The sequence below is a fragment of the Natronolimnohabitans innermongolicus JCM 12255 genome (genome assembly GCF_000337215.1).
GTDB lineage: Archaea > Halobacteriota > Halobacteria > Halobacteriales > Natrialbaceae > Natronolimnohabitans > Natronolimnohabitans innermongolicus.
Genome location: NZ_AOHZ01000040.1, coordinates 55381 through 103950 on the forward strand (window position 1 = coordinate 55381; position 48570 = coordinate 103950).

Annotated in this window: 50 protein-coding genes and 2 pseudogenes (1 of these 52 only partly in view); 20 read left to right on the forward strand and 32 right to left on the reverse strand. The window is 66.4% G+C overall.

Annotated features, from left to right (window positions below):
- The 3 genes from hpt to C493_RS07425 form a co-directional block, all read right to left on the reverse strand.
- Positions 1 to 150, reverse strand: the 5' portion of a protein-coding gene (gene hpt, locus C493_RS07415) for a hypoxanthine/guanine phosphoribosyltransferase (RefSeq protein ID WP_007258808.1). It extends 396 nt beyond the left edge of the window; 150 of the gene's 546 nt are visible here — the first part of the coding sequence; its start codon is at positions 148 to 150; its stop codon lies off the left edge, out of view.
- Between the two features lie 70 nt (positions 151 to 220).
- Positions 221 to 622: a hypothetical protein gene (locus C493_RS07420; RefSeq protein WP_007258809.1), complete on the reverse strand. Its 402-nt coding sequence runs from the start codon at positions 620 to 622 to the stop codon at positions 221 to 223.
- A gap of 157 nt (positions 623 to 779) precedes the next feature.
- Positions 780 to 1538: a hypothetical protein gene (locus C493_RS07425; RefSeq protein ID WP_007258810.1), complete on the reverse strand. Its 759-nt coding sequence runs from the start codon at positions 1536 to 1538 to the stop codon at positions 780 to 782.
- Positions 1539 to 1724: 186 nt separating this feature from the next.
- Between C493_RS07425 and C493_RS07430 the strand changes: the two genes are divergently transcribed.
- The gene (locus tag C493_RS07430) at positions 1725 to 1967 is read left to right on the forward strand and encodes a HalOD1 output domain-containing protein (RefSeq protein ID WP_007258811.1); all 243 of its coding nucleotides are present in this window, start codon (positions 1725 to 1727) and stop codon (positions 1965 to 1967) included.
- Positions 1968 to 1997: 30 nt separating this feature from the next.
- Here C493_RS07430 and dnaJ read toward each other — a convergent pair whose 3' ends face one another.
- The 3 genes from dnaJ to grpE all read right to left on the reverse strand — a co-directional run bounded on the left by dnaJ (position 1998) and on the right by grpE (position 6915).
- Entirely contained in the window at positions 1998 to 3158 is a 1161-nt protein-coding gene (dnaJ, locus tag C493_RS07435; protein WP_007258812.1) for a molecular chaperone DnaJ, read from the reverse strand.
- A gap of 480 nt (positions 3159 to 3638) precedes the next feature.
- A complete protein-coding gene (gene dnaK / locus C493_RS07440; protein ID WP_007258813.1) occupies positions 3639 to 5576 on the reverse strand; it encodes a molecular chaperone DnaK in 1938 nt (645 codons plus the stop codon).
- A 187-nt stretch (positions 5577 to 5763) separates the two neighbouring features.
- On the reverse strand, positions 5764 to 6915 hold the full coding sequence (gene grpE / locus C493_RS07445) for a nucleotide exchange factor GrpE (protein ID WP_007258814.1): 1152 nt from the start codon (positions 6913 to 6915) through the stop codon (positions 5764 to 5766).
- A gap of 200 nt (positions 6916 to 7115) precedes the next feature.
- Here grpE and C493_RS07450 point away from each other — a divergent pair, with 200 nt between their 5' ends.
- Positions 7116 to 8579, forward strand: a complete 1464-nt coding sequence (locus C493_RS07450) for a DEAD/DEAH box helicase family protein (protein WP_007258815.1) — start codon at positions 7116 to 7118, stop codon at positions 8577 to 8579.
- A 48-nt stretch (positions 8580 to 8627) separates the two neighbouring features.
- Here C493_RS07450 and C493_RS07455 read toward each other — a convergent pair whose 3' ends face one another.
- Positions 8628 to 10292, reverse strand: a complete 1665-nt coding sequence (locus C493_RS07455) for a PQQ-binding-like beta-propeller repeat protein (protein ID WP_007258816.1) — start codon at positions 10290 to 10292, stop codon at positions 8628 to 8630.
- Between the two features lie 207 nt (positions 10293 to 10499).
- Here C493_RS07455 and C493_RS07460 point away from each other — a divergent pair.
- Both C493_RS07460 and C493_RS07465 read left to right on the forward strand, forming a co-directional pair.
- Positions 10500 to 11567, forward strand: a pseudogene (locus C493_RS07460) (AEC family transporter).
- A gap of 155 nt (positions 11568 to 11722) precedes the next feature.
- A complete protein-coding gene (locus C493_RS07465; protein WP_007258817.1) occupies positions 11723 to 12157 on the forward strand; it encodes a GNAT family N-acetyltransferase in 435 nt (144 codons plus the stop codon).
- Between the two features lie 25 nt (positions 12158 to 12182).
- Here C493_RS07465 and C493_RS07470 read toward each other — a convergent pair whose 3' ends face one another.
- The 3 genes from C493_RS07470 to C493_RS07480 are packed head-to-tail and all read right to left on the reverse strand — an operon-like array spanning position 12183 to position 14301.
- Entirely contained in the window at positions 12183 to 12605 is a 423-nt protein-coding gene (locus tag C493_RS07470; protein ID WP_007258818.1) for a sensory rhodopsin transducer, read from the reverse strand.
- Entirely contained in the window at positions 12602 to 13936 is a 1335-nt protein-coding gene (locus tag C493_RS07475) for a D-arabinono-1,4-lactone oxidase (protein ID WP_007258819.1), read from the reverse strand. The genes C493_RS07470 and C493_RS07475 overlap by 4 nt, the downstream gene beginning before the upstream one ends.
- On the reverse strand, positions 13933 to 14301 hold the full coding sequence (locus C493_RS07480; RefSeq protein WP_007258820.1) for a sensory rhodopsin transducer: 369 nt from the start codon (positions 14299 to 14301) through the stop codon (positions 13933 to 13935). The genes C493_RS07475 and C493_RS07480 overlap by 4 nt, the downstream gene beginning before the upstream one ends.
- A 127-nt stretch (positions 14302 to 14428) precedes the next feature.
- On the opposite strand from C493_RS07480, the gene C493_RS23010 reads away from it, so the two are divergent.
- Together C493_RS23010 and C493_RS07485 are read left to right on the forward strand one after the other, a co-directional pair.
- Positions 14429 to 14596: a hypothetical protein gene (locus C493_RS23010; protein ID WP_161606888.1), complete on the forward strand. Its 168-nt coding sequence runs from the start codon at positions 14429 to 14431 to the stop codon at positions 14594 to 14596.
- A gap of 251 nt (positions 14597 to 14847) precedes the next feature.
- On the forward strand, positions 14848 to 17106 hold the full coding sequence (locus C493_RS07485; RefSeq protein WP_007258821.1) for a catalase: 2259 nt from the start codon (positions 14848 to 14850) through the stop codon (positions 17104 to 17106).
- Positions 17107 to 17340: 234 nt separating this feature from the next.
- Here C493_RS07485 and C493_RS07490 read toward each other — a convergent pair whose 3' ends face one another.
- From C493_RS07490 to C493_RS07500, 3 genes are all read right to left on the reverse strand, one after another.
- On the reverse strand, positions 17341 to 17751 hold the full coding sequence (locus C493_RS07490; RefSeq protein ID WP_007258822.1) for a hypothetical protein: 411 nt from the start codon (positions 17749 to 17751) through the stop codon (positions 17341 to 17343).
- A 414-nt stretch (positions 17752 to 18165) separates the two neighbouring features.
- Positions 18166 to 19131, reverse strand: a complete 966-nt coding sequence (locus C493_RS07495) for a TIGR03885 family FMN-dependent LLM class oxidoreductase (RefSeq protein WP_007258823.1) — start codon at positions 19129 to 19131, stop codon at positions 18166 to 18168.
- A 111-nt stretch (positions 19132 to 19242) separates the two neighbouring features.
- Positions 19243 to 19815 carry a diadenylate cyclase gene (locus C493_RS07500; RefSeq protein WP_007258824.1) on the reverse strand — a complete coding sequence of 191 codons (573 nt, stop codon included), beginning with the start codon at positions 19813 to 19815 and terminating at the stop codon, positions 19243 to 19245.
- Positions 19816 to 19948: 133 nt separating this feature from the next.
- On the opposite strand from C493_RS07500, the gene C493_RS07505 reads away from it, so the two are divergent.
- A complete protein-coding gene (locus tag C493_RS07505) occupies positions 19949 to 21544 on the forward strand; it encodes a DUF790 family protein (protein WP_007258825.1) in 1596 nt (531 codons plus the stop codon).
- Between the two features lie 69 nt (positions 21545 to 21613).
- On the forward strand, positions 21614 to 22150 hold the full coding sequence (locus tag C493_RS07510) for a ferritin (protein ID WP_007258826.1): 537 nt from the start codon (positions 21614 to 21616) through the stop codon (positions 22148 to 22150).
- A gap of 162 nt (positions 22151 to 22312) precedes the next feature.
- Here C493_RS07510 and C493_RS07515 read toward each other — a convergent pair whose 3' ends face one another.
- Complete coding sequence (locus C493_RS07515; RefSeq protein ID WP_007258827.1) at positions 22313 to 23632, reverse strand: MATE family efflux transporter; 1320 nt, start codon at positions 23630 to 23632, stop codon at positions 22313 to 22315.
- A 223-nt stretch (positions 23633 to 23855) separates the two neighbouring features.
- Here C493_RS07515 and C493_RS07520 point away from each other — a divergent pair, with 223 nt between their 5' ends.
- The 3 genes from C493_RS07520 to C493_RS07530 all read left to right on the forward strand — a co-directional run bounded on the left by C493_RS07520 (position 23856) and on the right by C493_RS07530 (position 26455).
- The gene (locus tag C493_RS07520) at positions 23856 to 24866 is read left to right on the forward strand and encodes a malate dehydrogenase (protein ID WP_007258828.1); all 1011 of its coding nucleotides are present in this window, start codon (positions 23856 to 23858) and stop codon (positions 24864 to 24866) included.
- Positions 24867 to 25024: 158 nt separating this feature from the next.
- Positions 25025 to 25456, forward strand: coding sequence for a response regulator (locus tag C493_RS07525; RefSeq protein ID WP_007258829.1), 432 nt, complete (start codon positions 25025 to 25027; stop codon positions 25454 to 25456).
- 66 nt (positions 25457 to 25522) lie between these two features.
- The gene (locus C493_RS07530) at positions 25523 to 26455 is read left to right on the forward strand and encodes a VOC family protein (protein WP_007258830.1); all 933 of its coding nucleotides are present in this window, start codon (positions 25523 to 25525) and stop codon (positions 26453 to 26455) included.
- A gap of 36 nt (positions 26456 to 26491) precedes the next feature.
- On the opposite strand, the gene C493_RS07535 is transcribed toward C493_RS07530, so the two are convergent.
- From C493_RS07535 to C493_RS07545, 3 genes are read right to left on the reverse strand one after another with little or no spacing between them, the layout of a single operon-like run.
- Entirely contained in the window at positions 26492 to 26827 is a 336-nt protein-coding gene (locus C493_RS07535; protein WP_007258831.1) for a hypothetical protein, read from the reverse strand.
- A gap of 57 nt (positions 26828 to 26884) precedes the next feature.
- Positions 26885 to 27394: a DUF7122 family protein gene (locus tag C493_RS07540; RefSeq protein WP_007258832.1), complete on the reverse strand. Its 510-nt coding sequence runs from the start codon at positions 27392 to 27394 to the stop codon at positions 26885 to 26887.
- Positions 27394 to 28302, reverse strand: a complete 909-nt coding sequence (locus C493_RS07545) for an RsmB/NOP family class I SAM-dependent RNA methyltransferase (protein WP_007258833.1) — start codon at positions 28300 to 28302, stop codon at positions 27394 to 27396. The genes C493_RS07540 and C493_RS07545 overlap by 1 nt, the downstream gene beginning before the upstream one ends.
- A 135-nt stretch (positions 28303 to 28437) precedes the next feature.
- Here C493_RS07545 and C493_RS07550 point away from each other — a divergent pair, with 135 nt between their 5' ends.
- From C493_RS07550 to C493_RS07560, 3 genes are all read left to right on the forward strand, one after another.
- A complete protein-coding gene (locus C493_RS07550; RefSeq protein WP_049889214.1) occupies positions 28438 to 29181 on the forward strand; it encodes a proteasome assembly chaperone family protein in 744 nt (247 codons plus the stop codon).
- Between the two features lie 120 nt (positions 29182 to 29301).
- Positions 29302 to 30678, forward strand: a complete 1377-nt coding sequence (locus C493_RS07555; protein ID WP_007258835.1) for a geranylgeranyl reductase family protein — start codon at positions 29302 to 29304, stop codon at positions 30676 to 30678.
- Between the two features lie 78 nt (positions 30679 to 30756).
- Entirely contained in the window at positions 30757 to 32181 is a 1425-nt protein-coding gene (locus C493_RS07560) for an amidase (protein ID WP_007258836.1), read from the forward strand.
- A 22-nt stretch (positions 32182 to 32203) separates the two neighbouring features.
- On the opposite strand, the gene C493_RS07565 is transcribed toward C493_RS07560, so the two are convergent.
- A complete protein-coding gene (locus tag C493_RS07565; RefSeq protein WP_083912392.1) occupies positions 32204 to 32827 on the reverse strand; it encodes a trimeric intracellular cation channel family protein in 624 nt (207 codons plus the stop codon).
- A gap of 230 nt (positions 32828 to 33057) precedes the next feature.
- On the opposite strand from C493_RS07565, the gene C493_RS07570 reads away from it, so the two are divergent.
- The 3 genes from C493_RS07570 (at position 33058) to C493_RS07580 (ending at position 35144) form a co-directional block, all read left to right on the forward strand.
- Positions 33058 to 33900 carry an aldo/keto reductase gene (locus C493_RS07570; RefSeq protein ID WP_049889215.1) on the forward strand — a complete coding sequence of 281 codons (843 nt, stop codon included), beginning with the start codon at positions 33058 to 33060 and terminating at the stop codon, positions 33898 to 33900.
- 189 nt (positions 33901 to 34089) lie between these two features.
- Positions 34090 to 34860: a hypothetical protein gene (locus C493_RS07575; RefSeq protein ID WP_007258839.1), complete on the forward strand. Its 771-nt coding sequence runs from the start codon at positions 34090 to 34092 to the stop codon at positions 34858 to 34860.
- Between the two features lie 92 nt (positions 34861 to 34952).
- Positions 34953 to 35144: a DUF7333 family protein gene (locus tag C493_RS07580; protein WP_007258840.1), complete on the forward strand. Its 192-nt coding sequence runs from the start codon at positions 34953 to 34955 to the stop codon at positions 35142 to 35144.
- Positions 35145 to 35289: 145 nt separating this feature from the next.
- Here the strand turns inward: C493_RS07580 and C493_RS07585 are convergent, their stop codons facing one another.
- From C493_RS07585 to C493_RS07610, 6 genes are all read right to left on the reverse strand, one after another.
- Complete coding sequence (locus C493_RS07585) at positions 35290 to 36261, reverse strand: phosphoadenosine phosphosulfate reductase family protein (RefSeq protein WP_007258841.1); 972 nt, start codon at positions 36259 to 36261, stop codon at positions 35290 to 35292.
- Between the two features lie 518 nt (positions 36262 to 36779).
- On the reverse strand, positions 36780 to 37361 hold the full coding sequence (locus C493_RS07590) for a DUF2150 family protein (RefSeq protein ID WP_007258842.1): 582 nt from the start codon (positions 37359 to 37361) through the stop codon (positions 36780 to 36782).
- A gap of 74 nt (positions 37362 to 37435) precedes the next feature.
- Positions 37436 to 38287: a TatD family hydrolase gene (locus tag C493_RS07595; protein WP_007258843.1), complete on the reverse strand. Its 852-nt coding sequence runs from the start codon at positions 38285 to 38287 to the stop codon at positions 37436 to 37438.
- A 104-nt stretch (positions 38288 to 38391) separates the two neighbouring features.
- Positions 38392 to 38637 carry a hypothetical protein gene (locus C493_RS07600; protein WP_007258844.1) on the reverse strand — a complete coding sequence of 82 codons (246 nt, stop codon included), beginning with the start codon at positions 38635 to 38637 and terminating at the stop codon, positions 38392 to 38394.
- Positions 38638 to 38854: 217 nt separating this feature from the next.
- On the reverse strand, positions 38855 to 39346 hold the full coding sequence (locus tag C493_RS07605) for an NYN domain-containing protein (RefSeq protein WP_007258845.1): 492 nt from the start codon (positions 39344 to 39346) through the stop codon (positions 38855 to 38857).
- Between the two features lie 141 nt (positions 39347 to 39487).
- Positions 39488 to 40966: an aldehyde dehydrogenase family protein gene (locus C493_RS07610; protein ID WP_007258846.1), complete on the reverse strand. Its 1479-nt coding sequence runs from the start codon at positions 40964 to 40966 to the stop codon at positions 39488 to 39490.
- Between the two features lie 191 nt (positions 40967 to 41157).
- On the opposite strand from C493_RS07610, the gene gcvT reads away from it, so the two are divergent.
- Together gcvT and gcvH are read left to right on the forward strand one after the other, a co-directional pair.
- Positions 41158 to 42297, forward strand: coding sequence for a glycine cleavage system aminomethyltransferase GcvT (gcvT, locus tag C493_RS07615; RefSeq protein WP_007258847.1), 1140 nt, complete (start codon positions 41158 to 41160; stop codon positions 42295 to 42297).
- A gap of 13 nt (positions 42298 to 42310) precedes the next feature.
- Positions 42311 to 42694 carry a glycine cleavage system protein GcvH gene (gene gcvH, locus C493_RS07620; protein ID WP_007258848.1) on the forward strand — a complete coding sequence of 128 codons (384 nt, stop codon included), beginning with the start codon at positions 42311 to 42313 and terminating at the stop codon, positions 42692 to 42694.
- A gap of 188 nt (positions 42695 to 42882) precedes the next feature.
- Here the strand turns inward: gcvH and C493_RS07625 are convergent, their stop codons facing one another.
- From C493_RS07625 to C493_RS07635, 3 genes are read right to left on the reverse strand one after another with little or no spacing between them, the layout of a single operon-like run.
- On the reverse strand, positions 42883 to 43083 hold the full coding sequence (locus C493_RS07625; RefSeq protein WP_007258850.1) for a hypothetical protein: 201 nt from the start codon (positions 43081 to 43083) through the stop codon (positions 42883 to 42885).
- Between the two features lie 9 nt (positions 43084 to 43092).
- Entirely contained in the window at positions 43093 to 43803 is a 711-nt protein-coding gene (locus C493_RS07630; RefSeq protein ID WP_007258851.1) for a helix-turn-helix domain-containing protein, read from the reverse strand.
- Between the two features lie 52 nt (positions 43804 to 43855).
- Positions 43856 to 44299 carry a DUF3054 domain-containing protein gene (locus C493_RS07635; RefSeq protein WP_007258852.1) on the reverse strand — a complete coding sequence of 148 codons (444 nt, stop codon included), beginning with the start codon at positions 44297 to 44299 and terminating at the stop codon, positions 43856 to 43858.
- 364 nt (positions 44300 to 44663) lie between these two features.
- Here C493_RS07635 and C493_RS07640 point away from each other — a divergent pair, with 364 nt between their 5' ends.
- Positions 44664 to 45359, forward strand: a complete 696-nt coding sequence (locus tag C493_RS07640; protein WP_049889216.1) for a J domain-containing protein — start codon at positions 44664 to 44666, stop codon at positions 45357 to 45359.
- A 209-nt stretch (positions 45360 to 45568) separates the two neighbouring features.
- On the opposite strand, the gene C493_RS07645 is transcribed toward C493_RS07640, so the two are convergent.
- The 5 genes and pseudogenes from C493_RS07645 to C493_RS22600 all read right to left on the reverse strand — a co-directional run.
- The gene (locus C493_RS07645) at positions 45569 to 46180 is read right to left on the reverse strand and encodes a toll/interleukin-1 receptor domain-containing protein (protein WP_007258854.1); all 612 of its coding nucleotides are present in this window, start codon (positions 46178 to 46180) and stop codon (positions 45569 to 45571) included.
- Between the two features lie 53 nt (positions 46181 to 46233).
- Positions 46234 to 46707: a hypothetical protein gene (locus tag C493_RS07650; RefSeq protein WP_007258855.1), complete on the reverse strand. Its 474-nt coding sequence runs from the start codon at positions 46705 to 46707 to the stop codon at positions 46234 to 46236.
- A gap of 76 nt (positions 46708 to 46783) precedes the next feature.
- The gene (gene tpiA, locus C493_RS07655; RefSeq protein WP_007258856.1) at positions 46784 to 47428 is read right to left on the reverse strand and encodes a triose-phosphate isomerase; all 645 of its coding nucleotides are present in this window, start codon (positions 47426 to 47428) and stop codon (positions 46784 to 46786) included.
- Between the two features lie 178 nt (positions 47429 to 47606).
- A complete protein-coding gene (locus C493_RS22155) occupies positions 47607 to 48143 on the reverse strand; it encodes a multiprotein bridging factor aMBF1 (protein ID WP_083912391.1) in 537 nt (178 codons plus the stop codon).
- A 328-nt stretch (positions 48144 to 48471) separates the two neighbouring features.
- Positions 48472 to 48549, reverse strand: a pseudogene (locus tag C493_RS22600) (CDP-alcohol phosphatidyltransferase family protein); the annotation flags it as partial.
- Positions 48550 to 48570 lie beyond the last annotated feature (21 nt).

The following is a 48570-nucleotide window of genomic DNA, read 5'->3' on the forward strand; positions in this document are numbered from 1 at the left end:
GTCGATCGTCCGCATGACCTCGACGACGACCTCGCGCAGGAGGTCGGGATCGAGCCGCGGGACGCCGTTGCTGATCGGATGTACCAGATACTCGTAGCCGCCTTTGTCGATGATCGGTGCCTCGTCGAGCGACTCGATGAGCTTCTCCATACGGCCGGTTGGTGGAATCCGTGCAAAAGCGAATCGCTCTCGCTTCGACCGGACTGCAGCGCGCGCCCGATCACTCGCCGGTCGGAAACTCGCGTTCCCGCTCGAGTCGCTGACAGCCGACGACCAGGCGGTCCGGAAGCGCGGCCGCGTTCGTATGAAGCGCCTCGAACACCGCCGCGGCGTCCTCGAATCGCGGGCCGCGGGACGCCCGCAAGGGATCTGTCTCCCACTCGACGAACTCCATCGTGGCCAACATCGGAAGGTGGACGTGCTGTAACTCGAGTCGCAGGCGCTCGGGGTCGGCGGGAACGTTCGGATTCATCGCTTGCGCCGGAAGCGAGACCGACTGCTCGCGCGACGCATCGAGCAGGGAGATGATTAGCTGTCGCCGCGGTTCGGCCGAGAGCGCTTCGAACACGCGGTCCCACCGATCTATGGCTCGCCGTCCGTTCTCGAACCGCATTTCGGTCATGCAACAATAATTGATATTGATGATAAAATGCTTTCCGGGGAATTCGCCCCGATCCGCGCCGCAAACCGACCCAACAGCTGAATTAACGGTGGAGATGGCAGACAGAAATCATCGTCCAATATTCTCCGTCGTCTCCGGCGTGTTACGACCGAAGGCCCTACGGAAGCGAGACGGCATCCAGTTCGATCCGCGTCGGTTCCGGGACTGATTCGCTCGAGACGGCGTACTCACCGCGTTCGACCGCCGACTCCTGGCCGTCCGCGCGTTCGTCGCCGGTCAGGACGATCACACCGTCGGCGAGCAGCGGCGCGAGAACCCCGGCGGCGACGGCTTTCGGATCCGAGAGCGGTTCCCGAACGACGACGCGGTCGCCCTCCTCGAGGCCGTGCGTCTCGACGACGTCGCTCGCGGCCGCGAGCGCGTCAGCGTGGCTCACGGTCCGCTCCCCATCCGTCAGGATCGTCGTCTCGGAGTCGATATCGAGCGGCGGAAAGGCCGGGTTCTCGGTCCAGACGCCGGCGTCGAAGTGGTGGATATCCGGTTGCTCGGGCTTCGTTCCGTACCCGATTCGCTGGGCGCCCCGCGGAAGGTCGTAGGTTTCGGACTCGAGGTCGCGAACCGGCGCCACGAGCGCCCGGAAATCCTCGACGTCGGTCAGATCCGCCGGTGGATCGAACCTGGTCGTCCCCTCGAGCAGCGTCGTCCCGAAGAAGGCGAGCAACGAGAGCGGATTCTCGCCGGCGATACCGACGGTGACGCCCTTTCGGACGCCCGAGTGTCGAAGGAAGTTCCCCGACTTCCAGGCCGTCGTACACAGCCAGTGGTGGTCGAACTCCCGACCCGTCGCGTCGACCAGCGACGGTCGGTCGTTCCGGAGTTCACGCGTGAGCAGCTCGTCGACTGTCGCGGCGGTCATACCCGCTACTCGCGGCCGAGTCGAAAAAAGCACGCCGACTCGAGTCGACCGGAGTCGCGATTTCGGCCGTCGCCCGACGGCGTCTCGCGGCCGGAATCGGTCTGCTCCGACGGAGCCTGCAGTGGGTCGTCCCAGTTTCTGGGAACCGGACGCGACAGCTTTTATCATCCACAGCCAGCATCCAGTATGGAACACGGGTGCTACCGGTGGGAACACGACGCCGAATCGGTGGCGGTCGCCGTCGCCGACGCGGTGTCGTCGGTGACGAACGTCCCGCACGACGAACTGGAGCCGATTCACGACCGCGTAGACGGCGACGCTCTGAACGCGCTCGTCGAACGGAGCGACGACATTCGGATCTGCTTCGAGTACGCCGGCTTCGACGTCGAAGTCCGGACGGACGAGATTCGACTGACCGAACGTCCGTGACGTCGCGGCGTCGGTCGCCGAGTCGCAGATCTAGAACGCCCGTTTGATCTTCTCGAAGAACCCCTCCTTGACCTCGATTTCGTCGCCGCCAGCCTCGGCGAACGCCTCGAGCGCCTCGCGCTGTTCCTCATTTAAACTCTCGGGTGTGACGACCTGCACCTGCACGAAGAGGTCGCCGTGGCCCCGGCCCCGGAGACGCGGCATGCCCTTCCCCTCGAGGCGGAAGGTCTCGCCGCTCTGAGTAGCCGTGGGAACGTCGAACTCGACGGCGCCGTCGAGCGTCGGTACTTCGACGGTGTCGCCGAAGGTCGCCTGCGGGAACGAAATCGGCAGTCGGTACTGGAGGTCGTCGCCCTCGCGCTCGAAGTCCTCGTGCTCGCGGACCGAGACGTCGATCAGGAGGTCGCCGCGACGGCCGCCCTCGGGACTCGGCGCGCCCTCGCGTTCCATCCGAAGCGTCTGGCCCTCCTGAATGCCAGCGGGAACCTCGACGGTGAGCGTCGCCTCGTTGCGGACGTAGCCCTCGCCGCGACAGTCGCCACAGGTTTCGGAGTAGAGCGTGCCCTCGCCCTCACAGCGCGGACAGGCGGTCGTCTGCTGGACGCGACCGAGCGGTGTCTGCTGGACCTGCGTCACCTGCCCGCGGCCCTGACACTCCGGACACGTCTCCGAGTCGGCCTCCGGCGGATGGCCCTCGCCCTCGCACGTGTCACACTCCTCCGGGCGCTCGACGGTGAACTGCTTCTGGGCGCCCTCGTAGGCCTCCTCTAGGTCGATCTCGAGTTCGGTTCGGAGGTCGCGGCCCTTGCGCGGGCGTCGGCGCCCGCGGCCGCCGCCACCGCCGAAGACCTGCTCGAAGATGTCGCCGAGACCGCCGCCGCCCATCCCGCCGCCGCCCATGCCGCCGAACGGGTCGCCGCCCATGCCGCCCATGCCGCCTTCGCTGGCGTCGAAGCCGTGTTTCTCGGCCTGCTCGTAGCGGTCGTGGCCCATTCGGTCGTAGGCCTGACGTTTCTCCTCGTCAGTGAGGACCTTCTTCGCCTTCTGGATCTTCTTGAATTTCTCCTCGGCGTCGGGATCGTCGCTGACGTCCGGGTGATACTCCGTGGCCTTCTCCCGATAGGCCTGCTTGATCTCCTCGGCGGAGGCGTCGGAACTCACGCCGAGTACGTCGTAGAAGTCCTCGCTCATTCGTTGTGCAACCGATACTCGCTTGCGACACTTGAAACGAACGTTCCAAACGTACCTTTTTTACCGGGGTCCTCACGCGCCGTCGGCGCGTTCGAACCCCGCCAAAAAATCTACGCTAAAAAAGGCCGCTCGCTCACTCCGTTCGCTCGCGGTGAGTGGACGTTCTCGATCCGTGTTCAGCACTCGAGGCCTTCTCGAGTGGTGCGAACGGGCCTTTGTCCCATACGCAGAAATCGGCCGGGGAGAGCGTGGCAACTCCTCGTTGCCCCGTCTTCGAAAAATTCGCTTCGCTCACTTTTCGAAACTACGATGGACTCGCTTGCTCACGGGTCGGTTCCCTCCCCGTTCGCTCCTCGAAGCGCTCCGTCGTCGCGCCTCGCACCGCTCGCCCATCGAGCCGACGAAGACGACTCGTCCTTTCAGTTCTCGTCGTCTTCGTCGACGTCGTCAGACTACGTCTGACGGGCTGAAGACGACGACTTACTCGTCGTCGTCTTCAACGTCTTCGAAGTCGGCGTCGACGAACTCCTCGTCCTCGCCGCCAGCGGCACCCTCGGGACCGGGGTTCGGGCCGCCGCCCATGCCGCCCATGCCGGCTCCCGCAGCGCCGCCAGCCGCACCGCCTGCGGCGCCGCCGGCTGCACCACCAGCACCGCCGGCACCTGCGGCACCAGCCTGCTGGTGAATCTGCTTGCCGATCTCCTGCAGTTCCGTGCTCAGGTTCTCGGTCGCGGCTTCGATATCCTCGGCGTCGGCGTCACTGTCGTCGATCGTCTCCTCGAGATCCTCGATCGCGGCCTCGATGTCGCCGCGCAGGTCGTCGTCGACCTGCTCGTCGTTCTCCTCGAGGAGCGTCTCGGCGCGCTGGATCGTGGCCTCGGCGGTGTTGCGGGCCTCGATGCGCTCGCGCTTCTTTTTGTCCTCTTCGGCGTGTTTCTCGGCTTCGGCCTGCATCTTGTCGATCTCGGCGTCGGAGAGGCCGGCGCCGCCCTCGATGGTGATCTCCTCGGACTCGCCGCTGCCCTTGTCCTCCGCGGAGACGTTGACGATGCCGTTCTCGTCGATGGAGAACGTGACCTCGATCTGCGGGGTGCCCGCGGGCGCTGGCGGGATGCCGGTCAGGTGGAACTCGCCGAGCATCTCGTTTTTCTCGGCCAGTTCGCGCTCGCCCTGGAAGACCCGAACCTGCACGGAGGTCTGGTTGTCCGCCGCGGTGGTGAAGATCTTCGACTCCTCGGTCGGAATCGTCGTGTTCTTCTCGATGAGGCGCTCGAAGAGGCCGCCCTTGACCTCGATACCGAGCGAGAGGGGCGTGACGTCCAGCAGGACGATGTCGTCGACTTCGCCGCCGAGGACGCCGCCCTGAATCGCGGCGCCGAGCGCGACGGCCTCGTCGGGGTTGACGTTCTTCTGTGGCTCCTTGCCCGTCAGCTCCTCGACTTTCTCCGCAACCTGTGGCATCCGCGTGGAGCCGCCCACGAGGAGGACTTCGTCGATCTCGTCCGCTTCGTAGCCCGCGTCCTCGAGCGCCTGCTCGGTCGGCTCGACGGTGCGGTCGATGAGGTCGCTGGTGAGCGACTCGAACTTGGCACGCGTGAGGGATTCCTCGAGGTGGATCGGACCGTCGTCCGTCGCCGTAATGAACGGCAGGTTAATCTCGGTCTCCTTGCGCGAGGAGAGTTCGATCTTGGCCTCTTCGGCGGCGTCTTTGAGTCGCTGGAGGGCCTGTCGATCCTCGCGGAGGTCGATGTCGTGTTCGTCCTCGAACTGCTCGGCGAGCCAGTCGATGACGGCCTCGTCCCAGTCGTCGCCGCCGAGGTCGTTGTCACCGTTGGTGGCGACGACCTCGTAGACGCCGCCGCCGAGGTCGAGGATCGAAACGTCGAACGTCCCGCCGCCGAGGTCGTAGACGAGGACGGTCTGGTCGGAGTCGTCGTCGAGACCGTAGGCCATCGACGCCGCGGTGGGCTCGTTGATGATACGCTCGACCTCGAAGCCGGCGATCTCGCCGGCGTCTTTGGTCGCCTGGCGCTGTCGGTCGGAGAAGTACGCAGGCACCGTGATGACGGCCTTCTCGATCTCGTCGCCCAGGTAGTCCTCGGCGTCGCGTTTGATCTTCTGGAGGATCATCGCCGAGATCTGCTCGGGCGTGTACTCCTCGTCTTCGATCTCGACGGTATAATCGTCCTCGCCGATGTGACGCTTGATCGACTGAATCGTCTTCTCGGGGTTCTGTACGGCCTGGTTCTTCGCCGGTTTGCCGACGAGTCGCTCCTCATCGTCGGTAAAGGCGACGACGGAGGGCGTCGTCCGTTCGCCCTCGGCGTTGACGATGATCTCCGGATCGCCGCCTTCCATCACCGCGAACGCGCTGTTCGTCGTCCCCAGGTCGATTCCGAGAATTTTGTTGCTCGCCATCGTGACCGGCTATTGTGCGCACTTTGTTTTAAAGGTTACTAGGGCGATCCAGCGGCCGAATAAAATATCCGGAATGAGCTACAGCGGCGGCGCTCAGCGGCCACAACGCGTAAATACCACGATAGGATGAAAACGTTGTTTCGGACGGATCGAACGGAACAGAGCTGTCAGCCGCCCGTCTCGTCGGTCAGTTCGATTCGTCGCCGTCAGTCGACGCGTCCGTTTCCTCAAGGTCGTCGTCGCCCGCGACTTCGCCGCCGAGTTCGATCGCGTCGTCGTCCTCGCTCGCTTCGTCGTCGTCTCCAGTGCCGTCTTCGGAGTCTGCACCGCCAGCCGAGTCGTCGTCGGCCGCTGAGTCGGACTCGTCGCTTTCGGGAGCCGTCGAGTCGGCGTTCTCGTCGCCGGTTCCGCCGGCGCCGTCGGCATCGGAATCGGCGTCTTCGTCCTCTCCCTCGAGTTCGCCGTTCGACACCGTCACCTGCGCGTTCTGGATGACTTTATCCCCCATCTCGTAGCCGGGCGTGTAGACGTCGGCGACGGTCCCCTCGGGCTGGGCGCTGTCGACGCGCATCATGACCTCGTGGCGCTGGGGATCGGTCTCGGTGCCGGGTTCGGGATCGATCTCGGAGACGTTCTCGTCCTCGAGGATCCGGTCGAACTCCTTCATCGTCATCTCGACGCCCTCGCGCAGGCTCTCGACATCGCCGTGTTCCTCCTCGAGGGCTCGCTTGAGGTTGTCCCGAACGCCGAGGAGGCGTTCGACGAGGTCCTCCGTCGCGCGGTCTTTGATCTGATCCTGGCGCTTCTTGGCGCGTTTCTTGTAGTTCTGGAAGTCGGCCTGCTTGCGCTTGAGCCGGCTCGTGAGGTCCTCGACTTCCGCTTCGTACTCGTCGACCTCCGCCTCGCGAGCCTCGAGTTCGCTTTGCAGTTTGTCGATGGTTTCGGCCTGTTCCTCGACGCGTTCCGAGAGGTCCTCGAGCTCGGCGCGCTGGTCGGCGACGGTGCCGTTCAGGTCGCGGGCCTCCTCGACGACGGCGTTGACCTGGTGGGCGAGGTCGTCGTCGTACTCGGTGATCTGGTCGAGCAGGTCCTGAATGTCCTCGCTGGTCTCGGGTGCGGCGCCGTCGCCGGAAGCCGTTGTCGCGTCGTCGACGGCGGCCTCGCTCTCGTTCGAGTCGTCGGTCGTCGACTCGGTCGCCGCGTCCGTGTCGGACGCGCTCGCACCGTCCGATTCGTCCGCGCCCGTCGCGGCCTCGACGTCGGCCGGGTCGCCGCCGTCTGAGTGGTCCTCGGACGGGACACCCTGGGCGTCGGCGTTCGTGCCCTCGTCTTCGCTCATGTGGCTGTCAACGAACAGCGGTAATAAAAGGGTTGAGGTACGGTGGCGGATTGGGGTCCGCGGTCGGTTCTTTCGAATCCGGTCGCCGCGTTACCACCCGTTCTCACCTGTCGTCCTTCGAGAGCGAAAGCTTGCGAGGCGGATCCAATCGATCGAGGCGAGTCCGACAGTATTTGTCCGTCCCGAACCGATGACGGACCGTGACGGGGACGGATTCGCAAGACGGGATCGCGGGCTCATCGATCACCCTCCGATACGAGGACGGGACGATCCGGATCGACGGCCTCGAGGATGCCGACGCCGCCCACTCGACGATCCGCGAGGCGGTTCCCGAACTCGAGTCGGACCACCGAACGGACGGCCAGCGCGTCCCCGGGTTTCGGTACGCGTCTCTCCGGCGCGCCCTCGCGGGGCTCGACGCGCACGTCGACGACCGCGTGCTCGACCTCGCCCTCGACTCGGTGTCGGACCTTCACTCCGCGTACGAACTCCGCGAGTACCAGCAGGCGGCCCTCGAGGCCTGGCTCGAGACGGATCGCTGGCGAGACGCTGCGGCCGACCGATCGCCGTCGCGTGCACCCGCGGGCGTCCTCGAACTGCCGACGGGCAGCGGGAAGACCGTCATCGCGATCGAGGCGATCGAACGCCTCGAGACGCCGACGCTCGTAGTTGTTCCGACGATCGATCTCATGGAGCAGTGGCACCGCGAACTCGAGCGCGAGTTCCGCTGCGAGGTGGGTCGGTTCGGCGGCGGCGAGCAGCGACTCGAGCCGATCACGGTCTCGACGTACGACTCGGCGTACCTGAAGGCCGATTCCGTCGGAGACCGGTTCGGCTTCGTCGTCTTCGACGAGGTCCACCACCTCGGCGGCGAGGGCTACCGAGAGATCGCCCGCTTGCTCGCCGCCCCCGCGAGGATCGGACTGACGGCGACGTTCGAGCGTCCCGACGGCGCCCACGAGGTCGTCGAGTCGATCGTCGGCCCGCTGGTCCACCGCGTCGACGTCGACGAGTTGGCGGGCGACCATCTGGCGAACTACGACCTGAAGCGCCTCGAGGTCGATCTCACACCCGACGAGCGCGAGGCCTACGACCGAAATCAGGAGACGTTCACGAACTACCTCGCGCGCTCCGGGATTCAGCTGCAGAGCGGTTCGGACTACCAGGAACTCGTCAAACGCTCCGGCTCCGATCCGAAGGCCCGAAAGGCCCTGCTTGCCCGCCAGCGGGCTCGCGAGATCATGTACGGTAGCGAGGCGAAACTCGAGGCCCTCGAGGGTATTCTCGACGACCACCGCGGCGAGCGAACGATCGTCTTCACGGCCCACAACGACCTCGCGTACGACGTCAGCGAGCGGTTCCTGATGCCGACGATCACGCACCAGACGGGGACCGCCGAGCGTCGAGAGATCCTCGAGCGGTTCCGCGAGGGGACCTACACCCGAATCGCGACCTCGAACGTCCTCGACGAGGGCGTCGACGTCCCCGACGCCGCGGTCGCGGTCGTCCTCTCGGGCAGCGGCAGCGAACGGGAGTTCGTCCAGCGGCTGGGCCGGATTCTGCGGCCGAAATCGGACGGCACTCGAGCCGTGCTGTACGAGGTGCTCGCCGCCGACACCGGCGAGGAACGGGTCTCGAGGCGGCGGCGCGACGACGCGTTGTAGTCGAATGCGCGAGCGACAAGCGACGCGCGCGAACGCCGGGCGGTCGGGCTACTCGTCTCCGTCGATGTCGATTTCGTCGGTTCCGGCTCCGTCCGCTCCAGTCGCGTCTGCTCGCCGGCGGAGCCACTCGAGGCCGAGCACGCTGCTGACGGCGCCCGCGCCGACCGTAAAGCCTGGCATGCCGTCAGTGTCGTCTGCGGCGTCCGACGTGTCGTCGGCCGGATCGGCGGCACCGTCGGAATCGTCGTCATCGCCGGTTCCCGGATCCGCGTCGTCGGTTTCGGTTCCGTCGGCAGTTTCGCCGTCGCCGTCGAGCGCGTCCGACTCGTCGACGTCGTCAACGTCACTGTCTTCGACGTCGTTCCCGTCGGTTCCGTCGGCTTCACCGTCGTCGTCGCTGTCGCCATCGCCGCCGTCGCTGTCGTCCTGATCGGACCCGTCGTCGCCGGTTTCGACGTCGCCCGCCTGTCCCTCCCGAAGCGCGACCAGCTCGCCTTCGTGGTCGACGTACAGCGTTTTCTCGTCGATCGCGAGAACGTGACCGATCGGGCCTTCGTCTGCAGAGAGCGTCCACCGAACGGTGCCGTAGTGCTTGTCCAGCGCGACCAGTCGCTCCGCGTGCTCGGCGTCGGGGCCGCCGTTGTCGGTCCAGAGATAGATGTAGACGGTCTCGTCGCAGATCACCGGCTGGCCGTAGAGCAGCGTGCCGGTCAGCGTCCAGTCGTGCTCGCTGCCGACGACGGACCGGCCGTACACCTCGTAGTTCGTGCCGGTGATGGCCATCTCCTCGCCCAGCGCCGGTTCGTGTGGCGTCTCGGACGTGAGCAGATCCAGCTCTTCGCCCGTCGCGGCGTCGTAGATGGCGTGCTCGACGGTCGACGGACCGCCGGCGACGACGGTGGTCGACGTCGCGTGGAGGTCGCCCCCGACCCCGCCGAAGCGACGGTCACTTCGCAGGACCGCATCGCCGGTTTCGGGATCGAAGGCGTGGAGCACACCTCCCGCCCCGGCGTAGACGACGCCGTTCGCTGCAGCGGTTCCCGTGTCGAACTCGTCGTCGATCTCCTCGTCCGTCTCGTCTCTTACAGTCGTCATCGAGTCGCGTTGCCATCGGACCGATCCGTCGTCGGCCTCGAGGGCGTACAGGGTGCCGTTCGCGACGACGAACACCCCACCGTAGGCGACCGTGTGACGGCCGATCGACGCCTCGGACGCAGAGTCGGAGCCGAGGTCGCTCTCCCACTGAACGCTCCCGTCGTCACGGTCGAGCGCCACGATCTCGTCGCCGGCGACGAAGACGAACTCGTCGGCTACGGCCGGATCGTCCGCGGCGACGTTCGTCTCCCAGACGCTCGAGCCGTCCGCCGCGTCGAGGGCGACGACGCCGTCCGCCGTCGTCGTGTATACGGTTCCGTCGGCGACGGCGACGGTGCCATCGTGGTCGGCGGACCACGCGGCCTCGAGGGCGTCGCCTTCGAACGCGGGGTCGGCGGCGACGTACCGGGCGTGTCCGGCGTCGCCGCGGTAGGACGACCAGTGCTCGTCGGGAAGCGGGTCGGCCTCGAGATCGGGGTTCGGGAGGGCCGCGTCGGTGTCGGTATCGTCGTCGGCGTCGTCAGCACCGTCGGCCGCCGCCGTCCCGATCGACGCGATGCCGCCCGCGGAGAGCGCTGCACCGGTTGCCAGTACCGCACGTCGGTTCCAACCGTTCATGGCTGGTCAGAACGCTATCGGCGGCATTACTATCCGATTCGTAAGGCAGATTTCCCCTCGTGCAACTGTTTCGATCGGTTCAGACGGCGCCGAATCGAGCGCCGTGACGTGGGCGTTCCGCCGACGACAGCCCTCGCTCGCGGTTCGCGGGGCCGACCCGTCATTCACAGCCATACGAGGGAACCGTGCGAGTCGACTCCGACCGATATGGACATCGGCTTCGATACGGGCGTTCTTCTCAGACTTGGAGCGCTGCTCGTCCTCCTGCTCGTCGGTACGGGACTGCGCGTGACGGGAGTACTCAACGCGAGCCGGACGGACGCACTGAACGCCGTCGCCTACTACGTCGCGCTGCCGGCGCTCATCTTCATCTCGGTCTACGATCAGGCGATCGGCGAACTGCTGTCGGCGACGCTCGTCGGCGGCCTGCTCCTCGTCCTGTTTACGACCGCGGGTCTCGCGTGGGTCGTCCACCAGATTCAGGGCTCCGAGAGCGATCGTCAGAGCGTCGCGATCGTCCAGTCGTAGCACTCGAATCTGGGCTATCTCGGCCTCCCGCTGGTCGCGGCGACGTTCGCCGACGAGGTGACCGCGATCGCGAGCGTCGTCCTCGGCGTCGTGACGCTCGTGCAGGTGCCGCTGACGATCCTCGTGCTCTCGACGTTCAACGGCGCCGACGTGGAACTGCTCGACGAACTGCGCGGGCTGGCGGTGAACCCGGTGTTGCTCGCGCTGGTCGTCGGTCTCGCGATCGGCTCGAGCGGGATCGCCGTCCCGGGGACCGTCGCGACCGGCCTCGACGGCATCGGCTCGCTGGCGCTGCCGCTCGCCTTGCTCGAGGTCGACCTTCCGTCGGCCGATCTCGGCGCGACCGGCTCCGTCGTCGGTCTGAAGATCGTCGCCATGCCGATCCTCGCGTCGGCCGATCTCGGCGCGACCGGCTCCGTCGTCGGTCTGAAGATCGTCGCCATGCCGATCCTCGCGTGGGCCGTCTTCTCGGCGCTGTCGGTCGACGCGGCGACGTTTACCGCGACGGTCGTCATGCTCGGGACGCCGACGGCCGTCTCGACGTACGTCTTCGCNTTCTCGGCGCTGTCGGTCGACGCGGCGACGTTTACCGCGACGGTCGTCATGCTCGGGACGCCGACGGCCGTCTCGACGTACGTCTTCGCGGCCGAACTCGGCGGCGACGAGGAGTTCGCCTCGCTGAACGTCTTCGCGACGACGCTGGTCTCGGTCGCGACGCTGTTCGTCCTGATCACGCTGCTGACGTGAGCTCGTATCGCGTGCCGATACCCTCACGTGGAGAGACGCCCGTCGACAGGTCGCGACCGTTTCAGCACCGACGGTCGGTCGTGTGCATCGATCCGTCGGCCGGTCGAAGCGACCGGATCGTGACCACTATCCGAAAACCGCACGTCGGGTAGTGCATGGGCGACGTGGAAATCCGCGAACTCGAGTCGGAGGCGGAGTGGATCGACGCCTACCCCCTGATGAATCGACTGTATCCGGACGTCGACGAGGCGCAGTACCTCGAGTACCTCGCGCAGATGACCGCCGACGGCTATCGGCTCTTCGGGTTGTTTTCGGACGGCGAACTCGCCGCGCTCGCGGGCGCGACGATTTTGACCAACATGTACTACGGCAGGCACCTGTGGGTGTACGATCTGGTGACCGACCCCGACCATCGATCGAAGGGGTACGGAGCCCGGTTCTTCCGGTATCTCGTCGAGTGGGCCGAGAAGCGAGGCTGTGAAACCGTCGCCCTCTCGTCGGGGCTCCAGCGGGAGCGAGCGCATCGCTTCTACGAGGAGCGCACGGAGTTGGAGAAGGACGCCCACGTTTTCACGCTGGACCTGTCCTGAGCCTGCGGCGCGTCCGGCGACTCGTCTAATCCTCGCCGTACGCGACCGTCGACGCAGTCGCGTTCTCGGCCTGTCGGGTGTCCTGGCGACTGCACTGGACGACGACCGGCACGTTCGACTCCACGACGATGCCGTAGTCCCGGCCCAGCGGCGGCGCGTAGGGATCGATCAGGTCGTTGATCCGGACGTGACGGACGCGCTCGGCGGCGACCGAGAGCGGATACGGGCCCGCCTCGCGGCCGTCCGCGTAGTGGAGGGTCACCTCGAGCGTCGCCATCTCCGCGCCGGGGTTCAACGCGCACAGCTCGTCGCGGCTGACCATCTCGGGTTCCGGCCCGGTGCTGTCGACGGGGACGTGGCCGCCGGGAAGCTCCCAGCGCGTCTCGCCGATCGGCGCGTCGTGGTCGGCCTCCGGGTCCGGTCCCGGCTCGGTCTCGCGTTCGGTCACGCGTCGCCCACCTCCGCGCCCGAAGCGACGTCGCCCTCGCTCGTCGACGACTCGTCGGTCGCGGCGTCCGTCGGTTCGGCCCCGCCCTCGAGCAAGGCCTCGAGGTAGTCCGTCATGAACACGCCCTCGGGGTCGAGTTCGCGCCGAATCTCCTGGAACCGATCCCACTCTGGGTACAGCTCACGCAGCTCCGCGGCCCGCAGGGTGTGTTTCTTCCCCCAGTGGGGTCGGCCGTCGTACTCGCGAAAGAGCGGCTCGATGTCCTCGAAGTAGTCCCGGTGGTCCAGTTCGGCGTTCTGAATGCACGAGATCGTCATCGCGTCGCGGTCGTACTCCGTCGAGAGCATGGCGTCGTCCGCGGCGACCGTGCGGACGAGCAGCCGCCAGCCGACGTCGGCCCGCCAGTTCTCGCGGACGCGTTCGCGGACCCGGGAGAAGCACTCGAGGCCGTCTTCGACGGGCAGGGCGTACTCCATCTCGTCGAACTCGCGGCCGATGTCGTCGTGTTCGGGGATGGTCTCTTGCCACCAGCCGGTCTGGTTCTCGACGACCGTGGCGTAGGAGAGGTCCTCGTGGTCGGTGCCGCCGCCGGGCGCGTTGAGCAGCCGCAGTTTCACCTCGTTCGAGCGGGGGTACCAGTAGAAATCGAAGTTGCGGTTCTCCTCGATCAGCGCCGGGATGTGGTCCTTACACGCCCGCCAGTTCGTACAGTACTCGCGCCGCTGGATCTTGTAGGTCGTCTGCAGGTCGAGTTCGATCTCGGTGAAGATCCCGAGCGTTCCCAGCGAGACCTGCGCGGCCCGCAAGAGATCCGGGTCCGTTTCGGCGTCGAACTCCCGGATCTCGCCGGTCCCGGTGACCATCCGGCCGCCGACGAGCGAGCCCGCGAGGTTCTCGAACTCCGGGCCCGTTCCGTGGGTCCCCGTTCCGAACGCACCCGCGACGGTCTGCATCGAGACGTCGCCGAGATTGGGAAGCGCGAGGTTGCGATCGTGAAGCTCCGTGCCGGCCTCCTCGAGCGTCGTCCCGGCGTACAGCGTCGCGGTCTGGCTCTCGGGGTCGCAGTCGACGACGCCGGTCATGTTCGTCAGCGAGACGACCACGTCTTCGGTCTCGACGACGGGCGTCCACGAGTGGCCCGCGCCGGCGACGCGGACGCTCTCGCCCTCGTCGGCGGCCCGCCGAACGATCGCCTGGAGTTCGGACTCGTCTTCGGGCTCGAGGATCCGATCGGGTTCGAACGAGACGCTGCCGGACCAGTTTTGCCACTCCTCGGCTTCGGTGTCGGTATCGCGCTCGTCGATCGAATCCGGCTCCTGTGCCACGCTCACTCACCCGGGTGTGCGATCGTCGACAGCAGGGCGTTCTCGGCCTGCCTCGAGTCCAGGCGCGTGTGCTGGCAGACGACGGGCACGTCGGACTCGATCACGCTCGCGAAATCCTCGCCCGTCGGAATCGGCTCGGGATCTTCGAACTCGTTGAACCGGAAGTGTCGCGTTCGCTCGGCGGGGACGGTCTTCTCGTAGGGACCGATCGGGCCGCGGTCGGTGAAGTAGACCGTGATCTCGACGGTCGCGTCCTCGTCGGTCGCGTTCAGCAGACAGACGGTTTCGTGGCTCTCCATCTCCGGTTCCGGGCCGGTGCTCCCTTCGGGGATGTACCCCTCGGGAATCGCCCACGTGTGTTTGCCGGTCATCGATTCTCACTCGGTTGTACGACACCGGAGACGCGGATAACGCTCCGGCTTGTACGCACAGGCGGCCCTCGAGTGCGGCGCTCGGCTTCGGACTCCGAACTCGCCGCCCACCTCGAGGCGGTCAGGAATGGCCAGGCTCGAGACGCGCACGGCTAGCCGCCACTCAGCCGCGGCCGACGACGGTCGGCTGCACTCGAGCGCGAACGGGCGTCTCAAGGTCGTGGCGCTCGAGCGCGACGACACCGTTCCGGCACCGGATTTCGGTCGGACCCGGCCCCTGCAGGAGACGGGATGACGCTTATCTCGCTTATTCTGGACAGTGCAGTAAGCCGGTCGGCAACGGCTCCGGAGACGGGAGCGGAGACCAGGCGGGAGGCGTCCGCACGAAGCGGTCGCGTCTCGCCGGTTTCGCCGAACCGCGTCGGCGTTCGGTCGACGTTTCGGCGCTCCTCGAGCGAGGGCGACCGGTCCGACGTGCGGTCACGGTACGGGTCACCGGACCTGCGTTCCAGCCATCGATTCGACCCGAGACATCTACTTCCCCACATGACAGACGACGACGCTTCCCACGACGGACGAACCGACGCGCAGCCACGGGCGACCGACGGCGGAACGGACAAGTCGCGGTCCGACTCGGACTCGGGGCAGGCGGGAACGAGCGACGACGCCGGCGTCGTCGACGAGTCGAGCAAACAGGACCAGCTCGACGAGGTGCGCGAAAATCCCGAGGGCCAGGACCTGACCTCCGATCACGGCGTCAAGATCAGCGATACGGACAACTCCCTGAAAGCCGGCGAGCGCGGGCCGACGATCATGGAGGACTTCCACTTCCGGGAGAAGATGACGCAGTTCGACCACGAGTCGATCCCGGAGCGGGTGGTCCACGCCCGCGGCACCGGCGCGCACGGCTACTTCCAGCCCTACGAGGACCCCGACCTCGGCGACGAGTACGACGACATCGAGGAACTGACGAAAGCGAAGGTACTGACCGATCCCGACCAGAAGACGCCGGTCTTCACCCGGTTCTCGACCGTCGTCGGCTCGAGGGGGTCCTCGGACACCGTCCGCGACGTTCGCGGCTTCGCGACGAAGTTCTACACCGAGGAGGGTAACTGGGACCTCGTCGGGAACAACATGCCACCGTTCTTCATCCAGGACGCGATGGAGTTCCCCGACCTCGTCCACGCGATCAAACCCGAACCCGACGACGGGATGCCCCAGGCGTCGGCGGCCCACGACACCTTCTGGGACTTCGCCTCTCTCAAACCGGAGATCACTCACATGATCATGTGGGTCCTCTCGGGGCGGGCGCTGCCGCGGGCCTATCGGATGATGCAAGGCTTCGGCGTCCACACCTTCCGGCTGGTCAACGACGACGGCGAGTCGGTGTTCGTCAAGTTCCACTGGACGCCGAAACTCGGCACTCACCAGCTCGTCTGGGACGAAACGACGAAGCTCTGGGGCAAGGACTCGGATTTCAACCGAAAAGGTCTCTATGACGTCATCGAGGAAGGCTACGATCCCGAGTGGGAACTCGGCGTTCAGATCTTCGACGAAGAACAGGCCGAGGAGTTCGACTTCGACATCCTCGACCCGACGAAGATCGTCCCCGAGACCGAGGTGCCGGTGCGGCCGATCGGGAAGATGGTGCTCAACGAGACGCCGGACAACTTCTTCGCCGAAACGGAGCAAGTGGCGTTCCACCCCGGCAACGTCGTCCCAGGGATCGACTTCTCGAACGACCCCCTGCTACAGGGTCGACTGTTCTCCTACCAGGACACCCAGCTCAACCGCTTCGGGAGCGCCAACTGGGACGAGATCCCGATCAATCGGCCCGTCGCCGAGCGCCACAACAACCAGCGCGCCGGCTTCATGCGCCAGGAGATCAACGAGGGCAAAGTGTCGTACAAACCCAACTCCATCGGCGACGACGATCCGCAGGAAGTGCCCGAGGAAGAGGGTGGCTACGAGCACTACGCCGAGAAAATCTCCGGGAAGAAGATCCGAAATCGAAGCGACAGCTTCGAGGACCACTTCACGCAGGCGCGGCTGTTCTGGAACAGCATGTCCGAGCCCGAAAAGCAGAATATCGTCGAGGCCGCCCACTTCGAACTCGGCAAGGTCGACCGGATGGAGATCCGCGAGCGGATGGTTTACGACCTCTTCAACAACGTCGACCACGAGTTCGCCAAACGCGTCGCCGAGGGGATCGGCGTCGAGCCGCCCGAATCACCCGGCGACGAGATGCCGACCCACGACCGGGAGGATCCGTCGCTCAGCATGGAAAACCGGACTCCGGACACGATCGAGACCCGCAAGATCGCGATGCTAGTCGACGACGGCTTCGACGACGAGCACGTCTCGGCGATTCGATCGGCCGTAGAGGACGAGGGCGCCCGGGTCAAGGTCATCTCGAAGCTCCTCGGCGAGACGTCTGGTGCCGACGGCGAGACGGTCGATCCCGACATGCACCACGTCGCGGCGGCTTCGGTCTCGTTCGACGCGGTCGTCGTCCCCGGCGGCGACCAGAGCGTCGACGCGCTGCGCCAGCAGGGCGACCCGAAGCACTTCGTCGCCGAGGCGTTCAAACACTACAAACCGATCGCCGCGGTCGGCGAGGGGACGGAACTGTTCGAGACGGTCGACCTGCCGGACACCGAGATCGCCGACGACGGCGACCTCGTCTCCGACGCCGGCGTCGTCACCTGTCGCAGCGGCGACCTCGAGGCGTTCGCCGACGCGTTCGTCGACGCCATCGCCGAACACCGCCACTGGGACCGAAGTCCCGAGGAAGTGCCCGCCTGACGAGCCCTGGAGCCGCCGTCCCTCGAGTTCGACGTGGACTGGGCGGCCGACCGGCATCACAGCCGTGACGACGCTCGTTCGCCGAGAAACCGACACGCCACGCAGCCCTTGAACCTTCCGTCAAGAACTGCGTGAGAGTGCAGCGAACGGAGTTCGGTAGTGTCATCGAGCTGCACCAGATCACTCGATCGGCGCGCCTGCAAATCCGACGGGAGGACCGGCAGGCGACACTCATTACTGTTCGACACATTCCATGTCCGGTGGCGAGATCGGATCCGGCTCTCCCCACGAATGAAAGTCGGTGGCTCCGCTGGCGTCTTTGGATTCGAATCGAATCGGGTAACCGGAGTCAGTGCGGACGTACAGGTATCCGTCGTCGACTTCAAATCGGAATACGTCCTGATCGTCGATGGGCTCCGTTTCCGTCGCCGTGACAGATCCAAACTCGTCTATGAGCCGTTCTGGCTCGAAAACGTCATCGTCCGAACTCCCTGTCGGGATGAAACACTCCTCGTCTACCACGATGTACTCATTCGTTCCGATTCTGTAGGCTTCCATCTCTACCCCGTTGACTGTCCAGGCAGTGTACGTGTCACCATCGTAAACGGTTATCGTCCCACTCCCTAGCGGCACGGCGAGTTCCATCACGTAGGACGATTCCCAGTTGAGGACGTCTCGAAGTTCCGGATCGCTCGTTGGCTCGTCGTCAGTCGATTCGTCGTCAGTCGGTTCGTCGTCAGTCTGCTCGTCGGACCCGTCCAGACAGCCAGCGAACCCACCGATAGTTCCAACGGCGGCTAGCTGAATAAATTGCCGCCGTCGAGGATGATTTGTATAACCACGTCGAGAATTCATGCAGATTATAAGGAGGTAACGGAAGATAAGAACGTCGTTTTAACAGTAATCGGATCCTCCTCTGAGGGTCCAGACGGATTGTCGGTTACGACACGAGTCCATCTGTAGAGCTGAGAACGGATGATCAATTCGCGCCACGAGGCGACGACGTCATCCGGAACTGATCAGGATCTCGTCGATCAGTTCGCTGCCGCACCGAGCGCGCTATCGGAACGACGGCAATACGTCCTCGCCGAACGCCTCGATGAACGCGGCCTGATTCGTCGTGACGTTGTGGACGGACACCCGTTCGACGTCGAGGTCGGCGTCGCGCTCGAGCCACTCGAGGTGGTCCGCGAGGTCGGTCGAGACGCGGACGTTCTCGGCGACGCGCTCCTCGTCGACCGCTGCGGCGGCTTCCTCGAACTCCTCGGGCGTGCGGATCTCCTGGGTGACCGACCCTGGGATGCAGTTCGGGCCCCACTGCTCGGTCGCCTCCGCGAGGACGGCGTCCTCGTCGTCGCCGTAGGCGTGTTGGGCCTTCAGATAGACCGGTTTCTCGGGAGCGCCGTCTCGAAACGCCTCGACGCGGGCCGCGTCGGCCTCGTGGTCGGGCGTCGCGATGGTGATCATGCCGTCGATCCACTCGGCCTCGCCGAGCCACGCCGCGGTTTCCTCGGAGAGCGCGGCCCCGATCAGCGGCGGCGCGGTTTCGGGCCGCGAGTAGAGCTGGGCCTGCTCGACGTCGATCCGACCGTGATGGGTCACCTCCTCGCCCTCGAACAGCCGACGCATGACGTCGGCGCACTCCTCGAGGCGGGCGTTGCGCTCGCGCTTGACGGGCCAGTCGACGCCCGTGATCCCCTCGTTCAGTAGCTGTCCGCTACCGATGGCCAGCCAGAATCGCTCGGGGTACATCTCCCGCAGCGTGGCGGCGCCCTGGGCGATGATCGCGGGATGGTAGCGGTAGCCGGGTGCGTTGACCGTGCCGAAGGTCAGGTCGGTCGCCTCGAGCGCCGAGCCGAGCCACGACCAGACGAAGCCGGACTCGCCCTGGACTTCGCTCCAGGGGTGGAAGTGGTCCGAGGCCGTCGCGTGATCGAACCCGTTTTCGTCGGCGAGACGGGCGTACTCGAGGAGGTCGCTCGGCGCGAACTGTTCGTGCGAGACGTGGTATCCGAGTTCGGTCATGAATAGACACCTGTAGTGGCTACGGCGGACTCCGTTACGGATAGGAGATCCACGGATTCCGTTGTAGTTTCACACCGTGAGTGTGCCTGACTGCGAGTCGGCGACGGCCGATCACGAGTACGACTGCGGGTTCCACTCCCCGCCGAGTTCCGACCGCTTGGTCGTCTCGAACGACCCGTTCTCGAACGACGTCACCCGACCGGTTTCCTCGCTCAGCGTCAGCGTCGAGACGGCGTTTCGGCGCCGCGAGGTGTCGAGGGCGCTCATGTGTCGCGACCCCATCCAGTCCTCGTACTCGGCCGCGTCCGGATCGGCGGCCTCGAGTTCGCTCGGCGTGAGATCGGTAACGCGCACCAGCTGTTCCTGAACGACGCCGTCGACGCTGACGACCAGCGCGCCGTCCCTGGTCAGTGCGACCTCTCGAGCCGTCTCGTAGACGTTCTGGAGATTCCGACAGACGGTTCGACAGCGCTCGGTCGGCCACCGGTTTCGACCCATCGGATCGGCGAAGTCGGCGACGGACGGCCCGGTAACGATCGCGACGTACATCCCCGGCCCCTTGACGTACTGTTCGTCCCAGCGATCGAAGGTCAGACTGATCGACTCGAGGACGTGCGTGAGACAGTCGATCAGCTCTCGGACCTCGTCGTGATCCTGGTAGGTGATCCGGAGGTCGTCGTCCATATCGGACGTTCGGACGCGGCATCCGTAACCTCGCTGCCTGAACCGGCACCCGCGACTCGAGGTGCGATCGATACTGGAACTCGAGGGACGCGAACGCGATACTTTTGCCCGTCCCGGCCCGATATCGACGCGGATGCTGACGAAGGACCTGCTGCGCGTCTCGCGGGCCGGAGGCGGCTATCACCTCCGGTTCGCCGACCGCGAGCACCGCCCCCTCGCCGCGCGCGTCATCGGCACCTACCAGGGCCACGTCGGCGAGACGCGCGGCGCCCTCGAGACCGCCCTGACCGATCTGGAGCGCGACGCTGACGACTTCAAACTCGTCCGCGGGCTCTCGGCGCTGCTCGAGCGCGACGCCGATTTCGAGACGGACGCGACACTCGATCCCGAACGCGCTCGAAAGGCGGCGTTCGAGGCCGCCGAAGCCGTCGGCGTCGTCGACGCGGACGAGCGGACGATGGCGCTCGTCCGCGCCGGCGAGTCGCTTGGCGTCTCCGCGGACGACCTCGCGGATTCCCTGTACGCCGACCTCGAGGAACGGCAGGTCCTCGCCGACCTGCAGTCGCGCTGGGAGCCGGACGACCTGGTCGCCCAGTACAACCTCTCGCTCGCACAGACCGCGCTGTTCGACGCGACCGAGTTGCGGGTTCGCTCGAGCGATCCGAAGGCGCTGGTGTCGGCGATCAAGCGCCTGCGGCTGATGTACGAGATCCGGCGACTGGATGCTGGAGCGAACGACGGTAGTGGCGCCGACCCCGGAATCGCCGAACGCGAGGTGATCGTCACCGGCCCAACCCACCTCTTTCGTGCCACCCGTCGGTACGGCACGCGATTCGCTCGCCTGCTGCGAACGGTCGCGGCAGCCGAGGAGTGGCGCCTCGAGGCGACGATCGACGACCGCGGAACCGAGCGGACGCTCTCGCTCTCCCAGGCGGACCCCGTCCGCGTTCCCGACGCCGACCCCGTCGCCGAGGTCAGCTTCGACAGCGCCGTCGAGGCCGACTTCGCCGGTCGGTTCTCGACGCTCGACCTCGAGTGGGACCTCGTGCGCGAACCCGAACCGCTCGCGACGGGAACGCGGGTGATGATCCCCGATTTCGCGTTCGACTACGAACACGGCGGTCCCGACATCGACGCAGTCGATTCGAGAGCAGCGAGCGCCTCGCGCGACCGCGGGTTCCGCGTCTACTTCGAGATCATGGGCTTTTGGACCCCCGAGTACGTCGAGAAGAAGCTCGCCCAGCTCGAGGGTCTCGAGGACGTCGAACTCGTCGTCGCCGTCGACGAGTCGCTGGGCGTCGGCGCGGAGATCGCGGCCCGCGACTTCCGGGCGATCCCCTACGACGGAACGGTGCCGATGAAAGACGTCGCCGCAGTCCTTCGGGAGTACGAACGCCAACTCGTCGCCGAGAGCGCCGCCTCGCTGCCGGAGGAACTGCGTCCCGACGAGGACGCCCTCTCCCTCGAGTCCCTCGCTGGCCGTCACGGCGTCAGCGAGGACGCGCTGGCCGACGTGGCGTTTCCCGCCCACGAGCTCGTGGGCCGAACGCTCGTTCGGCCGGCGCTCCTCGAGTCGCTCGCCGCGGACCTCGAGGCCGGCATGGACCTCGCGGACGCCGAGGACGCGCTCGAGGCCGTCGGAATCAGCGACTCGAGTGCGGTGCTCTCGGAGCTGGGCTATCGCGTCGAGTGGGAGGGACTGGCCGGCGGGACGCTCGTCGAACGGTAGTTCGAACCCGGGACGGGAACCTGGGAAAACCCCCAAGGGTAATGTTCCGTTCGAGCGGAGTTACGAAGTATGCTTACCGAACCGATCGAAGAGGCGTTGAACGAACAGCTCAACGCCGAACTGTACTCGTCGTATCTCTACCTCTCGATGGCGGCCTACTACGAGGACGAAGGACTCCCCGGGTTCGCGTCGTGGATGCGTGCGCAGGCCGACGAGGAGAACGAGCACGCGATGCGAATCTACGATTACGTCATCGAACGCGACGGGCGCGTCACGCTGGATAGTATCGACAGTCCACCGGCGCAGTGGGCCAGTCCGGCCGATGCCTTCGAGGCGGCGTACGAACACGAAGTCGAAATCACGGCGATGATCGACGACCTCGTCGCGCTCGCTCGAGAAGAAACCGACAACGCGACGGAGAACATGCTCCAGTGGTTCGTCGCCGAGCAGGTCGAGGAAGAGGCGACGGCACAGGGTATCCTCGACAAACTGAAACACGTCGGGGACGACGGTCCCGGCCTGCTGATGATCGATCAGGAACTCGGACAGCGCGGCGGTGGTGGGGACGAGGCGGACGATATCGATGTATTCGAGTCCGGGCCGTAGGAGAGTCGGCGAACTCCCCCGCCCCGCCCGCCGCGGCTGACGCCGTTCGCCCCTCGAAGGGGGCGTGAGCCGACGGTCTCACGGCCGTTCGAACGGGCACTTTGCGACCGCGGGCGGACGGGGCTTCCTTCTTCTGCGCGGAACGAATCCCACTATCGACTGCTAGTCCTCGTCGCTGGCGCGCAAACTCCCGCGTTCGGCCATCATATCAGTGCCGCGCTCGAGCCAGTTCCCCCGCAGATAGACGGCGCCGACGACGACGTTCCGCCAGACGAAGTCGGCGACGATCGCGACGTAGGCGGCGACGACGCCGTACTCGAGGCCGACGCCGAAGACGTAGGTGATCCCGAGCAGGAAGCAGACGGCGCCGGTGAGTTTGGCGACGAACGGTGGCCGCGTCTCGCTGCCGCCCCGGAGCGAGCCCGCGAGGACGATGTAACAGGCGATGAGCGCCGTCGCGACCGCGTAGGCGCGGGCGAAGCCGGTCGCGTAGCCGATCGTGGCCGGGTCGCTCGTAAAGAGGCGGACGATCGGCTCGGCGGCGACGAAGATCACGGCGCCCAGGCCGCCGACGGTGAGCACGGCCAGGCCGGCCGCGGCGAGTCCATTGAAGTAGGCCGCGTCGGCCTCGCCGCGGCCCAGGGCCTGCCCCGAGAGGATGTTCGCGGCGGTGCCGTAGCCCCGCGCGAGCGGCGAGGAGATCTGCTGGTAGACCCGTCGACCGATGTGGTAGGCTGCGTTGACCTCCGTCCCGAACGCGAGCAGGATCGCGTTGAACGGGAACTCGGCGACCAGTTCGATGATCCCCTCGGCGATTCGCGGCGCGCTGATGACCAGGAGCTGTTTCGCGATGATCCACTGGGTCGGCCGGACGAGCGAGAGTTCGCTGCGCGCGCTGTAGATGACGCCGAGGAACGTAAGCGCCGCCAGCGTGTCACCGATCGCCGTCGCGACGGCGATGCCGACGATCGACAGCTCCGGGAACGGCCCGAGGCCGAACGCCAGCACCACGGTGAGGACGATGTTGAGCGCGTTCGCGCCCGCGTTGACGTACATCGGCGTGCGGGTGTCGCCGGTGCCCTGTATCGAGCGGGCGGCGATCATCGTCACGTGAAACGCCGGCGCCGTGATGAAGATGATCGCGAGGTAGAGCCCACCGAGGCGGACGGTCTCCGCGTCAGCGCCCAGGATTTCGATCGCCCAGAAACTCCCGACGAGCCCGAACAGGACGAACGGAATCCCCGCGAGGACGCCGACCAACAGCGCCTGCGTGACGGCCTCGTCGCGGTTTGCCGACCGACCGCTCCCGGTGTCCTGACTCGAGAGCGCGATCGCGCCGTCGCCGATGCCGAGGCCGAGCCACAGGGTGAGCCGGCCGTAGATGTCCGCGAGACCGACGGCGGCGACCGCGGCGGGCGAGAAAAAGCCCGCGACGAGGAGGTCGGTCGTGCGCATCAGCGTCCGGAGCACCTGTTCGGCCATCACCGGCCAGGAGAGGTCGAATACGCGTCTCCAGAGAGAACGGATGCGACGGCGCGTCGACTCGTCGGCTGCGTCCACGCTCCCCGGTTGTCCCAGCGGCGTCTTGTACCTTCAGGAACCAGCAGGGGCGACCGAAGGGGCCGCGAACGCGAGCGGGAACCGAGCTAAACTGAGCCGAACCGAAGTCGAGCATATTCTTTGCCTCGAACCCTAATCGTCGATCGTGAACGTACTCGTCGTTGGCGGCGGCGGGACCATCGGATCCACCGTCGCCTACACGCTCGCCGTGCAGCAGCCGACCATCGACCTGACGCTGGTCGATCCCCGAACCGACGCCGCGAGGGGCCACGCGATCGATCTGCGCCACTCCCAGTGTCACGCCGCCCACGCGGTCGGCCGTCCCGCGTTCGACGGCGACCGGCCCGGTACGGTCTCCGCCGTCGACCCGGACTCGAGAACGGGAGCCGAGACCGATCCGACTCTCGTCGACGACGCCGACGTGATCGTCGTCACCGCGAGCGCGCCCCGCTCCCCGGACAGCTTCGAGCGCGGCGGCCGGCTCTCGGTGCTCGAGCGCAACCTCGAGATCGCCGCGGACCTCGGCGCGTGGTTCGCCGACGGCGAGCCGACGCCGACGGTCGTCGTCGCGAACCCCTGTGACCGGATCGCCCACCGACTCTGGGAGGCGAGCGGCTGGCCCCGCCGGCGTTTTCTCGGCTACTCGCTGTCCGAGACGGCCAGACTCGCGGACGAACTCGCTCGCCGGGCCGACGGCGACGTCTCGCCGAGCGACGTTTCCTGTCCGATCGTGGGCGAACACGGCGAACACATGGTGCCGGTCTTCTCGCGAGCGACCGTCGACGGCGAACCGATCTCGCTCTCGGCCGACGACCGCGAGGCGATCCTCGACTCCGTCCGGTCGATCCCCTACGACGTTATCGAGATGCGCGGCGGCGCGGACTCCTCGCGCTGGGTCACGGGCCGGGGCGTCGCCCTGATCGTCGGTCGGCTGCTCGAGGGCGGAACGGACGGTGCGACCGGCGATCGCGGCGCCGATCCCGTCTGCCTTTCGACGCCGCTTTCAGGCGAGTACGGCCTCGAGGGCGTCAGTCTGAGCGTTCCCGTCGTCCTCGACGAGGGCGGCGTCGCCGAGATCGTCGAGTGGGATCTCGCCGACGACGAACGCGAGGGACTCGAGGCCGCCGCCGAGGCGGTTCGTGCGTCGCTCGAGTGACCGCGTTCGCGGTTCGTCTCACTCGCGCGGGGAGACCGCCGCCGGATCAGCGGCTCCCGATCGAGCGCTCGTTCCAACGCTATTAGTGAGCACCCTTATACGGCTTCTCTGAATACGTGCGTGTACGGCTCGTGACCGATTGCTCTACGCCAGAATCGATGCAAATCTTACTTATCGAGGACAACCCCGGCGACGTCCGCCTCATCAAGGAGGCGTTCCGGGACGTCGACGCCGAGACGACGTTCCACGCGGTCCACGACGGCACGTCGGCCCTCGAGTCCCTCCGCGAGCGCCAGCGAGACGACGGGTCCGTCGAACTCGATCTGGTGCTACTCGATCTAAATCTCCCGCGGAAGAACGGATTCGAGGTGCTCGAGACGATCAATCAGGATCCGGATCTCGTGGCGCCGCCGGTGCTCGTTCTCACGAGTTCGGAGGCGGTCGAAGACGTCACTCGAAGCTACGAACTCTGTGCGAACGCCTATCTCACCAAACCGAACACGCCGGACGAGTTCATCGAGATGGGGCGGGCGATCGAGGCGTTCTGGTTCGACGAGGCGACGCTCCCGCCGGCGGTGGCGTCGGCCTGAGACGAACGGCGCTCGGTGACGGCTGTTGGGTGCAGCGTTATCCCGGCTGCCGCCGTAAAATCGCCCATGCCATCGGCGACACCAGGCCTTCACCACGTTACCGCCATCGCGAGCAACCCGCGTCGCAACCTCGAGTTTTACACCGAAACCCTCGGGCTTCGCCTCGTCAAGCGAAGCGTCAATCAGGACGACGTCTCCGTCTATCACCTGTTCTACGCCGATCACGAGGGAACCCCGGGGACGAGCCTGACGTTCTTTCCCTACGCCAACGCCCAGTCCGGCCAGGTCGGTGCGGGACAGGCCAGCGCAATCTCGTTTCTCGTCCCCGAGGGGTCGCTCGAGTACTGGCGGGACCGTCTCGCCGACGCCGGCGCCGACCCCGGAGACGTTCGCGAGCGCTTCGGCGACGCCGTCCTGTCGTTTTCCGATCCCGACGGCCTCCCGCTGGAACTGGTCGCCAGAAGCGACACCCCGCCCGCGAACCTGCCGGAGAGCCCGGTTCCGCACGCCCACGCGATCCGCGGCTTCTTCGGCGTGACGCTCTCGCTGACCGGCGCGGACCCGACCAGCGACCTCCTGAAAGAGATGGGGTATCGCCAGACCGACCGCGAGGGCACTCGCAAGCGGTACACGGCAGAGGGCGACCTCGGCTACGTGATCGACATCGTCGAAAATCCCCAGGCCCGCCGCGGGGTTCCCGGCGCCGGCACCGTCCACCACGTCGCGTTCCAGGTCGCCGACGACGAACAAGACGAGTGGCGCCAGTTCCTGATCGACCGCGGCCTCCGACCGACCGAGATCATCGACCGCAAGTGGTTCAGGTCGGTCTACGCCCGCGAGTACGGCACCGTCCTCTTCGAGTTCGCCACGAAGGAACCGGGCTACACCGTCGACGAGGATCTCGACGCCCTCGGCGAGGAGCTGGTGCTTCCGGAGTGGCTCGAGGATCGCCGTGGGGAGATCGAAAGCGGATTGCCGAAGCTGGACCGCTCGGCGTAGCTGACTGGTATCGAAACGGGCCGCGACGGAGGGTCCTCAGGACGATTCGCCGGCCACCGTCTCCTCTATCGCGAGGACAGTCATGACAAAAAGTGACACACTTCCGACCAGCGCCGAGGAGATGACCGTGATGTCGCCCGCTTCGGCGGGCGTGATCAGGTCGCCGGCGATGAGCGCCAGCGTGCCGACGAAGACGCCCGCGAGGAGGAGCGCGGAGAGGAGCCACCGATCGCCGTAGAGGAACGTCCACTGAACGAGTTCCTCGAGTTCGAGTCGGTCGCCGAGGCCCCTGTCTGGTTGTGACGCGGCCGGAACGCCGTCGGTATCGACGGGATCCCGGTCGGTCGTTCCCTCGGCGCCGTCGTCGGCCATACCGGGACTATCAGCACGGCGTACGTAGTGAACCGGCCTGATCGCCGCTCCGCTGAACTACAGCTCTCGCTGCCGTCCCTTCGGGACCATCGAGCGCAGTTCGCCGTGGACGTAGAGCCCGATGCCGAGGGGTTCCACGTCGCCGGCGACGTCGTGGGCGCCGATCAGGTACCCCCAGTCGCCCTCCCAGCGCTCGATCTCCTGGTCCTCGCCGGCTGCGAACGCTCGCGCCTCTTCGCGCTCGAGTTCGATCACGCAGTCGGTCGCGTGACGGCCAAAGCGCTGGACGAAGTCGGTCGTGGGCTTCCAGTGTTCCTGGCGCGTCCGGAGGCAGGTCATCCCGATGGCCTCGATCTCGAGCGGCGTCGGCGCCTCGCCGGCGTAGATCCAGATCTTGCCGGCGCCTTTCTCCCAGAACGTGTGGTCGTCGAACGTCGCGGGCGGGATGCCGAACCGATCGTCGAAGTAGTCGACGACCGCCTCGCGGCTCACGCGGCCCTCGACGCTCCGCTCGTCGGGCGTCGCCGGCAGGCGGTCGAACCGCTGGCCGTCGTTTTGCTCGCCCATCAGGCGGTCACCTCCAGTTTCGCGACGAAGAAGCCGCCGGTGTCGTTCCGATGCGGGTAGATCCGCGCCGCTCGCTCGAGCGTCGAGTCGTAGGTCTCGTCGTCCCACTCGGTCAGGCCGGGGTCGTACTCGAGGCCGAGGTCGAAGTCGACGACGCGGCAGGGTTCGTTCTCGAGGGCGTGCTGGACGACGGCCTCGTTTTCTTCGGGTGCGAAGGTACACGTCGAGTAGACGACGGTGCCGCCCTCGCGGGTGGCCTGGATCGCGCGCCGGAGAATCCCCTTCTGGATGCCCGCGACCGAGGAGATGTGGCCTTCCGACCAGTTGTCCAGGGCGTCGGGGTTCTTCCGAATCGTTCCCTCGCACGAGCAGGGGGCGTCGACGAGCGCGCGGTCGAATTCGTCGAAGGAGAAGCGGTTCAGCGAGTAGTTGCGCGCGTCGTCGTTCGTCACCGCGAGGCTCGTCGCGCCGAGTCGTTCGGCGTTAAAGCGCAGCGCCGAGATCCGGCCGAGGTTGTTGTCGTTGGCGACGACGGTCCCCTCGTCGTCCATTAGCGCGGCGATCTGGGTCGCCTTCCCGCCCGGCGCGGCACAGCAGTCCCAGACGCGCTCACCGGACTGTGGATCGAGGACGATCGGCGGCACCGCCGAGACCTCCTCCTGTCCGTGGGTAAAGCCGTGAAACGAGGACCACGTCGAACCCGGCGAGTCGGTCTCGAGACGCAGCACGCGGGGGTTCCAGTCGGCCTGTTCGTACTCGAGGCCGTCCTCCTCGAGCGTCGCGAGCGCGCGCTCGACCGAGGTCTTGATCGTGTTGATCCGCACGGCGTTGCCGAGCGGTCGCTCGCAGGCCTCGAGAAAGGCGTCGAAGTCGTCGATGATCGGTCGATACCGCTCGAGTGGCTCCATTGGCGACGAGTTCGCAGGCCCGGCGTTTGTGGGTTTCGAAGCGCCGCGTCGGTTCGCGGCCGCGATATCGACGGACGCCGTCGGAGCGACGACGCGACCCTCGTTTTTATCCCGGATTCGGCCGTACAGTCGGGTATGCCAGGGATTCAATTGCAGGGGCCGGAGGCCGACCTCGAGAACCCCACCCTCGTCGAGGGCTTTCCCGGCCTCGGACTGGTTGGCAAGATCGCGACCGACCACCTCGTGCGCGAACTCGAGATGCGCTACTACGCGAGCGTCGACTGCGACGGACTCCCCGAGATCGGCGTCTACCGCGGCGACGACCGGACCGCCAGACCGCCGGTGCGCGTCTACGTCAGCGAGGCACACGACCTGCTGGCGATCCAGAGCGACGTCCCGATCCGTTCACAGGCCGTCGAGACGGTCGCCTCCTGCGTCACCGGCTGGGTCGTCGAGCAGGACGCGACGCCGATCTACCTCAGCGGCCTGCCGGCCGAACGCGACGACGACGAACCCGCCATCTACGGCATCGCCACCGGCGAGGCCGGCGTCGCGCTCGAGGAGAACGACGTCGACTCGCCGCCCGAAGACGGCGTGGTCACGGGGCCGACGGGCGCGCTGATCAACCGGGCCGCCCATCACGGTCACGACAGCATCGGACTGGTCGTCGAGGCCAGCCCGCAGTTTCCCGATCCCGAAGCCGCAAGCGTCCTGCTCGAGGCGGGGATCGGACCCGTTTCCGGACTCGAGATCAACGTTCAGGATCTCGTCGACCACGCCGCGGAGATCCGGGAGAAACGCGAGCAGTTCGCCCAGCAGATGCAGCGGATCGGCCAGGAGGAGAGTTCACAGGCACAGCCGCTTCGGATGTATCAGTAGCGCTCCCGCCCCACCGTCGGAACCGAGATGCAGCCCCGTTCGACCGGTTTCGTTCTCCTGGCAACGTCAAAACAGTTCCCGCGTCTTTTTAGTTCTCGAATGAGTCGGTCGTGGATACCAATGAGTTCGAACACGGAATCGTACGACATGGTCGTCGTCGGCGGCGGTACGGGCGGGTGTTTCGCCGCGGCGACGGCCGCTCGAGACGGATACGACGTGGTCCTCCTCGAGCGAAAGAGCGAGGACGAGGGCGGCCACATCGCCTGCGGGGACGGGATCAAGGGCAAGAGCACGTTCCCCGACGTCGTCGACCGCGAGCGGCTCAGAGACGAGGCGTTCACCAACGAGGGGATCACTCGCGGACTCTTCGAAAATCCCCAGACCGACGAGCGCCTCGAGATTCCGTTCGGCGAGACGGGTGCGGTCGTCGACCGCTACAAGTACGGGCAGGTCCTGCTCGAGGAGACCGACCGCGCCGGCGCCGAAATCCACTACGATACCGTCGTCAACGACGTCGTCCAGCCTGACGGCCGAGTCGAAGGCGTTCGAGCCGTCCGCGACGGGGATCCGGTCGAGTACGACGCAGAGGTCGTCGTCGACGCCGCGGGCGCGCTCTCGGTGCTACAGGACAAGACCGACCTCTCGACCTCGACGTTCGATACGAACGTCAACTACTCGCAGTTCTGCTCGGCCTACCGCGAGGTGCTCGAGGTACCCGAACCCGTCGACTGGGAAGACGCGCTGGTGTTCAAGCCGACCGATGAACTCGGCTACCTCTGGTACTTCCCGCGGTCGGCCACGGAGATCAACGCCGGCCTCGGCTTCCAGATGAGCCAGAAACCGATGAAACTGGTCGACGCCCTCGAGGACGACATCGCGAACCGCGCGGAGTTCGCGGACGCGACGGTCAAGAACAAACTCGGCGCCGCGTTGCCGACTCGCCGTCCCTACGACTCGGCCGTCCACCCCGGATACGTCGCCGTCGGCGACGCCGCCGCCCACGTCAACCCCTGTACCGGCGGGGGGATTCCCGGCGCCGCGAAAGCCGGCCACTGGGCCGCCGAAATCGCGCTCGAGGCGATCGACGACGGCGACGTCAGCGAGGCCGCACTCTGGGAGTACAACCGCCGCGTCCAGACCGACTTCGGGAAGCGCTTCGCCGCGATGGACCTCTACAACATCTTCGGGACGGCAAGCGACATCGACGACCTCGTCTCGGTGATCACCGCCATCCCGGGTCAGCAACTCATCGACGCCATCGGCAAGAAGGGAACCACCGAGATGGGACTCGGGCTCAAACTCAAGACGCTCGCCAAGACCTTCGGCCACTGGGACACCCTCTACGAACTCTACAAGGTCCAGCGCGAAGCGGACTCGCTCAAGGACGTCTACGACAGCTACCCCAACGGCCCGGAGCACTTCGCGGCCTGGCAGAAAGAACGCGACGCCGTGATGGACCGCGTCTACGATATTACGGACGCCGAACCCAAGTACTAACTCGCGACGGATCGCGCCGCCGCCTCGAAATCGTCCTGTTCGCTAACTTATAACATACTCGCCGACCGTGGTACTGCTATGTCTCTCGAGTCGGAACTCACGCGTCTTTCCGCGGCCGAACTCGCGACCCGTATTCGAACCGGCGACGTCACCGCAACCGAGGTCGTCGACGCCCACCTCGAGCGAATCGAGCACCGAGACGACGAGATCAACGCCTTCGTTACGGTCTGTGCCGACGAGGCCCGAGACGCCGCGGCGGAGGCGGACCGAGCGATAGAACGCGGCGAGGACGTCGGTCCGCTTCACGGCGTCCCGCTGGCGCTGAAAGATCTCGGTGCGCTCAAGAAAGGCGTTCGCCACACCTCGGGCTCGGCGCTCTTCTCGGACAACGTCGCCGCGGAGACGTCGGCCATCGTCGAGCGACTCGAGGCGGCCGGCGCGATCGTGATCGGGACGACGAACACGCCCGAGTTCGGCCACAAGGGAACGACCGACAACGAACTCGTCGGCCCGACGGCGTCGCCGATCGACACCACGTTGAACGCCGGCGGCTCCTCCGGCGGCTCGGCCGCGGCGCTCGGAGCGGGACTGGTCCCGCTCGCGACCGGCAGCGACGCCGGCGGCTCGCTCCGGATTCCCGCGGCGATGTGCGGCGTCTACGCCATCAAACCGACGTTCGGGCTCGTCCCCGACGACGGCCGTCCGAATGCGTTCGGCCGGACGACCCAGCACGTGACGAAAGGACCGATGGCGCGAACCGTCGCGGACGCGGCGATCATGCTCGAGGCGATGGCCGGCCCCCACGCCGCCGATCCGACGAGCGTCCCCGTCGACCTCGAGTATCGCGACGCCGTCGATCGTCCGATCGACGAGTATCGTATCGCCTACAGTCCGGATCTGGACGTCTTCCCCGTCTCCGAGCCGATTCGGGAGACCGTCGCGGCGGCCACGAACGCGCTCGAGTCGGCCGGCGCGACCGTCGAAGAGATCTCGATCGACCACGGCTACTCGCTCGGCGAGCTTCAGGAGGCGACCATGGCGACGTACATGACGTCGATCCTCGAGACGGCGAAAACGGTCGAGGAAGCCTACGGCGTCGACCTCCGGGACCACCCCGAAGCGGTCTCGGACAGCCTTCTCGCGATGATCCACATCGGCGAGGGGTTCGGCCCCGAGGAGCTCGCGGCGTCCGGCGTCGTCAGAACCGGCTTCTTCGACGCCGTCCAGGACGTCTTCGAGGAGTACGACCTGCTCGTCACCCCCACGCTCTCGCGGGCCGACGTCGGCCTCGAGGAAGACCTCGAGTCGAGCGCGTGGGACTGGCCGCTGACCTGGCCGTTCAACTGGACGGGCCACCCCGTCGGCGCCGCTCCGGCGGGACTGACGGAACGAGGCTTCCCCGCCGGACTCCAGCTCGTCGGCCGGCGGTTCGAGGACGATCGGGTGCTCGCGGCCAGCGGCGCCCTCGAGCGCGAACGGCCCTGGGAGTCCCTGTACGAGTAGCGAGACGTGGCGGACCGCCCGCTCACCGGTTCCGGAGCTTTTCGCCCGCGGGTCGGAGCGTCTGCGCCGTCGGAAGCGCCCAGCCGTAGGTGACCGCGGCCAGCCGCGCGCCGACCGTGACGGCCGCACACGCGGCCGCGGCGACGCTGCCGGACGCGCCGACGGTCACCGCGAGCCAGTAGGTGCTCCCGCCCAGCACGGCGCAGCTGGCGTAGAAGTCCTCGAAGAGGATAAACGGCGCTCGGTCCAGCAAGATGTCCGCGATCGCCCCGCCGCCGACCGCGTTGATCGTCGCGATGACGACGACGCCGAAGCTCGAGACGCCCGCCTCGGTCGCCACGATGGCGCCGGTCGTCGCGAACGCGGCGAGGCCGACGGCGTCCGAGACGAGCGTGATCGGGTGGTCGTCGGGCGACTCGAGGACGAGGTGGAGCCCGATTGCCAGCCCGACGCCGAACAGTCCGAGCGCGATCTCGCTGATGTCGCTGAGCGCCAGCGGAATGCGGTTGACGAGCAGGTCGCGAGTGACGCCGCCGGCGAACGCCGTCGCGAGGCCGACGACGGCGATGCCGAACAGATCGAACTCCTCGCGGATCGCTTTGCTCGCGCCGACGAGCGCGAACGCGACGAGGCCGATCGCGTTCATCGCGACGAACGGATCGGCGGCGAACAACAGGATGTCGGGCTCCCGAACCACTGGTTACCCCGACGGTGGGGACCGCCTTGAGCGCTACGGAGCGACGCTCGCTCTCGAGGCTATCGCAGCCACTGTAAGGAGTTACACACAGATCGCAGCGACGGGGTCGCTCGACTCAGTACCCCGAACCGGTCACCGCAACCCAAATCCATTTTCGCGTTCTGCCGTTTCGTCCGTACATGGGAACCGAAGACGCAGACGTGGTTGCACCGGGAACGTGTCCGACAACCAATGGGATGCCGATGCTCGGACTCGGGACGTGGCAAAACGACGACGCGGCGCAGTGTGCTGAAAGCGTCGAAACTGCCCTCGAGACGGGTTATCGCCACATCGACACCGCGCAGGCGTACGACAACGAGGACGCCGTCGGCGAGGGCATCGCTCGAGCCGACGTCGATCGCGAGGACGTGTTTCTGGCGACCAAGGTCTGGCTCTCGAACCTGTCTCACGACGACGTCCTCGAGACGGCCCGCGAGAGCATCGATCGTCTCGGCGTCGACTATCTCGACCTGCTGTACGTCCACTGGCCCGCCCGGACGTACGACGCCGAGGAGACGCTGTCGGCGTTCTCGGAGCTCTACGACGAGGGACTGATCGAGAACGTCGGCGTGAGCAACTTCCTGCCCGAGCAGGTTGCCGAAGCCGTCGACGTTTGCGACGCGCCGATCCTGGCGAACCAGGTCGAACTCCACCCGCTGCTCCAACAGGACGATCTGCGGGAGGCCTGTGACGACTACGACGTCGAGGTCGTCGCCTACTCGCCGATCGCCCGCGGCGCGGTGTTCGACCAGCCGGAGATCCAGGAGGTCGCCGCGAAACACGGCGTCAGCGAGGCGCAGGTTAGCCTCGCCTGGCTGCGCGAGAAGGGCGTGACCGCGATCCCGAAGGCGACCGGCGAGGACCACATTCGCGACAACTGGGAGTCGCTCACGCTCGAGCTAGACCGCGAGGACGTCGACGCGATCGACAGCATCGACGAGACGAGCCGCGAGGTCGACCCGGAGTTCGGCCCCTGGAACTGAGTCGGCGACACCGATCCGCTCGCGACGATCGACTCCGAAACGTATCCGTAACTCGACAGCAGTCGTCGGCGAAGTGACGGATCGGTCGAAATCGACCGAATAACAGGACGAACCGTCTGTCCGGAGACATATGTTGGAAGCCGAGAATAAGCAGGAAAGTTTACGGTACACCGGCTTTTTTGCTCGCGTATGTCTACCCGCTCGCAGCGACGTGGCGGTGGTGGGATCGTCGGCGCCATCCGCGCCGACGTCGAGCGGCTTCACGGCGCCTGGATGGAACTGGTCTTTCCGCGCCAGCGCGGCCGCGGCCACTCCGTCATGGGAAAATGGAAACCCGAGACGCTCCCGCAGAAGATCGGCTACCGCGTCTGGAGCATCCTCGGTCTGTTCGGCTTACTGATCCTCTATCCGCTCACCGTCGTCGGTCTCGCGACCCGCTTCTACGCGGCGAAACTCGACTCCACGCGGACGCGACTCGGCATCGTCGGCGTCACCGGCCTGGCTCTGCTCGGCTGGGGGCTGTTGACCGTCGCCTGGGGCGTGATGTCGTACATCGAGCAGGTCGACATCCCCGTCGAATCGGTGCTCGCGGTCGCCGCGGCAAGCGGCGTCGCGACGTTCTCGACCGCCCTCGCCGCGACGTGTACGAAGAAGGGCGGCCGCGCCGTGACGGTTCTGTTCGCCTACCCCTTCGCGATGACCGCGCTGTTTCTCCCGCCGGTCGTCGCCGCGCTCGTCACGCCGTCGCTCGAGGGCGTCGTCCTCGAGCCCAGTTACGACTTCGCGGCGTGGGCGCTCGATAACGTCCTCCACGTCGGCGGCATCAACGAGATCCTGCGCTCGAACTTCGAACTCGAGGGCGCGGCCTACGCGGGAATGTGGCTCGGCATCTCGTTCCCGCTTGGCTGGTTCCTCGGGATCGTGATCGCGCTGGCGAATCTGGTGCGGCCGTCGCAGTAGCGTTTCCGACCGCGCTGTTCCTCCCGTTCCACGATCGCAAACCCGCTGCCGATTCCCGAGACCATTAGGAACCCGGCTCCGAACGGTCGCGTATGGAGTTCAACGAACTCACGACGGCCGTCGCGTTCGTCGCCGTGATCGCCATCGGCACCGGCGGGATGATCGCCTCCGATATGATGACAACCGACTCGATCCTGATGATGGTCGTGCCGTCGATGGTCATCTTCGGCGCGATCATGCTCGCCATCGGCGTCATGTACGGGCAGTACCGCGCGACGAACTGAGCGAGGAACTCTCGGGTAACTCGTCTCGCAGTCCGTTCGAACGAGCCGACTCGAGGACGGCAACGGGACGGGGTTCTACAGAGATTCGAGAGAAAACGAGAGCCGGAAACGAAAAATACGACAGCGTATCGAGCGTCGGCCGAACCTACATGTAGCCGAGGTCGCGCAGGCGCTCCATCAGGTCCTCCTTGTCCTGGGCGCGGCCCGCGCGCTCGGTCGTTCCCTCGAGGTCCTGCAGCCAGGCGGGTTCCTCCTCGCTTTTCTCGGTCGAGACCTCGCTACCCAGCGAGCGGAAGCCGGCGAAGTACTTCGGCGAAATCGGGATGTCGTCCTGTGCGACGCCCTCGGGGAGGTCGTCGTCGCTCTCGGGGACGTAGCCGTCATCCGGGAACTCGGCGACGGTGTCCGGCACGACGAAGTTCCAGAAAGCGTTCCAGACCGCGGCCTCGTCGAACTGCAGGATGGGCTGGATGCGGTCGTGGGGCGGGTAGATGTCGGGGTCGTGGCGCGGCGAGAAGAACGTCTCGTCCGCGCGGGCCTCCTGTTCGTCCCAGCGGACGCCGGAGATGACGCCGTCGATATCGTGGGTCTCGAGGGCGTCGTTGAGCGCGACCGTCTTCAGCAGGTGATTGCCGACGTAGGTGTCGAGCAGGAACGGGAACGTATCCTCCTCGTACTCGAGGATGTTCTCGACGTGGTGCTGGTTGTGCTCGGAGAGCTCGGAGATATCGATCTCGTCGCCGGGGGTGAGGCCGTTTTCGTCGACGTACTCGCCGACGTCCTCGTTGCGCGCATAGATGACCTCGAGATCCCACTCGTCGGCCCAGTGGTCGACGAAGTCGTGGATCTCGTCGAAGTGCTGGTAGTGGTCGATGAACACCGCGGGCGGTACCTCGAGGTCGAAGCGGTCGGCGACCTCCTTGATGAAGTACAGCGTGAGCGTGGAGTCCTTGCCGCCGGTCCACATCACGGCCGGGTTCTCGTACTCTTCGAGTCCCTCGCGGGTGACCTCGATGGCCTTCTCGATCTTGTCCTGGATGTGGGGATAGTCCTCGGGATCCTCGCCCTCGCCATCCGCGTAGTCGACGTCGACGTACTCGGGGAAGTTTGCCGTCATATCGTGTAATTAGATATAATTACCACATTTAAACCCTTTGGGGGACCGGAAACGTCTGTCGGAAACTGCGACGATGGGGCGCTCGGGCCGTCTTCGGCGTCGGTACGAATCGCCACTCCGGACCATGATAAACGTATTGGCGCGTTGCAGTCGCTGTGGCGGAGGATTCTTCGAGCCTCGAGCAAAAGCGACGATCAAAACGTTGCGTGAAATTCGCGTGCGATGTGTTCACAGGAAGGCCGCTCGGGCGGTCAGATCACGCCCTCGACTGCCCGCTCGAGCGATGCGAACGTTGCCGCTACCGAAAGCGATGACTGTCGACGACGGCGCCGTCAACGGCATCCGAACGATCCCTGCGTACCGGGCGCGACGGGCCGCTGACCACCGGTGCCGTCGCTCGAGGTTCGAGCGGTCCCGAAAACACGTTCGTCGAGTACAGTGGTGCGAGCCCCTGTTGACCCGCCGAGTGAGTGCCCGACGCGGTCGACTCGGATAGTCGACTGCGAGACCGAGAGCGGCTAGTCTTCGTCCTCTTCGACGACCTCGGGATCGCTCATCGCGCTCTGGAGGCTGTCGAGGCCGTTGATCCACTCCGTGACGAGGCCGTACTCCAGGTCTTCGGCGACGGTCATATCGAGGTCCTCACCGTCGATGATGAGGGTTCCGGCCTGTGCGGCGTACCCGAGTGCGGCGTCGAGGTCTTCCTCGGCTTCGGCGTCCGCGGCGGCGCCGAGATAGTCACCGACGCTGCCCTCTTCGGCGGGTCCGCCGGCGATGAACTCCTCGGCCGCGAAGAAGACGCAGACGAGACTCGTCTGGACGCCGTCGACGAGGATCAGCTTCTCCTCGTCCTCGATGTTGACCTCGCCGAGAACGATCTCGCGGACGTCGGCGATCTCCTCGAGGGCTTCCTCTTCGCCTATCTCTCCGTCGTCGTAGGCGGCGACGATTTTCGCGATCGCGATCGCCGTGTCGTCCTGTAGATTGAGCAGGAGACGGGCCGAGTCTTCGTCCTCCGGATCGATGTCTTCGTCTTTGATGCGGTCGATCCAGTTCTGCCAGCGTTCCTCCGAGTAGAACTCGGTCGGGGGATTGCTCATACAGACACCTACACCGGCCGCTTGAAATGCCTTTCTCTACTGTACGCCGAGCTTACCGGACCGAAAACGCCGCGTTAGGCGCGCTCGAGGCTCTCTCTCGTGTCGATTCCGTACACGAGTTCCGGCGTCTCGACGTGGGCGTTTCGGACCGCCTCGTCGTGGCCCGCCTCGAGCAGCCAGTTGACGCGACGCGGAACCGTCTTGGGGCCGAGTACGGCCCCGGGGCGGTCCGGATCGTCGATGTAGTCGGTCTCCATCAGGAACGGCTCCCCGCGCTCGGCGGCCGTCTCGAGGCGCTCCTTCTCGGACATGACGCTCGGAATCGGCCCCTCGAGGCGGCCGCTCGCGTAGTGTTTGACGACGTTGTGTCGCGGGAGCCCCGCCTCCTCGGCCCACTCCGCGACCTCGCGCATATCCTCGCTGGCCTCGGCGTGCAACTGAACGGCGCAGTCGAGGTCGGCGCCGCGCTCGAATGCGCGGCGCATGACGGCGTTCGAGGCCTCCCAGACGGCGTCGTCGACGTCGTAGTGCGGCCGTCCGGACTTCAACGCGAGCGCCTCGCCCGACTCGACGTACTCCGCCGCGACGTCGATTCCGGCCCGCATCAGGTCGCGCGCGTCCGCGGGACTGTAGCCGCGGTCGTCGACCAGCCGCGAGATCAGGCCGGGGTGGACGCCCAGCACGGGCCAGGCGCGACCCTCGAGGACGTCGTCGGCTTCCGCGACGATTTCGATGGTGCGCTCGAAGACGTACCGAAAGTCCTCGCCCGACTCGACCTCGACGCCCAGGTGCCAGGACGGTTTGTTCACCACGAGCAGGTGCGTCCCGCCCACGCGAGCGAAGTCGCGGACGGCGTCGATACCGCGGTTGTTGTCCGGGTCGAGGTGGAGGTGGTTGTCGAGTACCGGCGTCTCGTCGTCGATCATAGACGTCGGTGGGCGCGCCGCGCGGGAAAATTCACCGACTTTCGACTCGCAGCCGTCCGCGTCCGTCGCTCGACCTGAGGTGCGGCTGTCGAGCGCGAGCCGCGCTAGATCGCGCGACGGTATCGACACCGCGGACAGTAGATCGTGCGTCGACGAACGATCAGGAGCGACTCGCCGCACTTGCACGGTCCGCCGAGCGAGACGTCGTTCGCCTCCCGGAGGACGCCCCGAAGGGTGTTCTCCACCTGCTCCAGTTGCTGCTCTGCGTCCTCGAGACGGCCCTCGAGGTCGGCGAGTCGTCTCGAAAGCCGCTGTCGCCTCGTCCCGGGAACGCGGCGTCTGTGACCCATGACTCGATGCACGCCACGGACGGGATTAACGGTGCGGGGAGGATTCGCAAGTCGGCCGGAGCCGCCGGCGTCGCGCGACGGCTCACTCGTCGTCGCGCGCCGGCGGGAGCAACACCGAGAACGTCGTCCCCTCGCCGGGCTCGGAGTCGACCCGGATCTCGCCGCCGTGAGTAACGAAGGGCTGGGTATGTGTCTACGACAAATGAGTTGCCGACACTCACTCTGAGCCGAGCGTGATCGCCTCGTCGGCCGCGTTCCGCAGCGCGTCCGACCGACCGTAGCTGCCCGGCGCGATCGCGATCGTCTCGACGCCCGTCGTCCCCGCGTACTCGAGGACGGGCTTGAAATCAGTGTCGCGGGAGGCGACCGCGAGTCGGTCGATCGTCCCCTCGCTACAGAGGGCCGTCGCGTCGATGGCGAGTTTGACGTCGACGTCGCCGCTGGTGATGACGACCTCGAAGCCGCGAGCCTCGGCGGCCTGAATGAGCCCCGGCGTCGCGTGTTCGTCGAGGTAGAGTCGGATGACGCCGACGCGACCGAGGTCGCGAGCGACGTCGCGCAGGTCGTTCAGGTCGACGTCGAACTCCTCGCGGAAGACGTTCGGCCCGTCGACGAACAGTCCCACCGTCGGTCCGTTCTCGCCGCCGCCCGCGGTCCCCGGATCAGGGTCGACGAGACGGGCGAGACGGGCGCGAACGCGGTCGATCATACTCGAGTCATGCGGGGGGCTCGAGATAGATGTGGCGAAAGTCGACGGCTCGTCCGTCGTTGGAACGGCTCCCGCAAAGAGTGGTGTCGGTCGCTGGTTGCGCTCTCCTCGAGCCGTTGTGGCAACCGGTGCCCGCAAGCACTAGAAGACCAGGTAGTCGCGGTCGTCGTTCTGGACGGAGATCCACTTCGGCTCGGTGAGTTCGCCGACGATCCACTCGCCGTGGTAGCGCCCGAGTCCGGAGTTCTTGACGCCGCCGAAGGGCGCGTTGTGGTCCTCGTTGATCGGCTGATCGTTGATGTGGACCATGCCGGCCTCGATGCGGTCGGCGAGGTCGCGGGCGCGGTCTTCGTCCTCGCAGAAGACCGCCGCCGAGAGGCCGTACTCGGTGTCGTTGGCCAGTTCGACGGCCTCCTCGTCGTCCGAGAACGGAATCACGGGCGCGACGGGACCGAAGTGCTCGTTGCAGGCCGTCGGCATGTCGTTGGTACACTCCGAGAGCACCGTCGGCTCGACGAACAGTCCGTCCGCCTCGCCGCCCGTCTCGAGGGTGGCGCCGGCGTCGACCGTCTTCTCGATGAACCGGACGAGGTCGTCGCGCTGGGTCTCGTTTTGAACCGGGCCGAAGGTGACGTCGCTGTCCTCGGAGGGATCACCCACGTACAGCGATTCGGCGTGGTCGACCAGCAGGTCGACGTACTCGTCGTACAGCTCCTCGTGGACCAGGTGGCGGTTGATCGAGATGCAGACCTGTCCCTGGTGGAAGAACGAACCGAACGCGCCCGCGCGGGCGGCCTGCTCGAGGTCGGCCTCGTCGGTGACGACGAAGGGCGCGTTCCCGCCGAGTTCGAGCGCCGGCAGCGCGAGGTTCTCGCCGGCGCTCTTCGCGACGCCCTTGCCGACGCTCGTCGAGCCCGTAAAGGAGAGGACGCGCGGCGTCGGGTGGCCGGTCATTCGGTCGCCGATATCGGAGCCGCGGCCCGTGACGACGTTGACGACGCCGTCCGGAACGCCGGCTTCCGCACAGAGCTTCGCGATGAGCAGTCCACCAGAAATCGGCGTGTCGCTCGCCGGTTTGAGGACGACGGTGTTGCCGAGCGCGATGGCCGGGGCGAGCGCGCGCAGGGAGAGGTGAAACGGGAAGTTCCACGGCGAGATGACGCCGACGACGCCGACCGGTTCGTAGACGATGTGGTTTTCCTTGTCGTCGATCGACGTCGAGGGTCGGACCTCCTCTTCGGGCGCCTCGAGTTCTAGCGCCATCTCCACGTCGCCTTTCGCGGTCGCGAACTCGGCCATCGCGCGAAACGACGGGGTGCCGGCTTCGGTCGCGAGCATCGACGTGATCTCGTCGAAGCTGGTGTTGACCGCCTCCAGCAGGTTCTCGACGATCTCGTTTCGTTCTTCCCGGGATCGGGCGGCCCACTCCGGCTGAGCGGCCTCGGCAGCGTCGTAGGCCGCGTCGACGTCGTCTTCGGTCGCGGCGGGGACCGACGTAAACGCGTCCTGTTTCGCCGGGTTCTCGACCGGGATCGTCTCACCGCTTGCGGCGTCGCGCCACTCGCCGTCGATGTACAACTGGCTCCAGTCGGCCTCGGGCTCGAGTTCCTCGCGGCTCATGTTCGTCGAACGTTACTTGGGGTTCGACCATAGGCTTTCGTCAACCGGAGACCGTATTGAAACGAGTTTGTAACCAGCTGTGATTAGTAACGGTTTGGCCCGGAGCACTGACGGCGGCGGCGGTGCCAACGCACGGTGTCGGGCCGGGTCGACGAAAAGACATTACTACTCCGCCGATGAATCATCCGCGTATGCCGCTTCAGACGCCGCCGTTGCGTGGGGTACACGACGAGTATGGCGCGAAGTTCACGGAGTTTGGCGGCTGGGACATGCCGGTCGAGTTCGATTCCATTCGGACCGAGCACGCGGCCGTCCGCGAGGCGGCCGGCATCTTCGACGTCTCCCACATGGGCCAGCTCCACGTGAGCGGGGCCGACGCGACCGAGTTGATGCAGCGGCTCACGACGAACGACGTCAGTCAGCTGGCCGTCGGCGACTCGCAGTACGCCGCGATCACGGACGAAGAGGGGATCATCCTCGACGACACCGTCATCTACCGACTGCCCGACGGCGACGACAGCGCGCCGGACGGGTCGCCGGACGACAGCGACGACGACGGCGAGGCGACCTACCTCTTCGTCCCCAACGCGGGCACCGACGAGGCGACCCACGAACGGTGGGTCGAGTACCGCAACGAGTGGGACCTCGAGGCGACCATCGACAACCGAACGGACGAGTACGCCATGTTCGCCGTACAGGGGCCGGACGCCGTCGAACTGGTCGACGACGTCACCGACGAATCGGTCGCGGACCTCGAGCGCTTCCGGGCTCGGTACGCGACCGTGGCGGGCATCGACTGCTGGCTCGCGCGGACGGGCTACACCGGCGAGGACGGCGTCGAACTGATCGTCCCGTGGTCCGAGGCCGAGCACTGCTGGTCGCTGTTCGACTGCCAGCCCTGCGGCCTCGGCGCGCGCGACACCCTCCGAATCGAGGCCGGCCTCCTGCTCGCGGGTCAGGACTTCGACGCCGAATCCGACCCCCGGACGCCCTACGAGGCCGGCATCGGCTTCACGGTCGATCTGGACACCGAGTTCGTCGGCCGCGACGCGCTCGCCGAAATCGAACGTGAGGGCGTCGAGGAGGAACTCGTCGGCTTCCAGCTGATCGACCGCGGCGTCCCGCGTCACGGCTACGACATCACGAACACCGAGGGCAGGGTCATCGGCACCGTCACCAGCGGCACGATGAGCCCGTCGCTCGAGAAACCGATCGGGCTCGGCTACGTCCCGACCGAGTACGCCGAGCCGGGGACGACCCTGCAGGTGGTCGTCCGCGGCCAGTCCAAGAAAGCACGAGTCGAAACGACACCGTTTATCGACACCGTATAACGACAATACATCCATGAGCTTCGACATTCCAGACGACAGACGCTATCTCGAATCGCACGAGTGGGGCCACGACGACGACGGCACGGTCCGCGTCGGCATCACCGACTTCGCACAGGACGAGTTGGGCGACGTGGTCTTCGTCGAACTCCCCGACGAGGGCGACGCGCTGACCCAGGAGGAGCAGTTCGGCGTCATCGAATCCATCAAGGCCGTCTCGGACCTCTACGCGCCGGTCAGCGGCGAGGTTACCGCCGTCAACGAGGCGCTGTTCGACGCCCCCGAACTCGTCAACGACGACCCCTTCGGCGAGGGCTGGATGCTCGAGATCGACGCCGACGACGCCGACGAACTCGAGGCGCTGCTTTCGGCCGACGAGTACGAAGAACAGATCGCCTGAGCAGCGGTCGACGCGCGAGAGGGCCGCCGCGTCCAACGAGCACGTTCTTTTTCGAGAGGGAGTGTGAGCCGCAAAAGCGGACTGATCGTCGTTTTCGCGAATCCGATCGACCGTCAGCGGCGTCTCACGCCGTTTTCGGCGACGAACGTTGGGGCCGGCTTCGACCACTCGCAGCACTAAGGTGCCGTTCAGTCCGACGGCGGCGGTTCGCCGTAGTTGCTGAGAACGAGCGCGGCGCCCGAGAGGGTCACCATCGCGATCCCCCAGACCAGCCACAGCCAGACGCTGTCAACCCGGATCGTCACTGCGAACGTCACGAGAAAGACAACCGTTAACGCGAGCGACAGCCGTTCGGTCCGATCGAATCCGTCGAGACCAAGACCGAGCATCGCTCCGAGTTACTCGAGGCTGACGAGATGCTCGAGCATCTCGTCTAGGTCGGCGTTCGTCACGGCGAGCGAGTAGCCGTCGATGCGCGCGAGGTCGCCGGCGTGGTCCCAGAGGTCGTCCTCGTCGATGCCGTGGAGGATGACGGCGTTCGGCGTCGGGTTGACGACCCGCAACGCGACCAGCGGAGACTCGCCTCGGGTGACGCCCGTAAACACGAGCACGCGGTTCGTGCTCTGCCCGTAGAGTCGGAAGAACTCCTCGCTCGAGAGGCGGGTGATCGCCTGGATGCTGTCGATGACCGTGTGGCCGCTGATGCGGTCGGTGCTGCCGGACGCGATTTCGGTCGCGTCGAGTTCGTCGTAGAGCGTGACCAGCGGGATCGAGGTCGCGTACTCCCGCAGGTCGTGGACCACATCGCTGTCGAAGCCGGCCGAGAGGACGCGACCGTACTGTCGGATGCGATCGCCGCCGCGTCGCTCGTCGATGACGAGCAGTCCCTCGACGAGCCGTCGAACGACGCCGATCCCGGGGCTCTCTCGGCGGCCGCTCTCGTAGTCCGAGATGACCGACGAGGAGACGCTCAGCTCGGACGCGAGATCCGTCTGCGAGACGTCGAAGTCGGTTCGCCACTTGCGTAACGTCGCGCCGGGGTCGTCGCTCAGCGTGATCTCCCCGGCGATCTTCTCTGCGAGTTCCCGTTTCGGCCCTCGTCCGCCCATACGCGTCGGTCGTCCGGTCGACTCAAGTAGCTACTGGAACCGGAGTGATGCCCTAGCGGCGACCGCCGGACGAACGGACGCGGCTCGCGTACGCCGCGTAGCCGACCCGCCAGCCGACCAGCAAGAGGAGACCGAAGCCGGTGATCACGAGCGGAAACGGCCAGGTCGCCGTATCGTCGAACACGCCCTGTCGAAGGATGAGGCCGACGTTCGCCGCCGCCAACCACGTCAGCGTCGCCAATCGCGCCGCCTGCGGGACCGACGACGCGTTTGGCCGCGCGTACAGCCCCGCGAGCGCGGCGACGACGAGCCAGCCGATCACGAACGGCGCGGCCGCCTCGAGCGCTGCGAGCGGTTCCCCGAACGGATCCATGCCGTGGTCTAGCTGGCCGACGACGACCAGTGCGGCGAGCAAGACGACGTCGACCGCCCCGAGCAGGAGCGTCTCGCGGTCGAGCGTCGGCACCCAGTCGTCGGTGCGAACTGCGGCGTCCATAGTCGATACTCGCGACCGAATCCCTATTGCTCTCCCGGTTCGATTCTCGAACTCGCCACTCGAGAGTCGCTCGAGCACGGAGGGTTTCGAGACGGCGCGACAGGACAACTGACAGGAGAGGCGGAACCCGACGGCGCGCCACCGCCGCCGGATGCCGTCCAACGGACAGCGTCTCCGCGAGGACACGCTGCAATCGACTCTGTGCGGCCCGCGGGCTTAGTTACCAGCCGCCTTACAGGGTCGAACGGTTCCGCGACGACCGCCGGGCGCGTAGTAACAGTCACCTACTGTCGGCGTCGGTCGTGCGTTCGTCAGCGTTCTATCAAAAGAAAACTAATTAAGGAGGACTACAAAGAGGTGGGTAATGGCTGTGGTCGACGACCGTCAGGCGGGCTGTGATGGGTGCGGCCGGACGGTTCCCCTAGAGGAGCTGACGGCGGTGACGATGCCCGACGGCGAGCAGGTCGCGTGTTGCCCGCGCTGTGAGCCACACGCGCGGGAAGCCGCGCGCAAGTGCTCCTCGCTCGACCAGCGCCGGGCGCCCTGTGACGGCTGTACCGGCACCTACCTCGAGGCCGAACTCGAGGATCTCGTCCTCGAGGACGGAACCGTCCTCTCGTGTTGTCCGAGCTGTGCGGCCGCCGCACCCGGCGGTGACGAGACGGACGACGGACCGACGACCGACGCCGGCGACGGCGAGAGCGCCAGTGAAGACGAAGCCGACGACGGCGACCGGCAGCTTTGCTCGCAGTGCAACGAGTGGGTCACCGCCGAACTGTTTCGCGTCACGACCATCGACGACCGGAGCGAGCGGCTCTGTCCGACCTGCAAGGAGCGCGCCGAAGACGACGGCATCGTCAAGGACGTCGAGATGCGCAAGACGAAGGCGCGCGACGTCCTCGACGTCGAGGCCGACGCGACGGCTGAAGAGATCAGACGGGCCTTCCACGCCCAGGTCAAACGCGCCCATCCCGACCAGCAAAGCGGCAGTCGGTCGGCGTTCAAGCTCGTTCAGGAGGCCTACGAGCGGTTACAGGACGACGACGACGCTGACGCGTAGAATTTCAGCTGCGTCAACTGCGCTCCTCGTTCTCCTCGTTCTCCTCGTTCTCCTCGTTCTCCTCGTTCTCCTCGTTCTCCCCGTTCTCCTCGTTCTCCTCGTTCTCCCCGTTCTCCCCGTTCTCAGTTCCAACGCACAGCCTATCGCCTCACTCATAGCCCACGCCCCACACACCGCTCTCCGCTCCCAGTTTGCGTCGACGCGACGAACTACCGTTCGGCGTCCTCGCGACCACGATAGCCGATCGTCGCCGGATCGAAGTAATACCTCGAGCCGCAGGCGTCACAGTCCGTCGACAGCGGCCTGCCGTGTTCGTGTCGCGTCCAGAGTTTTCGCTGGTCCTGGTCGATGGTGAGCGTCACGGGGCGTTCGCAGTCGGGAACCGTACACGGGAACCGGACGTACCAGTTCGGAACCGAGAGTGCCCCCAGCGGCGCGAGCTCGCTTCGCAGCCTCGTGAGCAGGTTGAAGATCGTCACCGTCGGATTCTCGCGTTCGATCACCACGCCGTCGGCGTCGGCGATGAACCCGCCGCGGTGGCGCTCGTGTTCGTACAGCGCGACGACCGGGATTCCCTTCGCCAGCGCGTAGCCGACCTCCTGGTTGATCCACGGCTCGGTAGCCGACGCCTCGGTCAACACCGCGACGACGACGTCGCTGTTGGCGAGCCGTCCCTCGAGTCGCTTCCTGGAGCGACCGGATTCGACCTCCTCGAGGGCGATGTGGACGCCGAGGGGGAAGTTCTTGACCGTCGAGAACAGGTCCTGGACGAGCTCGAGGTCCCGCGGAGCGTGAGAGACGAACAGTTGCGCTTCGGTCATCGGCGACTCTACGACGACTGGCGTGTGAGACCGTATTAATCTATCTTAATCTGTCACTCGCCGTGTGCCGTTTCCCGACGCGTCTCGAGGACGCGCCGCGAGAACTCGACGTCGTCGAGCTCTAGCCCGAGGCCGTCGAACCACGCCCGTTCGACGTGCCAGCGTCCGCGCTGTCGGCCGTCGAGGGTGTACGACGTCGCTTCGAGGCGGCCGGGCGTCCACTCGCGTTCGGCGGCGACGTCGAGCAGCGTTCGAACGACGGCGCCGACCTCCTCGCTTCCGACGGTGGGCCGCTCGCTGACCGTCTCGTAGGCGATGGCCAGCCCGGAGCCATCCGCCGGCGTTTCGTTCGTGGATGCGGAGTCCGGTTTCGTCCGCGGCCTTGTTTCCGAGTCGCCGATCTCGTGGGTGCCGTCGACATCGGACTGTCCACCGGCGAGCCACCGCCACTCGGTGAGGTAGATCCCGTGGCTCATCAGCCGGTTCTCGAGGGCGACGCCGACGGGTGGAAGATCGCTGTCGCTCATGCTCGAGGTGTCGACGACCGCGGGGAAAAGTCGTCCGGCGGCCGCGTTCGGGTTCGGGCTTGGTGGACCGTCTCTTTTAAAGCGGGTCGACCAGATCCTCGAGTGCCGCCCGCGGATCGTCGGCCTTCGCGACGCCGCTTGCGAGCAGGACGCCCTCCGCACCGAGGTCGTCGGCCGAGACGACGTCCTCGCCCGTACTGATGCCGGCGCCACAGAGTACCGAGACGTCGTCGTCGACGGCTTCGGCCGCGCTCACGGCGCCCTCGACGATATCGGGGTCGGCCTGGCTGACCGGCGTGCCGGTCCCGATCAGTTCCGGCGGTTCGACGGCGACGGCGTCCGGGCCGAGCGCCGCCGCGGCGCCGATCTGCTCGGGGTTGTTCGCACAGACGACCGTCTCGAGGCCGGCGCGCTCGGCCGCGCGGACCGAGCCGTCGATATCGGCCAGCTTCAGCCGCTGCTCGGAGTGGTTGATCAGCGTGCCGACCGCGCCTGCGTCGGCGACCGACTCCGCGAGCGTGTGGCCGGTGTTGCTGCCGTGCTCGACCGGGTCGACGTGCTGGGCCCACGTCTCGACGCCCGTCTCGGCGACGCGCTCGAGGTGGGCCGCCTGCGGGGCGACCGCCAGACGGGCGTCTGTCGACTCGTCGACGTCGCGGACGGCTTCGGCCACCGCGACCGGCTCACACGGATACGTCTTCAGGTTTACGAGGACGAACATACGAGCACAGCCTTCCGCGCGGAAGAAATAGCTTGCGAGTCGGTGCCGAAGCGCGCGTCTCGAGAAGCGGGACCGAAAGACACGCCGCGCTCGGCGGTCGGGTCACGGCCGATCGCGGTCGTAATTGCTGCCAGACGGCGCTGGGAGCGACCCCAGCCGAGCGACGGCGTCGTCGGCGTCAGTCCTTTCGCTTGACCACGTCGCCGAGGGTGTAGCTTCCCGACGCTGAGCCGCCGGACCACTCCGAATCGTCACTCGACGCGCCCTCGGCGTTCAGATCGACCTCGAGGAAGCGCTCGAGTTTCGACTGGACGCGGTCGCTCGGCAGCGTATCGCCGCGTTCGATCTTCCGAATCAGGCTCGACTTTTCGTTCAGTTCGTTCGCCAGATCCGACTGGCTCAGTCCCTTGTTCTCGCGAGCCTTCCGCACGCGGTCGTCGTAGTCGGTCGCGAGCTCGTCCATGTCGTCGAACATGTCCGAGCGACGACTGCTCGAGGACGAACTCGAGGTCGTCGTCGAACCGCCCGACGAAGACGAGGACGACGAGGAGGAACTCGAGCCGGTCGAGTACTTGGTCGAAGAACTCGAGCTCGAGGTCTGCTTGACCTCGGTGCCGAAGTCCGTACAGTTCGAACACACGTCGAGTTTCGCGCCCTCGACCTTGATAGTCTTCGGAGACGACGTCTCGGCGCCACACATCTCGCACTGGACCATGAGGGTACGTATATCGCGGCGAGCCATAAACCATGCGGCGCGGTCTCGGTAGGTTGGGATAGTATCGACGGCTTTGGATTCGGCAGTAACTGAAAACACCACGAAAGCCCCTGACGGTATCGAGTCGGGCGACTCGCTGCGCGCTTCGCTCACTTCGTTCGCTGCAGTGCTTGTGTCGCCGTCCTTCCTCGATAACGTCAGCCCCTTTCATTCCAACCCGCGGTGGCACGACCAGTCAGCTGACACGGGCGGGAATGAACGTGGCAGGTGGTTTCGCCTTCGAGGAGTCAGGCTACGGAACGCTTTCAAACGAAAAGACCGAGCCCGATCAGTCCAGTGCGGCCCAGGAGTGGACGAAGCGCTGGAGGGCGGTCAGGTGGCCGACGACCGCGAGGAAGACCAGCAGCCCTGTCTCTTATACACATCT

Coding starts and splice junctions, on each gene's coding strand:
- C493_RS07420 (WP_007258809.1), bottom strand. CDS start 622: ATGACCGAAATGCGGTTCGAGAACGGACGGCGAGCCATAGATCGGTGG.
- C493_RS07425 (WP_007258810.1), bottom strand. CDS start 1,538: ATGACCGCCGCGACAGTCGACGAGCTGCTCACGCGTGAACTCCGGAAC.
- C493_RS07430 (WP_007258811.1), top strand. CDS start 1,725: ATGGAACACGGGTGCTACCGGTGGGAACACGACGCCGAATCGGTGGCG.
- dnaJ (WP_007258812.1), bottom strand. CDS start 3,158: ATGAGCGAGGACTTCTACGACGTACTCGGCGTGAGTTCCGACGCCTCC.
- dnaK (WP_007258813.1), bottom strand. CDS start 5,576: ATGGCGAGCAACAAAATTCTCGGAATCGACCTGGGGACGACGAACAGC.
- grpE (WP_007258814.1), bottom strand. CDS start 6,915: ATGAGCGAAGACGAGGGCACGAACGCCGACGCCCAGGGTGTCCCGTCC.
- C493_RS07455 (WP_007258816.1), bottom strand. CDS start 10,292: ATGAACGGTTGGAACCGACGTGCGGTACTGGCAACCGGTGCAGCGCTC.
- C493_RS07465 (WP_007258817.1), top strand. CDS start 11,723: ATGGGCGACGTGGAAATCCGCGAACTCGAGTCGGAGGCGGAGTGGATC.
- C493_RS07480 (WP_007258820.1), bottom strand. CDS start 14,301: ATGACCGGCAAACACACGTGGGCGATTCCCGAGGGGTACATCCCCGAA.
- C493_RS23010 (WP_161606888.1), top strand. CDS start 14,429: ATGGCCAGGCTCGAGACGCGCACGGCTAGCCGCCACTCAGCCGCGGCC.
- C493_RS07485 (WP_007258821.1), top strand. CDS start 14,848: ATGACAGACGACGACGCTTCCCACGACGGACGAACCGACGCGCAGCCA.
- C493_RS07490 (WP_007258822.1), bottom strand. CDS start 17,751: ATGGAACTCGCCGTGCCGCTAGGGAGTGGGACGATAACCGTTTACGAT.
- C493_RS07495 (WP_007258823.1), bottom strand. CDS start 19,131: ATGACCGAACTCGGATACCACGTCTCGCACGAACAGTTCGCGCCGAGC.
- C493_RS07500 (WP_007258824.1), bottom strand. CDS start 19,815: ATGGACGACGACCTCCGGATCACCTACCAGGATCACGACGAGGTCCGA.
- C493_RS07505 (WP_007258825.1), top strand. CDS start 19,949: ATGCTGACGAAGGACCTGCTGCGCGTCTCGCGGGCCGGAGGCGGCTAT.
- C493_RS07510 (WP_007258826.1), top strand. CDS start 21,614: ATGCTTACCGAACCGATCGAAGAGGCGTTGAACGAACAGCTCAACGCC.
- C493_RS07515 (WP_007258827.1), bottom strand. CDS start 23,632: ATGGCCGAACAGGTGCTCCGGACGCTGATGCGCACGACCGACCTCCTC.
- C493_RS07525 (WP_007258829.1), top strand. CDS start 25,025: ATGCAAATCTTACTTATCGAGGACAACCCCGGCGACGTCCGCCTCATC.
- C493_RS07530 (WP_007258830.1), top strand. CDS start 25,523: ATGCCATCGGCGACACCAGGCCTTCACCACGTTACCGCCATCGCGAGC.
- C493_RS07535 (WP_007258831.1), bottom strand. CDS start 26,827: ATGGCCGACGACGGCGCCGAGGGAACGACCGACCGGGATCCCGTCGAT.
- C493_RS07540 (WP_007258832.1), bottom strand. CDS start 27,394: ATGGGCGAGCAAAACGACGGCCAGCGGTTCGACCGCCTGCCGGCGACG.
- C493_RS07545 (WP_007258833.1), bottom strand. CDS start 28,302: ATGGAGCCACTCGAGCGGTATCGACCGATCATCGACGACTTCGACGCC.
- C493_RS07550 (WP_049889214.1), top strand. CDS start 28,438: ATGCCAGGGATTCAATTGCAGGGGCCGGAGGCCGACCTCGAGAACCCC.
- C493_RS07555 (WP_007258835.1), top strand. CDS start 29,302: ATGAGTTCGAACACGGAATCGTACGACATGGTCGTCGTCGGCGGCGGT.
- C493_RS07560 (WP_007258836.1), top strand. CDS start 30,757: ATGTCTCTCGAGTCGGAACTCACGCGTCTTTCCGCGGCCGAACTCGCG.
- C493_RS07565 (WP_083912392.1), bottom strand. CDS start 32,827: ATGAACGCGATCGGCCTCGTCGCGTTCGCGCTCGTCGGCGCGAGCAAA.
- C493_RS07570 (WP_049889215.1), top strand. CDS start 33,058: ATGGGAACCGAAGACGCAGACGTGGTTGCACCGGGAACGTGTCCGACA.
- C493_RS07575 (WP_007258839.1), top strand. CDS start 34,090: ATGTCTACCCGCTCGCAGCGACGTGGCGGTGGTGGGATCGTCGGCGCC.
- C493_RS07580 (WP_007258840.1), top strand. CDS start 34,953: ATGGAGTTCAACGAACTCACGACGGCCGTCGCGTTCGTCGCCGTGATC.
- C493_RS07585 (WP_007258841.1), bottom strand. CDS start 36,261: ATGACGGCAAACTTCCCCGAGTACGTCGACGTCGACTACGCGGATGGC.
- C493_RS07590 (WP_007258842.1), bottom strand. CDS start 37,361: ATGAGCAATCCCCCGACCGAGTTCTACTCGGAGGAACGCTGGCAGAAC.
- C493_RS07595 (WP_007258843.1), bottom strand. CDS start 38,287: ATGATCGACGACGAGACGCCGGTACTCGACAACCACCTCCACCTCGAC.
- C493_RS07600 (WP_007258844.1), bottom strand. CDS start 38,637: ATGGGTCACAGACGCCGCGTTCCCGGGACGAGGCGACAGCGGCTTTCG.
- C493_RS07605 (WP_007258845.1), bottom strand. CDS start 39,346: ATGATCGACCGCGTTCGCGCCCGTCTCGCCCGTCTCGTCGACCCTGAT.
- C493_RS07610 (WP_007258846.1), bottom strand. CDS start 40,966: ATGAGCCGCGAGGAACTCGAGCCCGAGGCCGACTGGAGCCAGTTGTAC.
- gcvT (WP_007258847.1), top strand. CDS start 41,158: ATGCCGCTTCAGACGCCGCCGTTGCGTGGGGTACACGACGAGTATGGC.
- gcvH (WP_007258848.1), top strand. CDS start 42,311: ATGAGCTTCGACATTCCAGACGACAGACGCTATCTCGAATCGCACGAG.
- C493_RS07625 (WP_007258850.1), bottom strand. CDS start 43,083: ATGCTCGGTCTTGGTCTCGACGGATTCGATCGGACCGAACGGCTGTCG.
- C493_RS07630 (WP_007258851.1), bottom strand. CDS start 43,803: ATGGGCGGACGAGGGCCGAAACGGGAACTCGCAGAGAAGATCGCCGGG.
- C493_RS07635 (WP_007258852.1), bottom strand. CDS start 44,299: ATGGACGCCGCAGTTCGCACCGACGACTGGGTGCCGACGCTCGACCGC.
- C493_RS07640 (WP_049889216.1), top strand. CDS start 44,664: ATGGCTGTGGTCGACGACCGTCAGGCGGGCTGTGATGGGTGCGGCCGG.
- C493_RS07645 (WP_007258854.1), bottom strand. CDS start 46,180: ATGACCGAAGCGCAACTGTTCGTCTCTCACGCTCCGCGGGACCTCGAG.
- C493_RS07650 (WP_007258855.1), bottom strand. CDS start 46,707: ATGAGCGACAGCGATCTTCCACCCGTCGGCGTCGCCCTCGAGAACCGG.
- tpiA (WP_007258856.1), bottom strand. CDS start 47,428: ATGTTCGTCCTCGTAAACCTGAAGACGTATCCGTGTGAGCCGGTCGCG.
- C493_RS22155 (WP_083912391.1), bottom strand. CDS start 48,143: ATGGTCCAGTGCGAGATGTGTGGCGCCGAGACGTCGTCTCCGAAGACT.